This window comes from Sphingosinicella sp. (assembly GCF_013911755.1).
In the GTDB taxonomy this organism is placed as follows: Bacteria; Pseudomonadota; Alphaproteobacteria; order Sphingomonadales; family Sphingomonadaceae; genus Sphingosinicella.
In genome coordinates, this window is the sequence record NZ_JACESP010000019.1 from 1 (window position 1) to 57,171 (window position 57,171).

52 protein-coding genes (1 of these 52 only partly in view) are annotated in these 57,171 nt (G+C 66.4%); 16 read left to right on the forward strand and 36 right to left on the reverse strand.

What is annotated here, in order from left to right; all coding sequences use genetic code 11:
• The 5 genes from H2052_RS13050 to H2052_RS13070 form a co-directional block, all read right to left on the reverse strand.
• Window positions 1–971: amidohydrolase family protein (locus H2052_RS13050; protein ID WP_293782368.1), on the reverse strand; the 971-nt coding region annotated here is incomplete at its 3' end.
• A 26-nt stretch (window positions 972–997) separates the two neighbouring features.
• Entirely contained in the window at window positions 998–3,667 is a 2,670-nt protein-coding gene (secA, locus tag H2052_RS13055; RefSeq protein ID WP_293782370.1) for a preprotein translocase subunit SecA, read from the reverse strand.
• Window positions 3,668–3,748: 81 nt separating this feature from the next.
• Entirely contained in the window at window positions 3,749–4,108 is a 360-nt protein-coding gene (locus tag H2052_RS13060; protein WP_293782372.1) for an energy transducer TonB, read from the reverse strand.
• Between the two features lie 6 nt (window positions 4,109–4,114).
• Window positions 4,115–4,510, reverse strand: coding sequence for a Cu(I)-responsive transcriptional regulator (gene cueR, locus H2052_RS13065; RefSeq protein ID WP_293782374.1), 396 nt, complete (start codon window positions 4,508–4,510; stop codon window positions 4,115–4,117).
• The gene (locus H2052_RS13070; protein WP_293782523.1) at window positions 4,507–6,630 is read right to left on the reverse strand and encodes a copper-translocating P-type ATPase; all 2,124 of its coding nucleotides are present in this window, start codon (window positions 6,628–6,630) and stop codon (window positions 4,507–4,509) included. The genes cueR and H2052_RS13070 overlap by 4 nt, the downstream gene beginning before the upstream one ends.
• Window positions 6,631–6,766: 136 nt before the next feature.
• Here H2052_RS13070 and H2052_RS13075 point away from each other — a divergent pair, with 136 nt between their 5' ends.
• The 4 genes from H2052_RS13075 (at window position 6,767) to H2052_RS13090 (ending at window position 10,712) form a co-directional block, all read left to right on the forward strand.
• Window positions 6,767–8,452: a copper resistance system multicopper oxidase gene (locus H2052_RS13075; RefSeq protein WP_293782376.1), complete on the forward strand. Its 1,686-nt coding sequence runs from the start codon at window positions 6,767–6,769 to the stop codon at window positions 8,450–8,452.
• Window positions 8,449–9,438 carry a copper resistance protein B gene (locus H2052_RS13080; RefSeq protein ID WP_293782378.1) on the forward strand — a complete coding sequence of 330 codons (990 nt, stop codon included), beginning with the start codon at window positions 8,449–8,451 and terminating at the stop codon, window positions 9,436–9,438. The genes H2052_RS13075 and H2052_RS13080 overlap by 4 nt, the downstream gene beginning before the upstream one ends.
• A 149-nt stretch (window positions 9,439–9,587) precedes the next feature.
• Window positions 9,588–10,181, forward strand: a complete 594-nt coding sequence (locus H2052_RS13085) for a PEP-CTERM sorting domain-containing protein (protein WP_293782380.1) — start codon at window positions 9,588–9,590, stop codon at window positions 10,179–10,181.
• A 129-nt stretch (window positions 10,182–10,310) separates the two neighbouring features.
• Window positions 10,311–10,712 carry a thioesterase family protein gene (locus H2052_RS13090; protein WP_293782382.1) on the forward strand — a complete coding sequence of 134 codons (402 nt, stop codon included), beginning with the start codon at window positions 10,311–10,313 and terminating at the stop codon, window positions 10,710–10,712.
• Between the two features lie 4 nt (window positions 10,713–10,716).
• On the opposite strand, the gene H2052_RS13095 is transcribed toward H2052_RS13090, so the two are convergent.
• From H2052_RS13095 to H2052_RS13110, 4 genes are read right to left on the reverse strand one after another with little or no spacing between them, the layout of a single operon-like run.
• Complete coding sequence (locus tag H2052_RS13095) at window positions 10,717–11,442, reverse strand: peptidase (RefSeq protein WP_293782384.1); 726 nt, start codon at window positions 11,440–11,442, stop codon at window positions 10,717–10,719.
• A gap of 13 nt (window positions 11,443–11,455) precedes the next feature.
• On the reverse strand, window positions 11,456–12,274 hold the full coding sequence (locus H2052_RS13100; RefSeq protein WP_293782386.1) for a transglutaminase family protein: 819 nt from the start codon (window positions 12,272–12,274) through the stop codon (window positions 11,456–11,458).
• Window positions 12,274–13,230, reverse strand: coding sequence for an alpha-E domain-containing protein (locus H2052_RS13105; RefSeq protein WP_293782388.1), 957 nt, complete (start codon window positions 13,228–13,230; stop codon window positions 12,274–12,276). Before H2052_RS13105 ends, H2052_RS13100 begins: the two co-directional genes overlap by 1 nt.
• Window positions 13,231–14,622: a circularly permuted type 2 ATP-grasp protein gene (locus tag H2052_RS13110; RefSeq protein WP_293782390.1), complete on the reverse strand. Its 1,392-nt coding sequence runs from the start codon at window positions 14,620–14,622 to the stop codon at window positions 13,231–13,233.
• Window positions 14,623–14,807: 185 nt separating this feature from the next.
• Here H2052_RS13110 and argJ point away from each other — a divergent pair, with 185 nt between their 5' ends.
• Together argJ and H2052_RS13120 are read left to right on the forward strand one after the other, a co-directional pair.
• On the forward strand, window positions 14,808–16,046 hold the full coding sequence (gene argJ / locus H2052_RS13115; RefSeq protein ID WP_293782392.1) for a bifunctional glutamate N-acetyltransferase/amino-acid acetyltransferase ArgJ: 1,239 nt from the start codon (window positions 14,808–14,810) through the stop codon (window positions 16,044–16,046).
• A 50-nt stretch (window positions 16,047–16,096) separates the two neighbouring features.
• Entirely contained in the window at window positions 16,097–17,308 is a 1,212-nt protein-coding gene (locus tag H2052_RS13120) for a TCR/Tet family MFS transporter (protein WP_293782394.1), read from the forward strand.
• A gap of 17 nt (window positions 17,309–17,325) precedes the next feature.
• Here the strand turns inward: H2052_RS13120 and trxA are convergent, their stop codons facing one another.
• The 10 genes from trxA to H2052_RS13170 form a co-directional block, all read right to left on the reverse strand.
• Window positions 17,326–17,649 (reverse strand): thioredoxin, encoded by a 324-nt coding sequence (gene trxA / locus H2052_RS13125; RefSeq protein WP_121047226.1) that lies wholly within the window; start codon window positions 17,647–17,649, stop codon window positions 17,326–17,328.
• 111 nt (window positions 17,650–17,760) lie between these two features.
• A complete protein-coding gene (addA, locus tag H2052_RS13130; RefSeq protein WP_293782397.1) occupies window positions 17,761–21,072 on the reverse strand; it encodes a double-strand break repair helicase AddA in 3,312 nt (1,103 codons plus the stop codon).
• Window positions 21,069–23,966, reverse strand: coding sequence for a double-strand break repair protein AddB (gene addB / locus H2052_RS13135; RefSeq protein ID WP_293782399.1), 2,898 nt, complete (start codon window positions 23,964–23,966; stop codon window positions 21,069–21,071). Before addB ends, addA begins: the two co-directional genes overlap by 4 nt.
• Window positions 23,959–24,720 (reverse strand): nucleotidyltransferase family protein, encoded by a 762-nt coding sequence (locus H2052_RS13140; protein ID WP_293782401.1) that lies wholly within the window; start codon window positions 24,718–24,720, stop codon window positions 23,959–23,961. Before H2052_RS13140 ends, addB begins: the two co-directional genes overlap by 8 nt.
• On the reverse strand, window positions 24,717–25,733 hold the full coding sequence (locus tag H2052_RS13145; RefSeq protein WP_293782403.1) for a phosphotransferase: 1,017 nt from the start codon (window positions 25,731–25,733) through the stop codon (window positions 24,717–24,719). The genes H2052_RS13140 and H2052_RS13145 overlap by 4 nt, the downstream gene beginning before the upstream one ends.
• Window positions 25,721–26,158 (reverse strand): tRNA (adenosine(37)-N6)-threonylcarbamoyltransferase complex ATPase subunit type 1 TsaE, encoded by a 438-nt coding sequence (tsaE, locus tag H2052_RS13150; protein ID WP_293782525.1) that lies wholly within the window; start codon window positions 26,156–26,158, stop codon window positions 25,721–25,723. Before tsaE ends, H2052_RS13145 begins: the two co-directional genes overlap by 13 nt.
• A complete protein-coding gene (locus H2052_RS13155; RefSeq protein WP_293782405.1) occupies window positions 26,158–28,593 on the reverse strand; it encodes a PAS domain-containing sensor histidine kinase in 2,436 nt (811 codons plus the stop codon). The genes tsaE and H2052_RS13155 overlap by 1 nt, the downstream gene beginning before the upstream one ends.
• 51 nt (window positions 28,594–28,644) lie before the next feature.
• The gene (gene ahcY, locus H2052_RS13160; protein ID WP_293782407.1) at window positions 28,645–30,033 is read right to left on the reverse strand and encodes an adenosylhomocysteinase; all 1,389 of its coding nucleotides are present in this window, start codon (window positions 30,031–30,033) and stop codon (window positions 28,645–28,647) included.
• A 252-nt stretch (window positions 30,034–30,285) separates the two neighbouring features.
• Window positions 30,286–30,732 (reverse strand): hypothetical protein, encoded by a 447-nt coding sequence (locus H2052_RS13165; RefSeq protein WP_293782409.1) that lies wholly within the window; start codon window positions 30,730–30,732, stop codon window positions 30,286–30,288.
• Window positions 30,733–30,872: 140 nt separating this feature from the next.
• The gene (locus tag H2052_RS13170; RefSeq protein ID WP_293782411.1) at window positions 30,873–31,433 is read right to left on the reverse strand and encodes a YqgE/AlgH family protein; all 561 of its coding nucleotides are present in this window, start codon (window positions 31,431–31,433) and stop codon (window positions 30,873–30,875) included.
• Between the two features lie 107 nt (window positions 31,434–31,540).
• Here H2052_RS13170 and H2052_RS13175 point away from each other — a divergent pair, with 107 nt between their 5' ends.
• Together H2052_RS13175 and H2052_RS13180 are read left to right on the forward strand one after the other, a co-directional pair.
• Window positions 31,541–32,026 (forward strand): peroxiredoxin, encoded by a 486-nt coding sequence (locus H2052_RS13175; protein ID WP_293782413.1) that lies wholly within the window; start codon window positions 31,541–31,543, stop codon window positions 32,024–32,026.
• Between the two features lie 6 nt (window positions 32,027–32,032).
• Entirely contained in the window at window positions 32,033–33,472 is a 1,440-nt protein-coding gene (locus H2052_RS13180; RefSeq protein WP_293782415.1) for an AMP nucleosidase, read from the forward strand.
• Here the strand turns inward: H2052_RS13180 and H2052_RS13185 are convergent, their stop codons facing one another.
• From H2052_RS13185 to H2052_RS13200, 4 genes are read right to left on the reverse strand one after another with little or no spacing between them, the layout of a single operon-like run.
• A complete protein-coding gene (locus H2052_RS13185) occupies window positions 33,473–35,272 on the reverse strand; it encodes a M2 family metallopeptidase (RefSeq protein WP_293782417.1) in 1,800 nt (599 codons plus the stop codon).
• Between the two features lie 57 nt (window positions 35,273–35,329).
• Entirely contained in the window at window positions 35,330–36,094 is a 765-nt protein-coding gene (locus H2052_RS13190) for an alpha/beta fold hydrolase (RefSeq protein ID WP_293782419.1), read from the reverse strand.
• Window positions 36,072–36,515: a GFA family protein gene (locus H2052_RS13195; protein ID WP_293782421.1), complete on the reverse strand. Its 444-nt coding sequence runs from the start codon at window positions 36,513–36,515 to the stop codon at window positions 36,072–36,074. The genes H2052_RS13190 and H2052_RS13195 overlap by 23 nt, the downstream gene beginning before the upstream one ends.
• Complete coding sequence (locus H2052_RS13200; protein ID WP_293782423.1) at window positions 36,512–37,162, reverse strand: DsbA family protein; 651 nt, start codon at window positions 37,160–37,162, stop codon at window positions 36,512–36,514. The genes H2052_RS13195 and H2052_RS13200 overlap by 4 nt, the downstream gene beginning before the upstream one ends.
• Before the next feature lie 79 nt (window positions 37,163–37,241).
• On the opposite strand from H2052_RS13200, the gene H2052_RS13205 reads away from it, so the two are divergent.
• From H2052_RS13205 to H2052_RS13215, 3 genes are read left to right on the forward strand one after another with little or no spacing between them, the layout of a single operon-like run.
• Entirely contained in the window at window positions 37,242–37,685 is a 444-nt protein-coding gene (locus H2052_RS13205; protein ID WP_293782425.1) for a MarR family transcriptional regulator, read from the forward strand.
• On the forward strand, window positions 37,678–38,721 hold the full coding sequence (locus tag H2052_RS13210) for an HlyD family secretion protein (protein WP_293782427.1): 1,044 nt from the start codon (window positions 37,678–37,680) through the stop codon (window positions 38,719–38,721). The genes H2052_RS13205 and H2052_RS13210 overlap by 8 nt, the downstream gene beginning before the upstream one ends.
• Window positions 38,711–40,249, forward strand: coding sequence for a DHA2 family efflux MFS transporter permease subunit (locus H2052_RS13215; protein WP_293782429.1), 1,539 nt, complete (start codon window positions 38,711–38,713; stop codon window positions 40,247–40,249). The genes H2052_RS13210 and H2052_RS13215 overlap by 11 nt, the downstream gene beginning before the upstream one ends.
• A gap of 4 nt (window positions 40,250–40,253) precedes the next feature.
• Here the strand turns inward: H2052_RS13215 and H2052_RS13220 are convergent, their stop codons facing one another.
• The 11 genes from H2052_RS13220 to ffh all read right to left on the reverse strand — a co-directional run bounded on the left by H2052_RS13220 (window position 40,254) and on the right by ffh (window position 50,422).
• The gene (locus H2052_RS13220) at window positions 40,254–41,279 is read right to left on the reverse strand and encodes an aspartate-semialdehyde dehydrogenase (protein WP_293782527.1); all 1,026 of its coding nucleotides are present in this window, start codon (window positions 41,277–41,279) and stop codon (window positions 40,254–40,256) included.
• A gap of 67 nt (window positions 41,280–41,346) precedes the next feature.
• Window positions 41,347–42,054 (reverse strand): DUF502 domain-containing protein, encoded by a 708-nt coding sequence (locus tag H2052_RS13225; protein ID WP_293782431.1) that lies wholly within the window; start codon window positions 42,052–42,054, stop codon window positions 41,347–41,349.
• Window positions 42,055–42,061: 7 nt separating this feature from the next.
• Complete coding sequence (gene leuB, locus H2052_RS13230) at window positions 42,062–43,117, reverse strand: 3-isopropylmalate dehydrogenase (RefSeq protein WP_293782433.1); 1,056 nt, start codon at window positions 43,115–43,117, stop codon at window positions 42,062–42,064.
• A gap of 46 nt (window positions 43,118–43,163) precedes the next feature.
• Complete coding sequence (gene leuD / locus H2052_RS13235; protein ID WP_293782435.1) at window positions 43,164–43,763, reverse strand: 3-isopropylmalate dehydratase small subunit; 600 nt, start codon at window positions 43,761–43,763, stop codon at window positions 43,164–43,166.
• Window positions 43,763–45,184, reverse strand: a complete 1,422-nt coding sequence (gene leuC / locus H2052_RS13240; RefSeq protein ID WP_293782437.1) for a 3-isopropylmalate dehydratase large subunit — start codon at window positions 45,182–45,184, stop codon at window positions 43,763–43,765. Before leuC ends, leuD begins: the two co-directional genes overlap by 1 nt.
• Window positions 45,185–45,318: 134 nt before the next feature.
• Window positions 45,319–45,696 (reverse strand): 50S ribosomal protein L19, encoded by a 378-nt coding sequence (rplS, locus tag H2052_RS13245; RefSeq protein WP_293782439.1) that lies wholly within the window; start codon window positions 45,694–45,696, stop codon window positions 45,319–45,321.
• 1 nt (window position 45,697) lies between these two features.
• The gene (gene trmD, locus H2052_RS13250; RefSeq protein WP_293782441.1) at window positions 45,698–46,435 is read right to left on the reverse strand and encodes a tRNA (guanosine(37)-N1)-methyltransferase TrmD; all 738 of its coding nucleotides are present in this window, start codon (window positions 46,433–46,435) and stop codon (window positions 45,698–45,700) included.
• On the reverse strand, window positions 46,432–47,955 hold the full coding sequence (locus H2052_RS13255; RefSeq protein WP_293782443.1) for a serine hydrolase domain-containing protein: 1,524 nt from the start codon (window positions 47,953–47,955) through the stop codon (window positions 46,432–46,434). Before H2052_RS13255 ends, trmD begins: the two co-directional genes overlap by 4 nt.
• Before the next feature lie 32 nt (window positions 47,956–47,987).
• A complete protein-coding gene (gene rimM, locus H2052_RS13260) occupies window positions 47,988–48,476 on the reverse strand; it encodes a ribosome maturation factor RimM (RefSeq protein WP_293782445.1) in 489 nt (162 codons plus the stop codon).
• A 3-nt stretch (window positions 48,477–48,479) separates the two neighbouring features.
• On the reverse strand, window positions 48,480–48,962 hold the full coding sequence (rpsP, locus tag H2052_RS13265) for a 30S ribosomal protein S16 (protein ID WP_293782447.1): 483 nt from the start codon (window positions 48,960–48,962) through the stop codon (window positions 48,480–48,482).
• A gap of 29 nt (window positions 48,963–48,991) precedes the next feature.
• Window positions 48,992–50,422 carry a signal recognition particle protein gene (ffh, locus tag H2052_RS13270; RefSeq protein ID WP_293782449.1) on the reverse strand — a complete coding sequence of 477 codons (1,431 nt, stop codon included), beginning with the start codon at window positions 50,420–50,422 and terminating at the stop codon, window positions 48,992–48,994.
• A 333-nt stretch (window positions 50,423–50,755) separates the two neighbouring features.
• Here ffh and H2052_RS13275 point away from each other — a divergent pair, with 333 nt between their 5' ends.
• On the forward strand, window positions 50,756–51,301 hold the full coding sequence (locus H2052_RS13275) for an opacity protein (protein ID WP_293782451.1): 546 nt from the start codon (window positions 50,756–50,758) through the stop codon (window positions 51,299–51,301).
• A 34-nt stretch (window positions 51,302–51,335) separates the two neighbouring features.
• Here the strand turns inward: H2052_RS13275 and H2052_RS13280 are convergent, their stop codons facing one another.
• Window positions 51,336–52,046, reverse strand: a complete 711-nt coding sequence (locus H2052_RS13280; protein WP_293782453.1) for a methyltransferase domain-containing protein — start codon at window positions 52,044–52,046, stop codon at window positions 51,336–51,338.
• 90 nt (window positions 52,047–52,136) lie between these two features.
• Between H2052_RS13280 and dapF the strand changes: the two genes are divergently transcribed.
• From dapF to ispZ, 4 genes are read left to right on the forward strand one after another with little or no spacing between them, the layout of a single operon-like run.
• Window positions 52,137–52,943, forward strand: coding sequence for a diaminopimelate epimerase (dapF, locus tag H2052_RS13285; RefSeq protein WP_293782455.1), 807 nt, complete (start codon window positions 52,137–52,139; stop codon window positions 52,941–52,943).
• Entirely contained in the window at window positions 52,940–54,181 is a 1,242-nt protein-coding gene (gene mtaB / locus H2052_RS13290; RefSeq protein ID WP_293782457.1) for a tRNA (N(6)-L-threonylcarbamoyladenosine(37)-C(2))-methylthiotransferase MtaB, read from the forward strand. Before dapF ends, mtaB begins: the two co-directional genes overlap by 4 nt.
• A complete protein-coding gene (gene ftsY / locus H2052_RS13295; RefSeq protein ID WP_293782459.1) occupies window positions 54,178–55,140 on the forward strand; it encodes a signal recognition particle-docking protein FtsY in 963 nt (320 codons plus the stop codon). The genes mtaB and ftsY overlap by 4 nt, the downstream gene beginning before the upstream one ends.
• Window positions 55,140–55,727, forward strand: coding sequence for a septation protein IspZ (gene ispZ / locus H2052_RS13300; protein ID WP_293782461.1), 588 nt, complete (start codon window positions 55,140–55,142; stop codon window positions 55,725–55,727). Before ftsY ends, ispZ begins: the two co-directional genes overlap by 1 nt.
• 1 nt (window position 55,728) lies before the next feature.
• Here ispZ and H2052_RS13305 read toward each other — a convergent pair whose 3' ends face one another.
• Window positions 55,729–57,171, reverse strand: partial view of a hypothetical protein gene (locus tag H2052_RS13305; protein WP_293782463.1) — the 3' portion only. It continues 315 nt past the right edge of the window; the window shows 1,443 of its 1,758 coding nt (coding positions 316–1,758); the start codon falls outside the window, past its right edge — the gene reads right to left on this strand; the stop codon is at window positions 55,729–55,731.

Genomic DNA, 57,171 nt, shown 5'->3' on the forward strand with positions numbered 1-57,171 from the left:
GCCCTGTGGGCCGCACGGAAGCCGTCGCGCTGGATCTGGGCGATCTCGCGGTCTTTCCGCAGATTGTCCTCCAGCACACCGTTCTTGCGGCCCTCAGCCTGCGTGTACTCCGTATTATAGATGTCCATCGCCAGCGCCGTCCCGCGCTCCTTCGCGAGGCGGATGCCCTCGGCATCGATCAGGCTCGCATGTTCGATCGTGTCGATGCCGGCGCGAATCGCCGCCTTGATGCCGGACGTGCCGTGCGCGTGCGCGGCGACCTTCACGCCCCACATGTGCGCCTCGTCGGCGATGGCGCGAAGCTCGGCCTCCGAAAGCTGCTGCTGGCCGGGTTCGGTATTGCGCGAGAAGACGCCGCCCGTGGCGCACACCTTGATGACCTCTGCGCCATACTTCCGCTGCTCGCGCACGCGCAGGCGTAGTTCGTCGGGCGAATCGCCCACGGCCTCGCCCTTGCGGCCGAAGGACGGCGGATAGAAGGTCTCGTCGCAGTGGCCGCCGGTCGCGCCGAGCGCGTGTGCGGCCGGGACGATGCGCGGCCCGATGGCGAAGCCTTCCTCGATCGCCTGCTTGATCCCGACGTCCGAATAGCCCGCCGAGCCGACGTTGCGCACGGTCGTGAAGCCTGCCTCCAGCATGTCCCGCGCGTTCGCAGCGCCCACCACCGTCCAGAAGCTGTCGGTGAAGACGAGGCTGTTGTAGCCGCCGTAGACGGGCGAGCTATCGAGATGGACGTGCATGTCGATGAGCCCGGGCAGGATCGTCATGCCGGGCAGGTCGATGCGCTTCGCGTCCGCCGGGATGCTCGCACCGCCGGAAACCGAGACGATACGCCCGTCGGTGATGACGACCACCGGATTCGCGAGCGTCTTGCCCCCGACGACATCGACCATGCGGTCCGCCGTCACCACAACGGTTTCCGCCTGCGCCGCGCCCGAAAGCAGCGCGGCGGCAAGTGCCAGTTTCAGCATTTCACCCCCCCTTTGGATGCGAAGGCTCAGTCCTTCGCGCCGTGGCAGTGCTTATACTTCTTGCCGGAGCCACAGGGACAGGGCTGATTGCGGCCGACCGCAGCGCTCTCCGCCATCAGGGCGGGATCGGCGGCGAGCGAATCGTTTTCGCCCGTGAACGGGTCGATGTGCGTCGTCAGAAACTCGGGCGGCGTGCGCGGCAGCGGCGGGGGCGCCATTTCGAACTGCGCGTGGGAGAGCATCCGCGTCACCTCCTCGCGGATGTTGACGAGCATCCGCTCAAAGAGCGCGAAGGCTTCCTGCTTGTATTCGTTGATCGGCTGCTTCTGCGCATAGGCGCGCAGGTGGATGACGGCGCGGAGCGCATCGAGCGTCGCGAGATGCTCCTTCCAGTGATGGTCGATCGCCTGCAGGAGGAAGCTCTTCTCGATCTGCGTCCACGTTTCGGCCGGGATGTTCGCGGTTTTCGCTTCAAGCGCGTCCTTCGCGGCCTGCTCGATGCGCTCGATGAAGATCTCCTGATCGACGGCCTGCTCCCCGATCCAGTTCTCGACGGGCAGGTCGAGCGCGAACAGGCGCCCAAGATCGGCCTTCAGCCCTTCGACATTCCACTGTTCGGGGTAGGTTCCGGCCGGGCAGTGCAGCGAGACGAGATCGTTCGCGGTTTCGGTGCGCATATCGGCGACGACGTCGCCGAGCGTTTCCGAATCCATCACGTCTGCGCGCTGCTCGTAAACGACCTTGCGCTGGTCGTTCATCACGTCGTCGTACTGCAGAAGCTGCTTGCGGACATCGTAGTTCCGCGCCTCGACCTTCTTCTGCGCGGTCTCGATCGCCTTCGAGATCCACGGGTGGACGATCGCCTCGCCCTCCTCCAGCCCCGACTGCATCATGCGATTCAGCATCGACTGCTGCCCGAAGATACGCAGCAGATCGTCATCAAGGCTGAGATAAAAGCGCGAGAAACCCGGATCGCCCTGCCGGCCCGAGCGGCCGCGCAGCTGATTGTCGATGCGCCGGCTCTCGTGACGCTCGGTGCCGAGCACGAACAGTCCGCCGGCCTGTTTCACGGCCTCGCGTTCGGCGGCGATCTCCTCGCGGATGCGCTCGATCTCGCGCTCCTTCTCGGGGCCCTCCGGCATGGAGGAAAGCTCGTCCTCGACCCGGAACTCGACATTACCGCCGAGCTGGATATCGGTGCCGCGGCCCGCCATGTTGGTGGCGATGGTGACGGCGCCGAGACGGCCCGCCTGCGCGACGATGCGGGCTTCCTGCTCGTGGAAGCGCGCGTTCAGCACGCTGTGCTCGACGCCCTCCTTCGTGAGATACTCGGAGAGCATTTCCGACTTTTCGATGGAGACGGTGCCGACGAGCACGGGCTGGCCCTTCATGCTCGCCTCGCGGATCGCCTTGACGATCGCGCCGTACTTGTCCTGCGCGTTCTTGTAGAACTCGTCGTCGACGTCGATGCGCTTCACGGGCACGTTCGTCGGGATCTCGACCGTGTTCAGCTTGTAGATGTCGTAGAATTCGGCGGCTTCGGTCGCCGCCGTACCGGTCATGCCGCCGAGCTTGGGGTACATGCGGAAATAGTTCTGGAAGGTGATCGAGGCGAGCGTCTGGTTCTCCGGCTGGATCTCGACGCCTTCCTTGGCCTCGACCGCCTGATGCAGACCGTCCGACCAGCGGCGGCCGTCCATCATGCGCCCCGTGAACTCGTCGATGATGACGACCTTGCCGCCCTTCACGATATAATCGGTGTCGCGGCGGAAGATGATGTTGGCCTTGAGCGCCTGATTGAGGTGGTGGACGACCTGCGTGTTCTCGAAATCGTAGAGATTCTCCCCGACGAGCAGCCCCGCAGCCTCGAGCGCGCGCTCGGCGGCCTCGGTGCCGTCTTCGGTGAGCGTGATCGACTTCTGCTTCTCGTCAACCTCGTAGGCGTCCTTCGGCAGCACCTTCACCACGGCGTCGACCGCGACATAAAGGTCGGTCTTGTCCTCGGTGGGGCCGGAGATGATGAGCGGCGTGCGCGCCTCGTCCACGAGGATCGAGTCGACCTCGTCGACGATCGCGAAGTTGAAAGGCCGCTGCACCATCGACTCGCGCGAATATTTCATGTTGTCGCGTAGGTAATCGAAGCCGAATTCGTTGTTGGTGCCGTAGGTGATGTCGGCAGCGTAGGCGGCACGGCGGGTCGCCTCGTCGAGGTTCGGGACGATGACGCCCACGGAAAGCCCCAGGAAATTGTGGATCTTGCCCATCCAGCCGGAGTCGCGGCGGGCGAGATAGTCGTTCACCGTGACGACATGGACGCCCTTGCCTTCGATGGCGTTGAGGTACGTGGCGAGCGTCGCCACCAGCGTCTTGCCCTCGCCGGTGCGCATCTCGGCGATCTCGCCCCGATGCAGCACGATGCCGCCGATGAGCTGCACATCGAAATGCCGCATCCCGAGCACGCGCTTGGAGGCCTCGCGCACGGTGGCGAAGGCTTCGGGGAGCAGCGCGTCCAGCGCCTCGCCCGCGGCAATGCGCTGACGGAACTCATCCGTCTTCGCCTTGAGCTGGTCGTCGGAGAGCGCCTCGAACGTGGCCTCAAGATCGTTGATCTTGCGGACGATGGGAGAGAGCGACCGAACGTAGCGATCGTTAGAAGAGCCGAAGATACGCTTCGCGAGCGCGTTAAAACCCAGCATGAAGGACCTTGTGCGCAAAGGGCGGGGCCGCACAGACCGGCCCCAACATCGCCGCCGACATAGGAACGGCGCGCTTTATAGTCAATGAATGCGGGTTTCGGGAATCTGTGGCTCGACCGGTTTCGGTGCGCGCGGCACCTGCCAGCGGTATGTCTCCACCCGTTCGTAGGCGACACCCCTGCCGCCATAGCGTTTGGCTTCGAAGCGCTTCGTGCGGCGCAGTATCGCACATGTCCTGGCATCCAGTTTCGCGTAGCCACTGGACCGAAGCACCCGGCATTCTGCCACCCGCCCATCGGTATCAATCTTCAGGCTGACGTCCACGACACCATCTGCTGCTGCCGTCGCCTCCTGAGGCAGCAGGATGATACCGAGAAAGATCAGGCAAAGGCGCATCAAGGGCCGCTCTATTCCGAGCGCCAAAGATAAGCCGCCGATCATCGCCGTTTAATTAACCCGCGCCGCCAACGCGTCGATGATCGGGCATTCGGGGCGGGAATCGCCGTGGCAGCCCTTTGCAAGATGGATGAGCGTGCGGCGCATCGCCTCGATCGCCTTCATCTTCTCGGCGAGCGCCTCGGCCTGCTGGAGCGCGAGGCGTTTCACGTCGGCGCTGCTGCGCTCCCGGTCTGACCAGAGGGCCAGAAGCGTGCGGATTTCCTCGATGCCGAAGCCGAGGTCGCGCGCGTTGGCGATGAAGCGCAGGCGGTGGACATCGTCCTCGCCATAGTCCCGGTAGCCCGAGTCCCGGCGCGGTGGCAGCGGGATGAGGCCGATACCTTCATAGTGGCGGATCATGCGCTGGCTGACGCCGCTTTTCTTCGATGCCGCACCGATGTTCACAGTCTCACCCCTCTCAACCTGAGCGCATTGCCGATTACCGTGACCGAGCTCAGCGACATGGCCGCCCCGGCGATCATCGGGCTCAGCAGCAGCCCGAACACCGGATAAAGCACGCCCGCCGCGATCGGAACGCTCGCCGCGTTGAACACGAACGAGAAGAACAGGTTCTGCCGGATGTTGCGCATCACCGCGCGGCTGAGCCGCCGGGCGCGGACGATGCCGCGAAGATCGCCCTTCACGAGCGTCACGCTGGCGCTTTCCATCGCGACGTCGGTACCCGTGCCCATCGCGATGCCGACGTTCGCAGCGGCAAGCGCGGGGGCGTCGTTGATGCCGTCCCCAGCCATGGCCACGATGCGCCCCTCGGCGCGCAGGCGCTCGACGGCTTTCTGCTTGTCGGCGGGCAACACCTCGGCGATCACTTCGTCGATACCGCCGATCCGCTTCGCCACGGCTTCGGCGGTTTTCCGGTTGTCGCCGGTGAGCATGACGATGTGCAATCCTTCACGCTTGAGCGCGGCAATCGCCTCCGCCGCGCTGTCCTTCACTGGATCGGCGACGGCGAGAAAGCCTGCGAAGACGCCATCGACCGCGAGGTACATCACGCCCTCGCCCGCCGCGCGCCGGGCATCGGCCTTCGCGTCGAGCGCGGACGTATCGAGGCCCCCCATCATCGCGCGGTTGCCGAGCATCACGCGGCGGCCATCCACCATCCCCGAGACGCCCCTGCCCGTTTCGGACGCGAAATCCGAAACATCGCCGAGGGCAATGCCGCGCTCTTCCGCGGCATCGACGATGGCGGCGGCAAGCGGATGTTCGCTGCCGCGTTCGACCGAGGCGGCGAGACGCAGCATCGTGTCCGGGTCAGCGCCTTCGATGCCGACGAGGCGCGGCTTGCCCAGCGTCAGCGTGCCGGTCTTGTCGACGACGAGCGTGTCGACCCTTTCCATGCGCTCCAGCGCTTCGGCGTTGCGGACAAGCACGCCCGCCGCCGCGCCGCGCCCGGTGCCGACCATGATCGACATCGGCGTCGCGAGCCCGAGCGCGCAGGGGCAGGCGATGATGAGCACCGAAACGCCCGCGACGAGCGCGTGGGCGAGGCGCGGCTCCGGCCCCACGAACAGCCACACGGCGAAGGCAAGGATGGCGACCAGCACGACGGCGGGCACGAACCAGCCCGAAACCGTGTCGGCGAGGCTCTGGATCGGTGCGCGCGAGCGCTGCGCTTCCGCCACCATGCGGACGATCTGCGCAAGCATCGTGTCGCTGCCCACGCGCGCCGCGCGGACGACGAGCATCCCGGTGCCGTTCACTGTCGCGCCCGTCACCGCGTCGCCGGGCGCCTTTTCGGCGGGCAGCGACTCGCCCGTCAGCATCGATTCGTCGACCGACGAGCGCCCCTCTTCGACGATGCCGTCCACGGGTATCTTCTCGCCGGGGCGCACGCGCAAGAGGTCCCCGACGGCGATGTGACCGATGTCCACATCCGCCTCGCCCCCGTCCGGTGCTATCCGGCGCGCGTGCTTCGGCGCGAGGCCGAGCAGCGCCTTGATCGCTTTGCCGGTCGCGGCGCGGGCACGCAGCTCGAGCACCTGCCCGAGCAGCACGAGCGCAACGATCACCGCTGCCGCCTCGAAATACACGGGCACCTGCCCATGCACCATCAGGCTTTCGGGGAACAGGCCGGGCGCGAGCGTCGCGACGACGCTGTAGGCATAAGCCACCCCGACGCCGAGGCCGATGAGCGTGAACATGTTGAGATTGCGCGTGCGGAGCGACTGGAGCGCGCGCTCGAAGAACGGCAACCCCGCCCACAGCACGACCGGCGTCGCGAGCGCGAGCTGGACGAAGCTCATCGTGCGCATCGGCAGCAGGTGCCAGCCGAGCATATCCGTGCCCATCGCCAGCACGAACAGCGGCAGCGCGAGCGCGGCGGCGACCCACAGGCGCCGCGTGAAATCGATCAGCTCAGGGTTTGGCGCGTCGTCCAGTGACGGCGACTCGGGCTCCAGCGCCATGCCGCAGATCGGGCACGTACCCGGCCCGTCCTGCCGAATCTGCGCGTGCATCGGGCAGATCCACATGGCGCCGGGCGCCACGGTTGCGGGGTCGACCGGCATACTCTGTTGATGATCGTGGTGTTTGCAGCAATCGGACACTGAAAATCTCCTCTTGCCGGCACATTGAACCTTTACACGATGTGAGGGTCAAGAGCCCCTTGACCTTATCACGGTGTCAAGGTGCAAACCTGCCTCCATGAACGGACTCTCCCTTTCCCGGCGCGCGCTGATCGGCGGTATCGGCGCGACGGCTCTCTTCCCTGCTTGGGCACGCAGCGGCACGCCCGGGCTGGCATCAATGCTTTCCAGCCCCGAGATTCGGCTGAACGTCGGCCACACGCCCTTCACCGTCGGCGGCCGCACCGGCCACGCGGTGACCGTGAACGGCACGCTGCCCGCGCCGCTCATCCGTTTGAAAGAAGGCCAGACCGCGCGGCTGATCGTCGCCAACCATCTCGATGAAGACACCTCGATCCACTGGCACGGCCTGCTGCTGCCCTTCCAGATGGATGGCGTACCGGGCATCAGCTTCCCCGGCATCGCGCCGCATTCGAGCTTCACCTACGAATTTCCGGTGATCCAGTCGGGCACCTATTGGTACCACAGCCATTCGAACCTGCAGGAGGCGATGGGCCACTACGGCCCCATCGTCATCGACCCGGCGGACGCCGATCCGGTCGCCTACGACCGCGAGCACGTGATCGTGCTTTCGGACTGGAGCTTCATGCATCCGCACGCGATCATGAAAAAGCTGAAGCAGGACGCGGAGTTCTTCCGACGCGACAACCCCAACTTCGCCGAGCTTGCGGCAGGCAGGGGCCAGAGCCTGAAAGAGCGGCTGGAATGGGGCGCGATGCGCATGAGCCCCGCCGACATTTCGGACGTGACGGGCGCCACTTACACCTATCTCGTGAACGGCCACGGTCCTGCGGAGAACTGGACCGGGCTCTTCACGCCCGGTGAGCGCGTAAGGCTGCGCATCATCAACGCGTCGGCGATGACCATCTTCAACGTCCGCATCCCCGGCCTGCCCATGACCGTGGTGAACGCGGACGGCGAGAACGTGCGGCCGGTGGAGACCGACGAACTGCAGATCAGCGTCGCCGAGACCTACGACGTGATCGTGACGCCGGGGGACGCCGCCTACACGCTCGCCGCCGAGAGCGTGGACCGCTCCGGCATGGCGCGTGCGACGCTCGCGCCCCGTATGGGCATGAGCGCGCCGGTGCCGAAGCTGCGCGAACGCCCGACGCTTTCGATGAAGGACATGGGTCACGGCAGCGGCGGCGACCACGCCGCAATGGGGCATTCCATGAAGATGCGCGACCCGGAGAATGCGGCGCGCGCGGGCGTGAAGCTCAGCCCCGGCGTCGATATGATCGCGCCGATGCCCGTGGACCGCGTCGGCGATCGCGGCCTTGGCCTGGAGGACGAGACGCACCGCGTGCTCGTCTATACCGATCTTGTCGCGCTGGCGCCGAACCCGGACACGCGGCCGCCTTCGCGCAGCCTCGAAATCCACCTGACGAGCAACATGGAACGCTACATGTGGTCGTTCAACGGCGAGCAGTTCAGCCCGGTGACCGAGCCGTTCCGCTTCGAACGCAACGAGCGCGTGCGCGTGACGCTGGTGAACGACACGATGATGGCGCACCCCATCCACCTGCACGGCCATTTCTTCGAAGTCGTGAACGGCCACGAGGGCCACCACCCGAGGAAGCACACGGTGAACGTGCTGCCCGGCGGCAAGGTCTCCTTCGACCTCACCGCCGACGCGCCCGGCGACTGGGCCTTCCACTGCCACCTGCTGATGCACATGCACCTCGGCATGTTCAACGTGGTGACGGTGCGGCCCATGGATGGTGCGGGAGACGCGGCATGAAGCGGCTGATCGCTCTCCTCCTGATCGGCACCGCTGGCCCGGCTTTCGCGCAGGACCATTCGCAGCATCAGATGCCCGCCGACGATCCGCACGCGGGCCATGTCATGCCGCAGGCAGATGACCCTCATGCCGGCCATGCGATGCCGCAAGCCCAGGATCCCCATGCCGGGCACGTCATGCCGCAGCCGGCAGCGGACCCGCACGCGGGGCACGGCGCCGCCCCTTCCGGCCCCGCCATCCCGAAAGGCCCGCCGCCCGCCGCAGCGACCTCCGGCGCGGCCCATGCCGCCGACGCCGTGTTCGGCGCCGACACGATGGCCGCCGCGCGCGCCGCACTCTACAAGGAAACGGGCGGCATGACGGTGGCGAAGACCATCGTCGATCGGCTTGAAGCCGGGTTCGGGAAAGGCCACGAGACTTATTTGTGGGACGTGCAGGGCTGGATCGGCCGCGACATCGACAAGTTCTGGTGGAAGACCGAAGGTGAAGGCGCCTTCGGCGGCGCGATCGAATCCGCCGAGGTGCAGGCACTGTGGAGCCACGCGGTCGGCCCGTTCTTCGATCTGCAGGCGGGCGTGCGCTACGACATCCGCCCGGAGCCGGACCGCGCGCACGCGGTGATCGGCATCCAGGGCCTCGCGCCCTACAAGTTCGAGGTGGACGCCGCCGTCTTCCTCTCCACGAAGGGCGACGTCACCGCGCGCATCGAAGCCGAATACGACCAGCGGCTGACGCAGAAATTGACCCTGCAGCCGCGCATCGAGGTGGAGCTTTCGGCGCAGGACATCCCCGAATACGGGATCGGCGCGGGCCTCTCCGCGATCGAGGCAGGCGCTCGGCTCGGCTATGAATTCGTGCCGCAGTTCCGGCCCTATGTGGGCGCCGAATGGCACCGGAAGATTGACGACACGGCGGATTTTGCGCGCGCGGCGGGCGAAGACGTGGACGCCGTGCGCTGGCTCGTCGGCGTGCGCACCTGGTTCTGAGCGCGAGAGCGTCGGAATTTTTAACAGTTCTTACGGAGTCGTAACAAAGCCTGACTCCGTATCGCGCAGAACGCCGCAAATTTTTCCCGCATGGCATGTGCATTGCATGGTTAACTTTATCAAATTGTTGCTTTGCTTGGAGAAAAAATATGAACATTTTGAAAGTCGCCACGGCGACCGCCCTGCTGGGCATCACCGCTTTCGCCGCCCCCGCCAACGCCGGCCTCGTTTTCGACGTCGATCAGGGCGGCTCCAGCCTCACCGTGGACACGAGCAGCTGCCTCGGCTGGTGTGGCGTTTCCAGCGGCCTCTCGTTCGGGAGCGACTTCTCGTTCTCACTTGAGGAAGGCGAAGGCTACACGTTCAACTTCGGCCAGATCACGCCGAGCGGCTTCGGCGCGGGTCACGCCACCTTCACCGCGACGCTTGCGTTCTTCGAGCCGATCGCCGGTTCGGCCTCTTCGGGCGGTGAAGCCTACTACATCACTGCTGGCGGCATCATCACCGGCGGCTCGCTGGTTTGGGACGACATTTCCACGATCGTCACTGCAGACGGTTCCGAATTCACCGTGGACTTCCACGACCTCGCCGGCATCGATTTCTTTGCGCCAATCGGCGTGAAGGCAACGGTGAAGGCCGTGAAGGTCGTCGCGCCCGTCGAGGTACCGGAGCCGGCCGCGCTTGCGCTCTTCGGTCTCGGCCTCGTCGGCCTTGGCGCCGCGCGCCGCCGCAAGGCCGCGTAAGCGACAGCTTCGTCACGCAAAGGCGCCGCCGGAGACTTCTCCGGCGGCGCCTTTCGTTTGGGCCTGCGGCATACTGTCCAAAATCACGGCCCGCTCGTAAATTCGCGGCGCACCTACTATATTCCATGCATGTCCGGACCCGCCCCCTTCAGCTACGCGATCGAAATCAGCCCCGCCGATATTGACTTCATGGGGCACGTGAACAACGCGAGCTACCTGAAATGGGTGCAGGACGCCGTGCTAAGCCACTGGCAGCGCTTCGCGCCCGCCGAGGCGGTCGCCGCGCACCTCTGGGTCGCGCTGAAGCACGAGATCACTTATCGGCGCCCCACCTTCCTCGACGACGAGGTGATCGCCACGGTGCTCCTTGAAAAGGTGCATGGCGCGCGAGCGTTCTATGAAACGATCATCAAGCGCGGCGAGGAGGTGCTCGCCGAGGTGAAATCGAGCTGGTGCTGTGTGGACGCGGAAACACTGCGCCCGGCACGGCTCGCCGAAAACGTCATCGAGCGTTTTTTCGGCAAACCCTGACCGATCAGATCTCTATCCGCGAGAACCCCTCGCGGAGCGTGCGGCTCCACGCTTCAGACATGGCGGAGAAACCCGGGTCGCCCGGCTCGAAACGATGAGCTTCCGAGACCTTGAACTCGTCCTTGCGCAGCACGGTGAGATCGAGCGGCATCCCGACGGACAGGTTCGAACGCAGCGTCGAATCCATCGACAGCAACAGCGCCTTGCGCGCGTCGTCGATCGGCATGTCCTTCCTGACCACGCGGTCGAGGATGGGCTTGCCGTACTTGTGCTCGCCGATCTGCAGGAAGGGCGTGTCTTCCGTCGCCTCGATGAAATTGCCTTCCGGGTAGATCAGGAACATGCGCGGGCCGCCGCCCTTGCGCTGCCCGGCGAGGATCATCGAGGCGCTCGCCCCCTGCTTCATGCGTTCAAGCTTTTCGGAAACCTCGGACGTGACCTGCGAAAGCGTGTCGCCAACGATGTGCGCCACCTCCAGCATCGTTGAGGCCTTCATGATCGAAGGCGTTTCGGTCTGATCGGGATCGTCGATCGCGTCGCGCAGACGCGCGATCACCGTCTGGGTCACCGAAAGGCTGCCTGCGGTCGTCAGCGCAATCACGCGCTCGCCCGGCTCCTCGAACACGAACATCTTCTTGTAGCTGGCGATGTTGTCGAAACCGGCATTGGTGCGCGTGTCCGAGAGGAGCACGATGCCATCGTTGAGAAGGACGCCGACGCAGTATGTCATGGTGCTGCAACCTTTATTGCTGCACCGCGGTAACCGCAACGGTCACGTCGAGATCTTCGTTCGCGGTACCGAACGAGACGCCCCGGATCGGCGCTGCAGACACCGAATCGGTGCCCGAGCCGAGGCGGATATAGCGTTCGTCGGGGCAGCAGCGGTTGGCCGCGTCAAACCCCACCCAGCCCAGCCCCTCGATATGAAGCTCCGCCCAAGCGTGGCTCGCCTCGTGTGCAACGCCGTCAGCATTGGCGAAAAGGTAGCCCGACACATAGCGCGCGGGAATGCCGACCGACACCGCACAGGCAATGAGCGCGTGCGTGTGATCCTGGCAGACGCCCAGCGCAAGCGCGAGCGCTTCGGCCGCCGTCGTGTGCGCGTGTGTTTCGCCCGGCGCATACACGATGCCGTCGGCGACGGCGGCGGAGAGGGCGTGCGCGCGGTCGAGACGGGCGGGTTCGGGAATACCCGAGACAGCCTTTGCCGCAAGTTTCCTGAGCGCGGCATCCGGCCGCGTTGCGCGCGTCGTGCGAAGGTAGACGCGCGGCGAGATGCGTTCGGCGTGGTTTTTGAGGACGCCTGCGAGATCGACGGTTTCGACCGTACCCGTCACATGAATATCGACCGCCTCGACCGCGCCGTGGATCGACATGGTCCGGATCGTATCCCCCGCCCCATCCGTGAAGGGCTGCGAGAAGCGGCCTCCCTCCACCTCTACCTTCCAGTCGAGCGTGCGTTGACCGGCAAAGCGCGAAGGCGTGAGGCGATGGCTTTGCACAACCTGACGGATCGGCGCGGCGTAGCGGTAGCGCGTGACGTGCGAGACGGAGAGACGCATCACCGCCCTCCGAACAGGTATGTGTCCGCGATCTCGCTGCCAAGCGCGGCAGTGCGGCGGATGTGGCTGGTGAGGAATTCGTGGAGACCTGAAAGGACGATGTCGTCGATATCGGCGTCGGCAAGTTCGGCGAGGATCGTGCGCGCGGTCTGGTGCGGCGTCGTGCGCTGGCCGTAGGCGCGGGAGAGGCGCGCGAGGTGGTAGTTCACCTGCTCCGCGCAGTGGATGAGCGAACGTGGGCAGGATTTGTTGAGAAGGAGGAAGTGCGCGATCTTCCCCGGCGTGTAATCCCCGCCGTAAGCCCAGTGGAAGGCGCGGAACACCGACATGGCGCGCAAGAGCGTCGTCCACTGGTAATTATCGATGCCGCCGCCGACACGGTCCGTCACCGGCAGCAGCACATAGTATTTCACATCAAGCATCCGCGCCGTGTTGTCGGCACGCTCGATGTAATAGCCGAGGTTCATGAAGTCGTAGCCGTCCTGCTGCAGCTGCGTGTTCTCGATGGCGCCGCGCAGCAGCGCCGTCTGCCGCTTCGTCCAGTCGCAGAGCGTCATCAGGTCGGCCCGGCCCGGCCCGCGCCGTTCGAAGGCCTTCATATCCTGGAAGGCGCCGTTCAGCGCATCCCACACTTCGCTGGTAACGGCGGTGCGCACGACGCGCGCATTGTCGCGCGCGCGGGCGATGCAGTTTGCGACCGAGGAGGTGTTCTCGCGATCGAAAAACAGAAACGCTTCCACAGTGGCGGGCGTAGTCTCCCCGTAACGTGAGGCAAACGCGGCCGCGCCGCCTGCGGCAGCCAGGATCGACGCCCAGTCATTCTGGTGCCCGGCGCCCGCGGAAGGCATCAGCGCGATGCGGTAGCCGACCTCCAGAAGCCGCGCCATCGTCTCGGCCCGCTCCATGTAGCGGGTCATCCAGAACAGGTTCTCGGCAGTGCGGCTCAGCATGGTCATTCAGTCCGCCAGCACCCACGTGTCTTTCACGCCGCCGCCCTGCGAGGAGTTGACCACGAGGGACCCTTCGCGAAGCGCGACGCGCGTCAGCCCGCCCGCGCAAAGATGGATGCGTTCGCCGACAAGGCAGTAGGGTCGGAGGTCGACATGACGCGGCGCGAGGCCGGACTCGACATAGGTTGGCGTCGTCGACAGCGACAGCGTCGGCTGCGCAATGAATTCCGATGGGTTGGCCTTGATGCGCCGCGCATAGGCCTCGACCTCGGCACGCGTCGCAGCGGGCCCGACCAGCATTCCATATCCGCCCGAGCCGTGGACTTCCTTGACGACGAGATCGGAAAGATTCCCGAGCACGTAGGCGAGATCGTCGGGATTGCCGCACTGCCACGTCGGCACGTTCGCCAGCACCGGCTCCTCGCCGAGGTAGAAGCGGATCATCTCCGGCACGTATGTGTAGATCGCTTTGTCGTCCGCCACGCCCGCGCCCGGCGCCGAAGCGATCGCGACATTGCCTGAGCGGTAAACGTTCATCAGCCCCGGCACGCCCAGCATCGAATCGGGGCGGAAGCACAGAGGATCGAGGAAGTCGTCGTCGATGCGGCGGTAGATCACGTCGACGCGCTTCGGCCCCATCGTCGTGCGCATGTAGACATGGTCGCCGTCGACGAAGAGATCCTGCCCCTCGACGAGTTCGACGCCCATCTGATCGGCAAGAAACGAATGTTCGTAATAGGCGCTGTTGAGCGAGCCCGGGGTGAGCAGCACGACGGTCGGCTCGCCTTTGCAGCTTCCGGGCGCAACGCTCATCAAGGTGCGGCGCAGCTGGTTCGGATAGTCGTCGACGGGCTCGACACGGTTCCGCTGAAAGAGATCCGGGAACATGCGCATCATGATCTCGCGGTTCTCCAGCATGTAGGAGACGCCCGACGGCGTGCGGCAATTGTCCTCAAGCACGAAGAAATCGGTGGGGCCTGTTCGCACGATGTCGACGCCGACGATGTGGCTGTAGATGCCGCGCGGCGGCTGGATGCCCACGACCGCAGGCTCGTAAGCGGCATTCTGGAAGATGCGTTCCGCCGGGATGCGTCCGGCGCGGACGATCTCGGCGCGGTCGTAGACGTCGCGAAGGAAGGCGTTCAGCGCCTGCGCGCGCTGCTTCACGCCGCGCTCCAGCCGCCGCCATTCGTGCGCGGTGAACACGCGCGGAAAAATGTCGAAAGGAATGAGCCGTTCAGGATCGCCGCCTTCGCCATACACCGCGAAGGTGATGCCGATGCGGCGGAACAGGGCGTCAGCCTCGGCGCGCTTCAGATCGAGGAGTTCCGGCGGCATGTCCGACACCCAACCGGATAGGTCGAGATAGGGCGCGCGAACCGTTTCTCCATCGTACATTTCGTTGAACGTCGAAATGTGTTTCCCCTTTGAACCTGCGCTCCTTCGTCTCTGCTCGCCGCTTGGTCGTTATCGTTGGACCGGAGCCTAACGTGGTGGAATCCGGTTGGCGAGTCCCCTCTTGCGGCTCGACCAAAACGCCGCAGTGGCCTAAACCGGCAGCAGTTCCATTCACGAGGACAATGATGCACGACCGTTCGCCGCTGGCCCCCGAAAAATTCCCGAAATTGCCCGACATCGAAGGCGTGCGCCTCGCGACCGCCCGCGCGGGATACAAGAGCTGGGACCGGGCCGACATGCTGCTCGGCGAGTTCGCGGAGGGCACCGTTGTTGCCGGGCTGACGACGACATCGAAGTGCCCCTCGCCGGAGGTCGAATGGTGCCGAAGCGCGCTTCCCCAGGGCAAGGCGCGCGCACTCGTCGTGAACGCGGGCAACTCGAACGCCTTCACCGGCCGCCGCGGCAAGGCCGCGTGCGACATGATCCTCGAAACGGTCGCTGGCGAACTCGGTGTGGCGCAAGACGAAATCTTCCTCGCCTCGACCGGCGTGATCGGCGTGCCCCTTCCCGAGGACAAGGCAAAGGACGGCCTCCGGCAGGCGTTCAGCAAGCTCTCGGTGGGCTCCGACGCCAGCTGGCTGCACGCCGCCTCGACGATCATGACGACCGATACGTTTGCGAAGGGCGCCGGCGCCACCGCCATCATCGGCGACCGCACCGTCGCGGTCGTCGGCATCGCCAAGGGCTCGGGCATGATCGCGCCCGACATGGCGACGATGCTCGCCTTCGTCTTCACCGACGCTGCGGTCTCCCCCGCGTACCTGAAGACGATGCTGGCAGCGGCGACCGACCTCAGCTTCCACGCGATCACCGTGGACAGCGATACCTCAACGAGCGACACGCTCCTCGCCTTCGCGACCGGCGCCGCGAAGAACGCCGAGATCACCGGACCCGACTCGCCGGGCGCCGCCGCGTTCCAGGCCGCGCTCACGCAGGTCTGCCGCGACCTCGCGCAGCAGGTGGTGCGCGACGGCGAAGGCGCGCAGAAGCTGATCGCCGTGAACGTGGAAGGCGCAACAGACGACGCCTCGGCAAAGCGCATCGCGCTCTCGATCGCGAACTCGCCGCTCGTGAAGACGGCAGTGGCGGGCGAGGACGCCAACTGGGGCCGCGTGGTGATGGCGGTCGGTAAGGCCGGCGAACCCGCCGACCGCGACAAGCTCTCGGTGCGCTTCGGCAATACAGTGGTCGCAAAGGACGGGATGGTCGTCGACGGCTACGACGAGGCGCCGGTCGCCGCGCATCTGAAAGGTCAGGAGATCGAGATCGGTGTAAACATCGGCCTTGGGCAGGGCCGCGCCACGGTCTGGACCTGCGACCTGACGCACGGCTACATCTCGATCAACGCCGACTATCGGAGCTGACATCTTCGCTGCGTGACGGCGCGCCCGCGCGCGGCTATGAGCGCCGGGCCATGTCGTCTGCGTCCTCCCGTCCTGCGATCGCATTCATTCTCGCCGTCGCCGTTCTCGACGTGATGGCGATGGGGCTTGTGATCCCCGTGCTCCCCGCCCTCATTGAGGGTTTCGCGGGGTCCGAGGCGGCGGCCGGGTACTGGAACGGCATCATGGTCGCGATCTGGGCAGGGATGCAGTTTCTCTGCTCGCCGATCATCGGATCGATCTCCGACCGCTACGGGCGCCGGCCGACGATCCTGATTTCGACCGCCGGCCTGACGCTCGACTGGATTCTGATGGCACTGGCACCAGACCTCTGGTGGCTCGCCGTCGGCCGCATGATCGGCGGCATAACCTCTTCAAGCTTCACCGCCGTATTCGCCTACATGGCCGACATCACCGCGCCCGAAGAGCGCGCGCGGGGCTACGGCCTTGTCGGCGCGGCGTTCAGCGCGGGGTTCATCGCCGGACCGCTGATCGGCGGCGTGCTCGGCGAGATCAGCCCCCGCGCGCCCTTCTGGGCGGCGGCGGCGCTCTCTGGCATCACCTTCCTCTACGGCCTGTTCATCCTGCCCGAATCGTTGCCGCGCGAGCGGCGCATGGCGTTTTCATGGACGCGCGCGAACCCGTTCGGCGCGCTGAAGCTGCTGCGCTCGCATCCGGAGCTGTCCGGCCTCGCGGTTGTGAACTTCCTCCTCTATTTCGCGCACCACGTCTTCTCCGTGGTGTTCGTGCTCTATGCCGCGCACACGCACGGCTGGACGCCGATGTACCTCGGTTTCGCGCTGGCGCTTGCGGGCATTCTGGAAATGATCGTGCAAGCGATGCTGGTAGGACCCGCGGTAAAGCGCTGGGGCGACCGGCGCACGATGGTGGCGGGGCTGGTGATGGGGAGCCTCGGCCTTGCAGGCATGGGCCTTGCGCCCACCGGCTTGCTGTTCACGCTCGCGCTATTCCCGAACGCGCTCTGGGCGCTCGCGATGCCGACGCTGCAATCGCTGATGACGCGCCGCGTTTCGGAAAGCGAGCAGGGCCAGCTGCAGGGCGCGAACATGAGCGTCGGCAGCATCGCTGGCATCGCCTCGCCGCTGTTCTTCGGCTGGATGTATGAAATGACCGTGGGTGATGCGCCAGGCGTCAGCTTCCTGATCGCGGCGGGCATTCTGGCGACCGGTGCGCTGCTGGCGGCATTCGTCAGCCGCCGCGCGGCGTTGGCGGAGGCTGCTTAGCCTCCGCCCTCAACCGTTCAGGCGAGCTCGCCGACGAGCCAGTCCTTGATCATCGATTTCGGCTGCGCACCCACCTTGGTGGCGGCGGGCTTGCCATCCTTGAACAGGATCATCGTCGGGATGCCGCGAATGCCGAACTGCGAGGCAAGCTCGGGATGATCGTCGGTGTTGAGCTTGGCGATCGTCACCTGGTCGCCGAGTTCCTCCGAAAGCTCCTCGAGCGCCGGCGCGATCTGCCGGCACGGGCCGCACCACGGCGCCCAGAAATCAACGAGAACCGGCTTTCCGGCGTTTGCGACCTCGGCCTCGAAATTTTCCGGGGTGATGGCGGTGGAACCCATGACAAGTCTCCGAACAACAATGCGTAGCGCGCAATCTGGTGCGTAGCCGCGCACGCTTCAAGCTGAAATCTGTCAAGCCTTTCTCCCGCGTCTGAAAGCCGCGCTTTCAGATCAATCGACGCGGATCATGCGCAGCGCCGCCGTGTAGAACAGCGCGGTTTCGATGCGGCGCCCGGGGAAGATGCGGGCAAGCGCATCGCGATAGGCGCGCATCTGGCGCAGGTGCGGGGCCGGCACACCCGCAAGATCGGAAGGCGGATTGCGTCCGGTCTTGAAATCGAGTGCGCGCACGACATCTTCGCCCACGATCAGCCGGTCGATCGTGCCGGTGATGACAACATCCTCGACGACTGCCGAAAGCGGCGCCTCGGCATAGGCACCCTCCACAAACCACGGCGCCAGCGCGGGATCGGCAAGCGCACCTGCGATTTCGCGCGTGATCGCGTCCGCATCGAGATCGGGCGCATTGCGCTGGAGCCACGCGCGCATCGCCGCATCGCGGTTCGCGGGCGAAACACCGCCGATCCGCTCGAACAGCTGGTGCAGCACCTGCCCGCGCCGCGCGGCGGCGCGCAGTGCCGGGCCGGGCGGCGGTTCGACGGGATCGTCGTCCTGCGGCGCGGAAGGCGCGAGCGGGCGCGGCGGGCGTTCTTCCTCGGGCGGCTGCGTGAGCGCCCATGCGGGAATGGCAGGCGCGACAGGCTGAGCGGGTTTCACGGGTGCAGCGGCGGCCGCGGGCGTGCCGCTCGCATGGCGCAGCACCTTGCCCCAGACGGGATCATCGCGAGTCTCTGCGTCCAATGCCGCGAGCGCATCGGCAACATGGCCGTGCCAGCTCTTCGCCTTCGAGGGCCGCTTGCCGAGCGCGCCGCCGACATAAAGCCGGTCTTCCGCGCGCGTGAGCGCGACGTAGAGCAGGCGCATGTGCTCTTCGCCCTCGGCGCGGGTCGCTGCCTCGTGCGCGGCGCGCGCGGGTCCGACGAGCGCCTTCGCCGAACCGAAGAACAGCGGCGCGGGACCGAGGCCGGGGAGATCGAGCGAGAGCGGCGGCTTCGCGCCTTTGGGCACGGCGGAGGCCGCATCGGCGAGGATGACGATGGGCGCCTGCAACCCCTTCGAGCCGTGCACGGTCATGATGCGCACGGCATCGTGCGCGGCCTCCGCGTCGCGCTTCACCTCCACGTCGTCCGCCTCGATCCAGGATAGGAACCCCTGCAGCGAGGGCGTGTTCGCACCCTCGTAAGCGAGCGCTTGGTTGAGCAGCTCCTCGATCGGATCGCGCGCTTCCTCACCGAGCCGCGCGATAAGGCGCAGGCGGCCCTGGGGTTCGCCGGAAAGTACGTATTCTAGAAACTCGTAGGGCGCCATGTAGTCGGCGCGGGCGAGGACCTTGCCGAGCCAGTCTTCTGCTGCGCGGGCCTTGTCGTCGGTGCGATCGCGCAGCGTGCGCCAGAGCGTGCCGCGGCGTTTGAAGGCAAGGGCGTAGAGATCGTCCTGCGTCCAGCCGAGGAAGGGCGAGACGAGCAACGCGGCAAGCGACAAGTCGTCGCCCGGCTGCAGCGCGAAGCGGACGAGCGCGAGCAGATCCTGCACGGCGAGCGGCTGTGTGAGACGCAGCCGGTCTGCACCCGCAACGGGCACACGCGCCGTCATCAGCGCCGAGACGAGCGCGGGCACAAGGCTGCCGCGCGAACGCACGAGCAGCATGATGTCGCCCGCCGCGATCGGGCGCCCCTTCGAGGCCAGAAGCTCGCCACGCTCCAGCCAGCCGGAAACGTGCCGCGCGATGTTTGCCGCGAGCGTGCGCTCCGCATCTTCGGGAACGCTGTCCTCCGCGTCGTCTTCCTCTTCGAGCGCACCCGTCACCGGCGTCCACAGCACCACCTCCCCGGCCGCGCCCGCACGGTGCGCGGCGTGGCGCGGGATTTCCCCTTCGATCCCGAACGCGGCGGGGCCGACCGTCTCCACCACCGTGTCGACGACATCGAGCACGGCGGGCGCGGAGCGAAAGCTGAGCGCGAGGTCGATCGTCTCGAACGGCTTGTCCGCGCTCCGGGCACGGCGCTGTGCCGACGCGCGCGCCGTTTCGAACGCGCGGGGGTCGGTGCCCTGAAAACCGAAGATCGCCTGCTTGTAGTCGCCGACCGCGAACTGCGTGCGCGCGCCCGTCTCCGCCTCGTCGCGCGTGCCGTGCCCTGCGAAGAACTCGTCGGCGATCGCCTCGACGATCGCCCACTGCGCGGCGTTCGTATCCTGCCCCTCGTCCACGAGGATGTGATCTATGCGCTGGTCGAGCTTGTAGAGCACGAAGGGCGCGGCGAGCGTGGAGAGCAGCCGCGCAGCCTTGACGATGAGATCGGCGTAATCGAGCGCGCCCGCGGCCTCCTTGCGCGTCTCGTAAGCTGCGGCGAGCGCATGGCCGACGCGCAGGTGCAGCGCGGCCGTTTCGGCGAGGTCGAGCCCGGCGGCGAGATCGCGAACGACACCGACGACGATGCAGAAACGCTCATGGAGCTCGCCAAAACCCTTGGGCGATGCCCGGCGCTCGCCGTCCTTTCGAAAGCCGGCGCCGACAAGTGCATCAAGGAAATCGTGCCGTAGCTCAGGCGCCGCACCGAGTACGCGCGCCAGCGCATCGGCGGCGTCGAGGCCGGTCTTCGTACCCCATGCCGCCATCGCCGCCGCATATTCGCGCACGGTTTCCCAATCGAACGCATCGTCGGCAAGCGCGGCAGCGAGCACCTCGTCGCGGCTGCCGCTACCGGGAAGGCCAAGCCCGCGGCGAACAAGACCGCGCCAGTCGACGGCCTTGTTGTAGACGTCCTCGAACACGCCGCGTTCAGCGAGCAGCTTCGCGATCACCTCCTGCACGCGCGCCTCGCCGCCCTGCACGGACAGGATTGCGAGGTCGGCGAGCAGCGCAGCGTCGCCGCTGCCGATCCGCTGTGCGAGCGTTTCGGAATGGATGCGAAGCGCGCTCCGGTCGTCGAGCGTTTCGTAGCCGGGGGCGATCCCCGCCTCGAGCGGGAACGCCGCGAGCAGCGCGCTCGCGAAGCTGTGCAGCGTCTGCACCTTCAGGCCGCCGCGCGTCTCCAAGGCTTCCGCAAAGAGCGCACGGGCGCGGCGGCAGGTGCCTTCGTCGGTTGGGGCGCCGATCGCGGCGAGTTCGGCGACGAGTGTTTCATCGTCCGCGCGCACCCAGCGCGACAGGGTTTCAAAGATGCGCGTCTGCATCTCCGCCGCCGCCGCCTTCGTGAAGGTGAGCGCGAGCAGCCCGTCCGGCCGCGCACCCGCAAGCAGCAGCCGCAGCACGCGCGCGGTCAGCACCTGCGTCTTCCCCGTCCCCGCCGAGGCGGAAACCCACGCGCTGAGGTCTGGGTCGGCAGCGCGTTTCTGTTCGGGAAGGAGCGGCCGGATGCTCATTTGCGCCCCCACCATTCGGCGAGCCGCGCGAGGTGATCGTAATCCTGCAAGTGAACAGCGTATTCCGGCTTCACCTTCGCCTCGAACGGGCGGCTACCCGCGAGATATTCGCTGACGGCCTCGCGGAACGCGGCGCGGCAGGTTTCGATGAAGGCGGGAAGATCCGCCCAGGCGTCCTTGTAGTGGCGCGCGCTCGTTGTCTCCTTGCCCGCCTCCTTGCCGCCCGAGAGCTTCCAGTAGGCGACCTCGACGACGCCCGACGCCGGACCATCCAGCGCACCCTCTTCGGCGAGCCATGCAAGCAGGCCGAGTTGCGAGGCAAGGCCATCCGAAAGGCGCGCCTGCCTTGGAACGGCCCCGGTCTTGAAGTCCGCAATCAGCAGGCCGCCAGGCCCGGCCTGCACGATATCCGCCTTGCCCTTCAGCGTGACGCCGGAGATGTCGAGGCAGCCCTCTACCTCCGAGCGGACTGTGCCCCAGCCTGCTGACGCGCGCGCCGCCATCAGCTCCGCCACCCAATCGAGCATCCGCACGATACGGGGTCGCCAGAGCGCGGCGACGAGCGGTTGATCGGCGTGCGCCGCGATGGCCTTGTCGATCGCGGCTTCGCGTGCGGCGGGATCGTGGAGCGTGCCCGCTTCGACCAGCGTTTCGATGACGGCGTGGACAATGGTGCCGCGCTCTGCCGCCGAGAGATCAGCATCGAGCGGATCGAGCGGACGCAGGCGGAGCATCTTGTCGGCGTAGAAGCTGTAGGGGTCGATCAGCAGACGATCGACCTGCGTGACGCTGATCTGTTTGGGGCGGTCGGCAGCGGGCGGCGCGGGGCGCGGGCGCTCGGCAGGCGGCACACTCTCGCGTGCATCGAGCGCGGCGGCGAGCACGGGGAGTTCGGTTTCCTTCTGAGCATGCTCCCCCGCGAAGGCGAGCAGCCGCAGCCAAAAGCGCGAGGCGACCGTGGGCGCGGAGGCATCGCGGCGCGCGCGCGTGAGCAGCACGTTCGGCGCCGCTGCCGCGAGCACGAAATCATGCGCGGCAAGGCCGATCGCGCGCTCGGTTTCGGGAAGGCCGAGGCGGCGGCGAATCGCCGGCGGAATCCAGGGGTCGAACGGATCGCCGCCCGGCCAGACACCTTCATTGAGCCCGCCGAGAATCATCAGGTCGGCGCGCTGCAATCGCGCTTCGAGAAGGCCGTAGATGGTAAGGCGCGGATGCTTGCCGAAGGCGGGGCGCACGGCGACGTCGCCGAGCATCGCACCGAACAGCGCAGGAAGGTCGGCGGGCGGAATCAGCAGGCCTATATCACCGTGCTGCACCATCTCTGTGATCGTCTCGGCCGCAGCGCGTCCGGCAGCCCCTTCCCAGACGCGGCCTTCGGAGACGTCTTCCGCAAACGCACGCAGGCCGTCCGCCAGTTCGCCGAGCGCGCGCGGCTTTGCCATCAACGCTTCGAACGCATCGAGGCGCGGGCGGAGTGCCTTCCACCACGCGGCGAGCTGCGCACGTTCGCTATCGGAGAGCGCGCCCTGGGGCGGAGCCTTGAGGCGCGCGGCAACGCCCTTGAGACCCGCGGCCGGGCGCACGCCGCGAAGGCCGAGATCGAGACGGCGCACCTCATCTAGCCAGTTGAGGCGCGCCCTGCCCTCGCCCGGCCCCGCCAGCGGGTGCTTGAGCAGCGCGAGCAATGCACCCGGTGCGAACCGCTGCGCGCCCGCCTCAAGTGCGGCGAGCAGCAGCGTCCCCGCAGGCGCGCGGGCGAGCGGCGTGCCAGCCGAATCGTCGACCTCGATTTCCCAGCGCCGAAGCTGCGCGGCGACGCGGCGGGCAAGGCCGCGATCGGGGGTGACAAGCGCGGCCGTGGCCCCCGGCGTATCGAGCTGGCGCCGCATCGCGAGCGCAACCACGCCCGCCTCCTCGGCCGGGTTCGCCGCCTCTACGAAGCGGAGGCCGGGGAGCGGACCCGCAGGCGGCCAGTGTGCGGTACTGCCCGCGAGCGACAGCGCCGCGGCGATCGCCTCGGCGCGCGCTTCGGGGCCGTCGAGCGCGCTCGCTCCCTCCCACACGCCGACCTCTTCGCGCGCGACGCCCATCCGGTCGAGAAGGTGCCACAGGCCGCACTGCGGATGTGCGGGGAAGCCACTGATTTGGTCCCAGTCGGCAGTGTGAAGGTCGAGGCCCGGCAGAACCACCGCACCGCGCGGCAGGCCTGCGACCACCGCGAGCACCTCCGCCACCGCGGGGTCCGCGCTCGCCATGCCCGCCGCCACGATGGGCCGCGCGGGCGGCACCTTGCGCCAACGGCGGGCGATGGCGGCAAGCAACAGCTGGCGCCGCGCGACGCGGTCCATGAGCCCGCGCGCCGCAAGCTGTGGCGGCCATGCGTTCACCACCACCTCGACGAACTTCAGCGTCACCTCCCAGTGCGCGCCAAGCTCCGCCATCGTCTCATGGAGCCGCGCGGGGTCGATGCCTTCGAGCTGAAGCTGGTCGAGCGTGCGCGAGAGCGCGTCGGCAAGGCGCAGTGTTTCGACACTGCTCCGCGCGCGGCCGCTCAGCTGCTGCCAGCGGTGGACGAGCGGCATCAGCAGCATCCGGCGTTCAAACGCCGCGATCGCGGGCTGCACCTCGGCCTCCAGTGCCATCGCCTCGTCGAAAAGCCCGAGTGCCTCGTTCTCGCCGACATCACCGATCGGCAGCATCCGGGGCAGCAGCAGCGCACCGCCCGAGGCGCGCACGAACGCCTCCGTCACCGCGCGCACGGCACGGCGATTGGGGAGGAGGAGGAGCGCGCGGGGAAGATCGTCCTTGCCGATGCGGCCGAGCATCCCTGCCGCAAGCGCGTCGGCGAAGGCGCGGTGCGCCGGGATCGTGAAGACGGCTTTCCGCTCAGCCATTGCCGAGCAGCGCCTCCGTCTCCTTCACCGCGCCCGGCGTGCCGACATGGAACCACTGGCCGGTGTGCGCGATGCCGTAGAGACGACCGCTTTCGATCAGCCGGTCGTAGATGAGATTGATCGAGAAGGCGCCTTCCGGCACGTCGTCGAACAGCGACGCCTTCAGCAACTGCACGCCGGAAAACACGAACGGCGCCACGCGCGCGCCGCGCCTGCGCGCGAGCAGGCCTTCGCCCGTCATGTGGAAATCGCCCCGCCCTTCATAGCCGTGCGCGCGGGCAAGCGGCACGACGAGCAGCAGCGCATCCATGATGTCGGGATCCCAGCGCCGCGCCATCTGCCGCAGCGTATCGATCGGCCCGTCCACCCACATGTTGTCGCTGTTCACGACGAAGAACGGATCGGCACCGATCAGCGGCAGCGCCTTCGCGACACCGCCGCCGGTTTCGAGCAGCGCGTCGCGCTCGTCGGAAACCGCGATGTCGAGATCGGCGGCATTGCGCGCAAGGTGCGCCTCCACCTGCCCGGCGAGATAGTGAACATTGACGACGACGCGGCGTACGTCCGAGGCGCGCAGGTTATCGAGTGCGTGATCGAGCAGCGTCTTGCCGTGCACACGCACGAGCGGCTTCGGGCGCGTCGCGGTGAGCGGACGCATCCGTTTGCCGAGCCCGGCGGCGAGCACCATCGCGGCGGGTGGCAGTGGGCCTTCGGGATTGGGACGGAGCGCCATCGGCGCGCGGTGCGTCTTCATGCGTCACCCATGAAGTCGCGGCGCATGGAGGCGGGAAGGTTCGCATCGAACCAGCACGCGACGGGCGCGAGCGCGGGATGCGCGAGATTCCGGTCGAGCAGCGACCAGACGCGCGGGATGTGCTTCAGATAGCCGGGTTTGCCGTCGCGCCGCCACAGCCGCACGAACACACCGAGGATGCGCGCTGCGCGCTGCGCACCGAGCACCGCGTAGCTCGCCGCGAAAGCGTCGCGATCGAATTCCGGCCGCACGGCGAGATAGCGCGCGATGAGTTCCGGCTCCAGTGCGGGCGGAACGTCGCGGCGCGGGTCCTGGATCAGCGACACCAGATCGTAGGCTGCGGGGCCGCGCATCGCGTCCTGAAAATCGAGCACGCCGACACGGGCAAGGCCGTCGCGCTCCGGCAGCCACATCAGGTTCGGGGAATGGTAATCGAGCTGCACGAGCCGGTCATCGTGCGCGCGGGCGAGCGGCCATACCTCGGCCCACGCTGCGGCATAGGCAACGCGCAAGCCATCATCCGCCGCGCCGCCCTTCAGACCCGGCCAATGCCAGTCGAGCACCAGCGCGACCTCACGCGCCATGCGTTCCTCGGCATAGGGGCCGACCAGATGCTCCCCCACACGCTCCGCCATAGGCTCGGCATGGAGATGCGCGAGCACGTCCGTCGCCGCGCGGTAAAGCGCCGCCTCGTCGGCGCCGGCTTCGATGGCGCGCACGAACATCGAATCGCCAAGGTCTTCGAGAAGCGCGAGGCCCTGCGCGGGCGCCGAAGCGAACACCTGCGGCACGCTGATACCCCGCGCCGCGAGGTACGTGTCGATCGCAACAAACGCCGCGCAGTTCTCGTTGGGCGGCGGCGCATCCATCAGCACGGCACGGCGGTCGCCATCGCGCACGCGGAAATAGCGGCGAAACGACGCGTCCCCGGCGAGCGGCGCAATCTCGGCGCCACCCCATCCGTTCGCGTTCAGGAAAGCGCGTGCCCCTTCGGGCATGTTCAGGTCGGCCATCGCGCTTCCCAAGCGGGCGGCACGCGCGCTGTCAAGCGGCGGCTGCCTTCACCGCTATCGGTGAGCGTCAGGTGCAGCGCTTCCGGCCAGCGTGCGCCCGCGCGCTCGGGCCATTCAATGACCAGCGCGCCGTCCGCCAGAATTTCGTCGAGGCCGAGTTCTTCCACCTCGTCCGGGTCTTCGAGCCGGTAGAGATCGACGTGCCACACGGGGAGGCGTACCCCCGGCACTTCATAGCTCTGCACCAGCGTGAAGGTCGGGCTCGGCACTTCGCCGACATGGCCGAGGCCGGCAAGAATCCCGCGTGCGAGCGCCGTTTTCCCCGCGCCGAGATCGCCCGACAGCAGCACGACGTCGCCGGGCACGAGCCGCGCGGCAAGGCGGCGTCCGAACCTGTCCGTCGCTGCTTCGTCCGCAAGCGCGATCACGCACGGTCCCCATGACGGCGCGGAATGTGGAGGCTGACCGTCGTGCCCTCGCCGAGGTGCGAATCGAGAATGACCCGGCCGCCGTGCAGATCGATCACATCGCGCACCAGTGACAGGCCGAGACCGACGCCCTGGCTCGCCGTGGCGTTCGAGCCCTTGCGGAAGCGATCGAACACCAGCTCCTGCTCGTCGTCCGGGATGCCGATGCCATTGTCACTGACACGGATCACGATGCTGTCCGGCAGGCTTTCGACATAGATGGCGGCGCGCCCGCCGGAGGGCGTGAAGCGGATCGCGTTGTTTACGAGATTGAACAACGCCTGCTTCAGGCGCACCGGATCGCCGTCAATGACGCCGACGTCCGCCGGAACGTTCGTCTCGAACGCAAGGCCGCGATCCTCGGCGAAACTGCGCGTCATGGTCGCCACGCTTTCGACAAGCTCGCCGACCGCGACCGCGCGAATGTCGAGCGCGAGCGCGCCCGCTTCGGTGACGGCAAGGTCGAGAATGTCGTTGATAAGAAGCTGCAGCCGGTCCGACGAGATCAGGATCGAGCGGATATAGTCTTCCTGCTTCGGGGTCAGGTCGCCGACATAACCTTGCGCGAGCATTTCGGCGAAGCCGCTGATCGCGGTGAGCGGCGTGCGCAGCTCGTAGGACATGTTCTCGACGAACGCCGATTTCTGCCGGTCCGCTGCCTCCAGCGCCTCGTTCCGTTCACGCAGCGCGTTCTCGATGCGCGTCGAATCGGTGATGTCGAGGAAAGTGATGAGCGCGTTGCCGTCCGGCAGCGGCACCGCCGCGTATTGGAGAACGCGCGCGGCGGTGAAATCGACACGCCCGGACTTGGCCTGACGGCCCACCGTGGACGCCTGGATGAGATCGCGCAGCAGCCCAAGATAGGCATGCTCCTCGCGCGGCAGCGCGGTGGGATCGGCAAGCTCGTCGACATGCGGCTTCGTGGCGAGGTGCGCTTCGTCGATGTTCCAGAGATCAGCGAACACGCTGTTGTAGAGCTGCACGCGGCCGTCGGCTGCGAACACGGCAACGGCCTCGTGCAGGTTGTTGAGCGTCGCTTCCTGCACGCGCAGCAGCGTATCGCGCGAACTGGCGAGCCGAAGCTGTTCGGAGCGGTCCTCGAAGATCAAGAGGAGTCCGCCGTCGGGGCTCGGCTGCGCGATAACGCGGAGCACGGTCGTGTCGGGGAGAACCCACGTCTCCTCGGCATTGTCCATCTGACTGGTGAACCACGCGCGGCGCGCGCGGCGCCAGCTCGGGAAATCGCGCTGCTCGGGCAGGCGATGCTGTTCCTGCATCCGCTCGAACAGCCGGTCGAACTCGGGGCCTTCGTCGAGGAACGCAGCATCGAGGCGGAAGAGCGCCGCGAACGCGGTGTTCCAGAACACGAGCGCCCGGTCCGCGCCGAAGCGGGCGACGCCGGCAGAGAGGCGATCGAAGGTCGCCGTCTGCGCGGCAACGAAGCGTTCGAGTTCGCCGACCGCCTCGTCGCGTTCGCTGATGTCGATGGCGTAGCCCGCGACCTCACCGTTTTCGAGCGGCTTGTCGATGATCCGCATCATGCGGCGCTCGCCGCCGATGATCGCCGGTTCCTCGCGCACCTGCGGCATGCCGGTCGCAAGCGCCATGCGCGCCGCCGATTGCGGCGTCGCCGAGAGCGGATTGGAGACAAGCTCGATGCCGAGACGCACGGCGGCGGCGGGGCTTTCAGCCTCCACCGCGTCGGCATAGGCGCGGTTCACCTGAACGAGGCGCTGATCGGCACCGCGCCGCCAGATCGGAATCGGCGCCGCGTCGATGACCGCCGTTGAAGCGCCGAGCGTGGCGCGCAGCCCGTCGCGGTCCGCCTCCAACGCCTCCGTCCTGCGATACACGCCGCTCGAATCCGAAAACCACACGACCGTCCCACGATCGCCTGCGAGTTGCGGTGGGGCGGTCTTACCCTCCGCAGTCAGCACCCGGTCGCCGGCACCGGACACGGAAATGCGGAACGGCGCGCCGGAAATGGCGAGCGCCTGGATTGCAGCACCCAGCGCCGCATAATCATCCGCGGAAAGGCCGCTTTCGCCGCTGCCGAGCAAATCGTCGAACCGCGCCACCTTGCGATCGAGACCCAGCCACGAGCGGAGCGTGTCCGAACATGATGCCGCGCCGTCTTCGCCGACGACGAGATAGGCGCCGGGCGTGGTGGTGAGCAGGCCGCGTAACCGCAGGCCCCATTCCTTCGCCGTTTCCGCCTGCACACGCGCACGCGCCGAGCGGATCACCGCCCATACGGCGAACGCCAGCCACGCCGCGCCGATAATCGCGGTCGCCGTCACCGGCCAGCCGCGCTGCATCAGCGACACAGCAGCCGATGCCGGTGCCGCAAGCAGCATCAGAAGCGCAGCAAGAGAAGTGAGACGAAGGATCACGGCGGCGACCTTAGACGCAGTCGCCGCCGGTTTGAATCCCTGTTGAACGCGTCAGTAGCGGTATTGGTCGGTCTTGAAGGGGCCGGCGGCATCGATGCCGAGATAAGAGGCCTGTTCGCCCGAGAGCGTGGTCAGCTCGACACCGAGCTTTTCGAGGTGCAGCGCCGCCACCTTCTCGTCGAGATGCTTCGGCAGAACGTAGACGTCGTTCTTGTATTCACCGCCGCGCGTGAACAGCTCGATCTGCGCGAGCACCTGGTTCGAAAAGCTCGCCGACATCACGAAGCTCGGGTGGCCGGTGGCGTTGCCGAGGTTTAGCAGGCGCCCCTGCGAAAGCAGCAGGATACGCTTGCCGTCGGGGAATTCGATCATGTCGACCTGCGGCTTCACCTCGGTCCATTTGAGGTTCTTGAGCGCGCCGACCTGAATCTCGTTGTCGAAGTGGCCGATGTTGCCGACGATCGCCATATCCTTCATCGCGCGCATGTGATCGAGCGTGATGACATCCTTGTTGCCGGTCGCGGTGACGAAGATGTCGGCGATCGGCGCCGCCGTTTCCATGGTGACGACCTGAAACCCATCCATCGCCGCCTGCAGTGCGCAGATCGGGTCGATCTCCGTGATCATGACGCGCGCGCCCGCGCCGCGCAGCGAGGCGGCCGAGCCCTTGCCGACATCGCCGTAACCGGCAACGACCGCAACCTTGCCCGCCATCATCACGTCGGTACCGCGGCGGATGCCGTCGACGAGGCTTTCCTTGCAGCCGTACTTGTTGTCGAACTTCGACTTGGTGACGCTGTCGTTCACGTTGATCGCCGGGAACGGCAGCTTGCCCGCCTTCGCCAGCTCGTAAAGGCGATGGACGCCCGTGGTCGTTTCTTCCGAAACCCCGCGAATGCTCTTCAAAGTCTTCGTGAAGAAGCCCGGCGAGGCGGCGGCTCGCGCCTTCACGACGCGCTGAAATTCCTCTTCCTCCTCGTTGGTGGGCGCGGGCAGGTTCTCGCCCACCTCAAGCCGCGCACCCCAGAGGATGAACATTGTGGCGTCGCCGCCGTCGTCGAGGATCATGTTGGCGGGCTCGCCCGGCCACTGGAAGGTGAGGTCGATATAGTCCCAGTATTCGGCGAGCGTCTCGCCCTTCACCGCGAACACGGGGATGCCCTGCGCGGCGATGGCGGCGGCGGCGTGGTCCTGCGTCGAATAGATGTTGCACGAGGCCCAGCGCACCTCGGCGCCGAGCGCGGTCAGCGTCTCGATCAGCGCCGCGGTCTGGATCGTCATGTGCAGCGAGCCGGTGATGCGCGCGCCTTTCAGGGGCTTCGCGGCGCCATATTCGGCGCGCAGCGACATCAGGCCCGGCATTTCGGTTTCCGCGATGGCAAGTTCCTTGCGGCCCCAATCGGCGAGCGTGATGTCCCGGACGATATAATCCTGCGCCATGATCTTTATTCCTGTCTCTGTGCGCGCGGGCGGCCGCGCGGATATCAGAGGGGGGATTACGAGAGGGCTCGTCTCAAGGCAAGAGTGAATATAAAGAACTCTTTATGTCCACAAAGAAAGGCGGCCGCGCAAGCATGAGCCTGCGCAGCCGCGAGAAACCGCCCGCCGCCGCCGCAAAAGGGGAGGAAAACAGCGGCGACGGGCCGGAGGGACTGGGAAAACGATAAGCGACGCGACGAAACTGAAACGCGATCAGGAGCAGGTGCGACCGACGCCCTTTGGCGAAACGAACATCCGGTCTGCGATCGCCTCGACCTCGGCGCGGCCGAGACTCGCGACCTGCTCGGCGAGCGCGGCGGTTTCCTTGCAGAATTCCGGATTGGCGGCGCCGGCCGAATGGCCATTCGCCATCGCGGTGGTAAAGCGGTCGTAGTCGCGCGCCTTGCCGGCGCGGACGAAGTGCGTTTTCAGCACGTCATTGTGCGCAGAAATCGTGGTGCGGTGCGTCCTCACGAAGCGGTTGTAGTGACCGAGCACATCGTACTGGGTGGAGCGGCATTGAAGCGCCCCGACCATCAGCAGTGTCTGCAGGTCGCGCACCTTGGCAGCCTTCACCGCTGCGCCGTTCCAGCAGTTCTGCGCGGCCGCCGGCGTGGCAAGCGACAGGGACAGCAGCGCGGCGGCGCTGCTGATGAGCATTTTCGAGACTTTCCTCATGATATGACCCCCAGCTGACGCGCCGGGAGGGACCCTCGTCTCCCGGCGGCAGACGGAAGAGTGCGACTCGCGCGTAAATCAGGGCTTAAACGGAACGGTTGCCTAACAATTAAGCGCGAATGCTATGCGTGCCCCGCACTGGCGCTGAGCAAACCGACATCGATGCCGGCGCCCGCGAAAGCGGAGGTCCAGCGGCTGTCGATCGGAGCGTCGAACAGAAGTTCGCTGTTCCCCGGCACGGAAAACCAGCCGTGACGTGTCATCTCCTCGTCGAGTTGGCCCGGCCCCCAGCCCGCGTAGCCAAGCGCGATCAGCCAGCGCTTCGGCCCCTTGCCGGCAGCGATGTCGCGCAGAATGTCGAGCGTTGCGGTGAGCGCCCAGCGGCCGCCCACCGAGAGCGTCGACTGGCCTTCGTATTCGGGACTGTGCAGCACGAAGCCCCGGCCCGGCTCCACCGGGCCGCCCGCGAACACCGGCACGGCGGGCGCGATGCCCGGATCGACATCGAGCTGTTCAAGCAGGCTGCGCACATCGATGTCGTCGCGGACTTTGTTGATGATGAGCCCGAGCGCCGATTCGGCATCATGAACGCACATGGCGATCGCCACGCGCTCGAATCGCGGATCGGCCATGCCGGGCATCGACAGCAGCAGCTGTCCCGAAAGATAGGGCGCGACGTCCATGGCGGAACTATAGGCAATCCTGCAGCCTTATGCCAACGGACGCTTGGCGATCAGCGGGGGACCGGTTACCAAGCGCGTCCAGATTCCCCGTCCAAGGAGCACGACCCATGACGATTTCGGTAGGCGACAAGATCCCGAGCGCAACGCTAATGACGATGACGGAAAGCGGCCCCGCGCCCGTCCACACCGACGAGTTCTTCTCGGGGCGCACCGTCGCTCTCTTCTCGGTTCCCGGCGCGTTCACGCCGACCTGCTCGGCCAAGCACCTCCCCGGCTTCATCGATCATGCCGACGAACTGAAGGCGAAGGGCGTCGACGAGATCGCCTGCCTGGCCGTGAACGACGCGTTCGTGATGGGCGCATGGGGCAAGGGCGCTGGCGCCGACGGCAAGGTGACGATGCTCGCCGACGGCAACGGCAGCTTTTCAGAAGCGCTCGGCCTCACCATGGACGCCTCCAAGTTCGGCATGGGCAAGCGCGGTCAGCGCTTCTCCGTGCTCGTGAAGGACGGCGTCGTCAGCGAACTCAACATCGAGGAGCCGGGCGCCTTCCGTGTGTCGAGCGCCGAGCACCTGCTGAGCCAGCTCGCCTAAACCGACATGCAGGACGCCGCAGCCGTCGTCGCGGAACTCGATCGCCTCTATGAGGCGTCCCGCGAACGGCTGCGGACGGCCCTGCAAGCCTATATCGCGGACGGCACGCGCCCCGACGCGGCGGCGCGCAAGGCCGGCGCCTTCGCCTACCCCGAACTTCGGCTGCGCTACAGCGGCGAACGCGCCGCGCGGCCCGCCTCCCACGCGTGGGGACGGCTCACCGCGCCGGGCACATACGCCACCAGCATCACGCGCCCAGCACTGTTCCGCGACTATCTTGCCGAGCAGATCAACCTGCTCACGCGTGATTACGGCGTGACGTTCGAGGCCGCGCCGGGCCAACAGGAAATTCCCTTCCCCTACGTGCTCGACACGGGCGGGCTCGACCTCGGCGAGGTGCGCGCAGAGGAACTCGCGCGCTGGTTCCCGGCAACCGAGCTTGCCCATATCGGCGACGAAGTGGCGGACGGCCTGTGGAACCCCGCGCTCAGCCCGGCGCGGCCGCTCGCGCTGTTCGATGCGCTGCGCACCGATTTCAGCCTCGCACGGCTTCGCCACTACACGGGGACGCCGCCCGAGCACGTGCAGCGCTATGTGCTGTTCACCAACTACCACCGCTACGTCGACGAGTTCGTGCGCTGGGCGTGCGAGCAGCTGACGCTCGGCGGCCGCTACATGGCGCTTTCGGGCGCAGGCGGCGTGGTGATGACCGCGGGCGACGCCGACCCGGAGCGCATGGCGTCGGACGCAGCATGGCGCCGCCACCAAATGCCCGCCTGGCACCTGATGAGCGAGGACGGCACCGGCATCAGCCTCGTCAACATCGGCGTCGGCCCCTCGAACGCCAAGACGATTACCGACCATCTCGCCGTGCTGCGCCCCGAGGCGTGGCTGATGATCGGCCACTGCGGCGGGCTTCGCCCCACCCAGACGATCGGCGACTACGTGCTCGCACACGCCTATCTGCGCGACGACCACGTGCTCGACGACGTGCTGCCGCCCGAAATCCCCATCCCCGCCATCGCTGAAGTGCAGCAGGCGCTCCAGCAGGCCGCGCTCGATGTGACCGGCGAGAGCGCCGATGCGCTGAAACGGCGCCTGCGCACCGGCACCGTCGTCACCACCGACGACCGCAACTGGGAGCTGCGCTACTCGCTCTCGGCGCTACGCTTCTCGCAGTCGCGCGCCGTCGCGATCGACATGGAATCGGCGACGATCGCGGCGCAAGGCTACCGCTTCCGTGTCCCCTATGGCACGCTGCTCTGCGTTTCGGACAAGCCGCTGCACGGCGAGCTCAAGCTGCCGGGCCAGGCGAACCGCTTCTACGAGCGCGCCATCCGCGAACACATCCGTATCGGCATCGCCACCTGCGACCTGCTCCGGACCGCCGGCTCACGCCTCCACAGCCGCAAGCTCCGCGCCTTCGACGAACCGGCGTTCAGGTAATTACCACCCGCAGGTCTTGCCCTTGTTCTGCTTTTCAAGCCACGTCATCAGCGGCTGGAAATAGGCGATCATCGCCTTGCCATCCATCTGCCGCGAGCCCGTGAACGCCTGCAGCGCATCCGGCCACGGCTTCGAGGCGCCCATCTCCAGCATCGCGTTCAGTTTCTCACCGACCTTCTTGTCGCCGTAGATCGAGCAGCGGTGCAGCGGCCCCTTCCAGCCTGCCTCCCTGCACGCCGCCTGATGGAACTGGAACTGCAGCAGCCGCGCGAGGAAATAGCGCGTGTAGGGCGTGTTGCCGGGGATGTGGTATTTCGCACCCGGATCGAAATCAGCCTCGCTGCGCGGCACCGGCGGCACGATGCCCTGATACTGGAGGCGAAGGTCGTTCCACGCCGTGTTGTAGGTATTGGGCGTGATCTTCCCGGAGAACACGCCCCAGCGCCACTTGTCGATAAGAAGCCCGAAGGGCAGGAACGCCACCTTGTCCATCGCCTGCTTCAAAAGCAGCCCGATGTCCTTGTCCGCGCTCGGCACTGCCTTCGGATCAAGCAGCCCGATTTTGACGAGATAGTCAGGCGTCACCGACAGCGCGATGAAATCGCCGACGGCTTCGTGGAAGCCGTCGTTGGCGCTGTTCATGTAGAGGTATGGCTGCTGGTTGTAGGCGCGCTGGTAGTAGTTGTGCCCAAGCTCGTGATGGACGGTGACGAAATCGTCGCCGTTTACTTTGGTGCACATCTTGATGCGAATGTCGTCCTTGTTGTCGATGTCCCACGCGCTTGCATGGCACACGACTTCGCGGTCGCGGGGCGCTGTGATCATCGAGCGCTGCCAGAAGGTCTGGGGCAGCGGCGCGAAGCCGAGCGACGAGAAGAATCCCTCCCCGGTCTTCACGATCGTCTCGGGCGTGTAGTCTTTCGAAACGAGTAGCTCGGTGAGATCGTAGCCGACATCGCCCGCGCCTTTCGGTGCGACGACATCGTAGATGTTGCCCCACTCCTGCGCCCACATGTTGCCGAGAAGGTCGGCGCGGATCGGACCGGTCTTCGGCTGCACGGCATCGCCGTATTTCTCATTGAGCTTGGAACGCGTGTAGCAGTGGAGCTGGTCGTAGAGCGGTTTCACCTGCTTCCACGTGTCGTCGGTGAGCTTCGCGAACGCGTCCGGGTCCATGTCGTAGCCCGCTCGCCACTGCGCCCCGGTGTCGGCGTAGCCGAGTTCCTTCGAACCCGCGTTCGAGATACTGACGAACTGCGTGTAGTCGCTGCGCATCGCCGCGCCGACCTTGTGCCACGAGACCCACATCTCCTTCAGCAATTCCGGATCGCGCTCGGTGCCCATGAGCGCTTCGAGATCGTTGCCGCTCTTCACCTCGCCCTTGTACGTGCCCTTGCCCTTCCCGTAGGTCGATTGCAGCCCGGTGAGCAGCGTGGAGAGCTTGTCCGCCGCGCCCGGTGTGTTCGGCGCCGGGGCGACGAGGCCCTGCCGCAGCATATCGAGCTTGCGCTTCGTGTCGTAAGAGAGCCCCAGCAGCGACGCATATTTCGCCGCTTCGGAGGCATAGCGCACGCCGGCCTCGGTGAAGGCCGCACCGGTGCGCGCGGCAAGGATGTCGGTATCGTCCGTAATATAGGTCGCGTTGACCCATGCGGCGCGCGCGGCGAAGATGCCGAGCTCTTCCAGATCCTTCTCCGCCTTTGCCACGAACGCATCGGCATCGGCAGACGTGGGCGCTGGTGCCGCGCCGGTCGCGAGCAGCATCGCGGCGAGCGCGAGCGCGGAAGTCAGGCTTTTCATGGTCGGATATCTCCCCTGAACCGTTATGGCTTCAGGGTAGAACCGCGCGGCAGAGCGTCAAGCTGCGAAGAAGTCCGCCAGCGACGAACCGAGTTCCGGGCGCGTGACGCTCGACATGTGCGTGCCGGGAATTTCACGCCACGTCGCATTCGGTAGCGCTTCAGACAGCGCGTGCGCCTCGGCATTGTAGTGATCCTCCGCGCCGCAAAGAACGAGCGCGGGCAGCGTGATCGCCTTCACGTCGGCAAGCGCCGAGTCGACCTGCGCATTCAGCAGATGGATCGCGGCCTCCGGGTCCACCTTGTTGGTCCGCATGAACTGGACCGCGAAATAGGCCTCGCTGCCGCGCGCATGGTCATCGGCATTCCGGATCGTGTCGATGAACCAGTTGGTGCTGGGCGCGACGTTCACGACCGCGCCGAGCCCCATGCCCACCACCGCGATGCGGCGGGGCGTCGCCCCGCGGACCACCGCGCGCAGCGTCTGCCGGCCGCCGAGCGAATAGCCGCCGAGGTCATAGTCGGTGAGGCCGAGGTGATCGATGAGCGCGAGCACGTCGTCAGCCAGCACATCGGCTGGATAAGCGGCGGCATCGGTCGGGGCGGCGCTTTTCCCATGGCCACGGAAATCCGGCATGATGACGCGCAGCCCCGCGTCGGCGATGCGGGCCGCCGTGCCGAACTTCAGCCAGTTGACGTTGGCGTTCGAAAACAGGCCGTGGAGCAGAACGAGCGGGCGCCCGTCTTCGGAGCCTGCCTCCGTCCACGCCATGCGCACGCCATCGAACGATTCGAAATCTCTATCCCGCGTCTGGAGAGACACCCGCTTCCTTCCACCGTCTGTTCAGCGCCTCGTACTCATCGCAGCGCTGGCCGGGAAGAGCGGACGTGTCACTCCATGCATCGTGGCGGCTCTCGATGCCGAAATTGGAAGTGGGGAAAAACGGCGCGGGGTCGTCGAACGTGCCGACGGTGAGGTCCATGTGGTCGCTGTCGGGGAACGCGAAGCCGAGCGGCGTGCCGCAGGCCGAGCAGAACGGCCGCTTCGCGATCGGCGAGGAGGCGTACCAGTCCGGCTCCCGATTCCAGCGCACGCCCGCCTTGGGAAGGTTCTTGAACGCGATCGAGACGCCGCCCGTCGCGCGCTGGCAATAGCGGCAATGGCAGAGATAGGCTTCGTAGTTTTCGATCTCCGCTTCGTAGCGGATACGGCCGCACCGGCAGCCGCCCGTCGCCTTCGTCATCGCGCCTCCAGTCCCGCCTGCTTCATGCGCCAGACGGCAATGTCGATACGATCCTGACCGAAGAACGGTTCCCCGTCGAACACCAGCGTCGGCACGCCCCAGTGCCCGGCCTTTTCGAGGGCCTGCTGGTTCGCGGCGATCTCGGCGTCGAGCGTTCCGGCATCGGCCGCAGCCTCGGCCTCGATCTCGTCAAAATCGAGGCCTGCGCGCGCTGCTGCCCCCGCGAGATGATCGCCTTCGTGCCAGTTTTCCGTACCGCCCCAGATGAGTCGAGACGCTTCGTCCGCGAATGCGAGCCCGGCCCCGCGCCGCGCCGCAGCCTGGCCGAGTCGCGTCAGGCGGAAGATGTAGGGCTGATCGGCGGCGATCTCGCGCGTGAACATGTTCTGGACGATCGGGTCCGGCCGCGGCGGCGCCACCGGAATCCCCAGATACTGCGCCACGCGCACGAAATCGCGCATCGTGTAACCGAGCCAGTTGGGGTGGTTCGTCTCGAAGAAATCCGGCTGACGGATCGCGAGCGGATAAACCGGGCGCAGCGTGATGCTGAGGTCGTATTCCTGCGTCAGCGCGCGGTAACGGCGGGCCGCGAGGTACGAATAGGGCGAGCGGAACGACCAGAAGACGTCGGCGGAAAGTGTCGGCATGTGCGACAAATTACACCACACTTCGCCGTGCGCCATCCTGTCATTGCACATAGTAAGCATGGTTATTATATCCACGCTTATGAGCGAATCACTCGGCTTTCTTCTCGCGGATAGCGCACGCCTGCTACGGCGCGAATTCGATGCGCGGGCGCGCGCCATCGGCGTCACCCGTCCGCAATGGCGCGTCCTCATCGTGCTCAAGCGCGGCGAGGGCATCAATCAGGGCGAACTCGCGGACAGGCTGGAGGTCGAAGCGATCACCGTCGGGCGCATGGTCGATCGTCTCCAGGAGGCAGGCCTCGTCGAGCGGCAGGCCGATCCCGCCGACCGACGCGCCTGGCGCCTTTTCCTGACTCCGCGTTCGCGCGCGCTGATGGAAGAACTGGGGCCGGTCTCCGACCGCATGATCGCAGACATGCTGGAAGGCTTTACCCCAATCGAACGCGAGGCTTTCGCGAACTATCTCGAACGTGTGCGCGCCAACCTGCTGCGCCAGACAGAGCAGGACGTCGTCAATGGCTGACCTTGGATTTGAAGTGAACGACGATACGGCAATGTCGCGCCGTCGTTTCCCAACGTGGCTGCGCCCGCTGCTGATGCTTTCCGTACCGCTGCTGCTGATCGCGGGCGGCGCGTGGCTCTACATTGCCGGGCAGGCGCATGAATCGACCGACAACGCCTATGTGCAGCAGGACAAGGTTTCAATCGCGCCGGAGGTCAGCGGCCGCGTCGTCGAGGTGGCGGTGCGCGAGAACATGCGCGTGCAGGAAGGCCAGCTGCTGTTCCGCATTGATCCCGAGCCCTATCGCATCGCATTGAGGCAGGCCGAAGCCGCCCTCGCCAAGGCGCGCGTCGAGGTCGACGAACTCGGCGCCGAGGTGACGGTCGCGGACGTCGATATCGCGGCCGCGCGCGACGAGATCGCGTTCGCCAAGGCCGAGTTCGACAGGCAGGCCGAACTGCTGGACCGCGGCTTCACCACCCGCGCGCGCTATCAGGCAGCGCAACTCGCGCTCGCCAAGGCACGCGAGCAGATGAACACGGCGACATCTGAAGCGCGCAAGGCCCGCGTCGCGCTCGGCAGCGGCGCTGCGGCCTCCAGCCGCCCCGCCGCGGTCGAAGCCGCGCTCGCCGCACGCGAGGAGGCGATGCTCAACCTCTCGCGCACGGAAATCCGCGCACCCGCAAGCGGCATCATCAGCCAGACCGAGCGGTTGCAGGTCGGCGCGATGCTTCCGGCCGGGCTTCCGACGCTCAGCCTCGTTGCCGACGGCCATTCCTGGATCGAAGCAAACTTCAAGGAAACCCAGCTCCGCAAGATGCGCCCCGGCCAGAAGGCCACAGTCAAGATCGACGCCTATGGCGAAGATCTCTCCGGGCACATCGAAAGCATCGGCGCGGGTACGGGCAGCGAATTCGCGCTGCTTCCGGCGCAGAACGCCAACGGCAACTGGGTGAAGGTGACGCAGCGCGTGCCGGTGCGCATCGCGATCGATTCGAAAAGCGACCGCCCGCTGATTGCCGGCCTCAGCGCCGAAGCCAGCGTCGATGTCCGCTAGCGCCGCAGGCGCGCACGGCCAGCCGGTCGTCGAGGTCAGCAACAGACCGCTGCTCATCGTCGGCATCATGATGGCGATGGTCATGCAGGTGCTCGATTCGACGATCGCCAACGTCGCGCTCCCGCACATGCAAGCCTCGCTCGGCGCCACCTTCGACAGCGTGTCGTGGGTGCTGACGAGCTACATTCTCGCCACCGCCATCGCGATGCCGCTCACCGGCTGGCTCTCCGACCGATTCGGATCACGCAGGCTTTTCATCGTCTCGGTTGCAGGATTCATCATCACCTCGATGCTCTGCGGCATCGCCGTCAATCTTCCCGAGATGGTGCTGTTCCGCGTGTTGCAGGGCGCATCCGCGGCGTTCGTCGGACCGCTGTCTCAGACCGTGATGCTCGACATCACGCCGCGCGAACAGCACGCCAAGGCGATGGCATTATGGGGCATGGGCATCATGGTCGGCCCTATCATGGGGCCGATCCTCGGAGGCTGGCTCACCGACAACTACAACTGGCGCTGGATCTTCTACATCAACGTGCCGATCGGCATCGCGACACTCGCGATCCTGATCGCGCTGCTGCCCTCGCGCCCGGTGCGGCGGCGCGCGTTCGATCTGTTCGGCTTCTCGATGCTGGCGATCGGCCTCGCCGCCCTGCAATTGATGCTCGACCGCGGACAGCAGGAGGACTGGCTGCAATCCTGGGAAATCCGCACCACGCTCGGCGTTGCGATCGTCGGCATCTGGCTGTTCCTCGTCCACATGGCAACCGGACGGCGGCCGATGTTCGAGCGCGAGATGCTGACCAACCGGAATTTCCTCATCGGCCTCGTCTTCATGATCAATATCGGCGTCATCTTGATGGCGACGATGGCGCTGCTGCCGCCGATGCTGCAGGCGATCTACGGCTACCCGGTGTTCGATACCGGACTCATGCTGGCCCCGCGCGGGATCGGCGTCCTCATCAGCATGGCGATCGCCGGCCAGCTCGCGGGGCGGGTCGATGCGCGTGTGATGATCGGCGGCGGTATGGCCCTCGCCGCCGCCTCGCTCTGGTGGATGACGCACTGGTCGCTCGACATGGGCTGGCATCCCGTGGTCTGGAGCGGCGTGCTGCAAGGCCTCGGCCTCGGCTTCATCTTTTCCTCGATAAACCTCGCCGCATTCGCGACGCTGCCGCCGCGCTATCGCACCGACGCGGCAAGCCTGCTCTACCTGATGCGCAACCTCGGCTCCTCCGTCGGCATCTCGATCGTCACGGCGCAGCTCGCGCGCTCCGTGCAGACGAGCCACGAGCTTCTGGTCGGCAACATCACCGAGACGTCGCTTGCCCCGCTCAACCCGCACCTTGTGGAGGGTGCCGGGGGCGTTGGATCGAGCGTGTTCTCGATGATCGATGCGGAGATCACCCGGCAGGCGACGATGATCGGTTACATCAACGATTTCTATCTGCTGATGATCGTAACGATCCTGTCGATCCCGCTTGTGCTGTTGCTGAAGCAGCCAGCCCCCATAACGGGCACGGGTCGCTAATTCCTCACGCCTTCCTGAGGTGCCGGCGGCCGAGCAGCTCCGCGATCTGCACGGCATTCAGCGCCGCGCCCTTGCGGAGGTTGTCGCTGACGCACCAGAGGCTGAGGCCGTGGGCGACGGTCGAGTCCTTGCGGACGCGGCTCACAAAGGTCGCGTATTCTCCGACGCATTCGATCGGCGTGATGTAGCCGCCGTCCTCGCGCTTATCGATGAGCATGATGCCCGGCGCAGCGCGCAGAATCTCATGCGCTTCAGCCACCGAAATCGGATTCTCGAACTCGATGTTGATGGCTTCCGAATGGCCGACGAACACCGGCACGCGCACGCACGTCGCCGTCACGCCGATATCGGGATCGAGGATCTTGTGCGTCTCGGCGACCATCTTCCACTCTTCCTTCGTGGAACCATCCTCAAGGAAGACGTCGATGTGCGGGATGACGTTGAAGGCGATCTGCTTGGTGAACTTCCGCGTTTCCTTGGGATCGCCCACGAAGATGGCGCGCGTCTGCTCGAAAAGCTCATCCATGCCTTCCTTGCCCGCGCCCGACACCGACTGATAGGTCGAGACGACAACGCGCTTGATCGTCGCAGCGTCATGCAGCGGCTTCAGCGCGACGACCATCTGCGCGGTCGAGCAGTTCGGGTTCGCGATGATGTTGCGCTTCGTATAGCCGTCGATCGCGTCCGGGTTCACCTCCGGCACGATCAGCGGCACGTCCGGCTCCATGCGGTAGAGCGAGCTGTTGTCGATGACGACGCAGCCGGCGGCGGCGGCCTTCGGCGCATAAATCTTCGTGGGCCCCGAACCGGCGGCGAAGAGCGCGATGTCCCAGCCTGCAAAGTCGAAATGCTCGACGTTGCGGACCTTGAGCTCCCGGCCATCCTCCCCGAAGGGGATCATGTCGCCCGTGGAGCGCGAACTGGCGAGCGCGGCGATCTCGTCGATCGGAAACTCGCGCTCAGCGAGAATGTTCAGCATCTCGCGGCCGACGTTTCCGGTCGCGCCCACAACGGCAACCTTGTAGCCCATCATGCGTATCCTGCTTGAAAATGAAGCGGCCTTCTGCGCCCCTGCGCCAGGCCTTGCAAGACGTTTGCTATTTTCCGGGCAACAACGCGGACTTCTCGCGCAGCGCCTCGGGGGCGAGCATCCCGAGCGAAATATAGCATTTCAGCAGTTCATCGACAGTCACGCCGGTCACCTCGACCAGCGAGGTCGGGGGCACAAGCACCAGTCCGCCAGTCATCGGCAGCGGCGCCGAGGGCAAATAGACAAGCATGCGCTCTTCACCGCCCACGATCATCACATCGGGCGAGGCCAGCAGCGCCAGTACGTCCGCGCCGCGTTCCCCGAATCGGCAGGCCACGACGCGCATGGCGGCAAGATCGTTCTCGTTCTTGGTGCCGAGCATGCGGACGAGTTTCGAGACAGGGCGATAGACGTCGCGCAGTACGGGAATCCGGCCGATGATCGCATCGAGGCGGCGCTCGATGCTGCGCCGCGCGCGGTCCTGAAATGCGAAACCGACGGCCCAGATGCCGACCACGACAAAGATCAGCAGAAGCCAGAAGCCCACGGCGCCGTCACCGAAGATGAACGCACCGCCGCTGGTGAGCGCCGAGCCGAGCAACGTGTCCGCGCCGAACAACCCCGCCACCTGCCGCACCAGCCAGTCGAGGATCATCAGCGTCAGGATGAAGGGCAACAGGAACAGAAGGCCGGTGAGAAACTGCGCGAGAACCCTGTCGAACGCCGCGCGCCAGGTCGGAAGCGGCGGTTCGGGGGGCGGTTCGGCGGGTATCATGTCCTCCTTATAGCGCCGCGATGATCGCCGCGCCCATCCCCTGCGTCGAGAGCGTGCCGCCAATGTCGCGCGTGCGCGCGCCGCCGGTCAGCGCCGCGTCCACCGCCGCCTCGACCCGGTCCGCCGCAGCGCTATCGCCGAGGCTGAAGCGCAGCGCCATCGCGAAGCTGAGGATCGCGGCGCAGGGGTTCGCAAGGCCCTGCCCCGCGATGTCGGGCGCGGAGCCGTGGATCGGTTCGTAAAGGCCGGGCTTTCCCGCTTCGCCGATCGCCGCCGAGGGGAGCATACCGAGCGAACCGGTGAGCATCGCCGCCTCATCGGAGAGAATGTCGCCGAACAGATTGTCGGTGACAATCACGTCGAACTGCTTGGGATTCTTCACGAGCTGCATCGCCATGTTGTCGGCAAGCATGTGGCTGAGTTCCACATCAGCGTATTCCGCCTTGTGCAGCGCGATCACCTCCTCCTTCCAGAGCAGGCCCGATTCCATCACGTTCGACTTTTCCGCCGAGCAGACGCGGTTGGAGCGGCCGCGCGCAAGTTCGAATGCGGTCCGCGCCACGCGGCGGATCTCGGACGAGGTATAGACCTGCGTGTTGACGCCGCGCCGTTCGCCGCCGCCGATGTCCTCGATGCCGCGCGGCGTGCCGAAATACACGCCGCCGACGAGTTCGCGCACGAACAGGATATCGAGCCCCTCGACGAACTCGCGCTTCAGGCTGGACGAGTCGGCGAGCGCCGCGAAGCAGCGCGCCGGGCGGAGATTGGCGAAAACGCCCATTTGGGAGCGGAGGCGGAGAAGCCCCGCTTCGGGCCGCTTGTCAAAGCTCTGCCCCGCCCACTTCGGCCCACCGACCGCGCCCATCAGCACCGCATCGGAACCGAGCGCACGCGCCACCGTCTCGTCGGTGATCGGAACGCCAGTGGCGTCGATGGCCGCACCGCCGAACAGCGCCTCCTCCGTCGCAATGTCGAGCGCAAGCGCCGCGATCAGCCGCTTCACCTCCCCGATCACCTCCGGGCCGATACCGTCGCCGGGAAGCAGGAGCAGTGATTTCGTCATGGCGAAGCCTTTCGGATACGAAGCTGTGTTGGAAGAGAAACGAGCGTCAGGCAGCCTTCGCGGCGCCTGCGATCCACGGCTGATCGGCGGCGATCTTCGCCTCGAACGCGGCGATGTCCTTGTCCATCGCCTGCGTCAGGCCGATCTCGTCGAGGCCGTTCAGCAGGCAGTGCTTGCGGAACGGGTCGATTTCGAAGGCGAAGCGGTCCTGATAAGGGGTCGTCACGACCTGGTTTTCGAGGTCGACCGTGATCTCGTCGGTCTCGGCGATCTCCATCAGACGGTCGATCTGCTCCTGCGGCAGCGCCACAAGCAGCATCCCGTTCTTGAACGCGTTGCCCGAGAAGATGTCCGCGAACGACGGTGCGATCACGACGCGGAAGCCCATGTCGGTGAGCGCCCAGGGCGCGTGCTCGCGGCTGGAACCGCAGCCGAAATTGTCGCCCGCGATGAGCACGGGCGCGCCCTTGTGGCGCGGCTGATCGAAGATGTTGTCCGGGTTCTCGCGGATCGTCGCGAAGGCGCCCTTGCCGAGGCCCGCGCGCTGGATGGTCTTCAGGAAGCGCGCCGGAATGATGACGTCGGTGTCGACGTTCTTGGCGCCGAACGGCACGGCGATGCCGGTCAGGGTCTTGAAGGCATCCATCAGGCGGCTCCCATCAGCTGGCGCACATCGGTGAGGCGGCCGGTGACGGCGGCGGCAGCCGCCATCGCGGGCGACATCAGGTGCGTGCGCGCGCCCGGCCCCTGCCGACCGACGAAGTTGCGGTTGGAGGTCGATGCGCAGCGCTCGCCCGCGGGCACCTTGTCTGGGTTCATGCCGAGGCACATGGAGCAGCCCGGCTCGCGCCAGTCGAAGCCCGCCTCAATGAAGATGCGATCGAGCCCCTCGGCCTCCGCCTGCCGCTTGACGAGGCCCGAGCCCGGCACGACCAGCGCCTGCTTGATATGGCCCGCGACGTGGCGCCCCTTCGCCACGGCAGCGGCGGCGCGCAGGTCTTCGATGCGGCTGTTGGTGCAGCTGCCGATAAAAATGTTCTGCACCTCTACGTCCTCAAGGCGCGTACCCGGTACGAGGCCCATGTAGTCGAGGCTCTTCCGTGCGGCGTCCTGCTTGGTGGGATCGGCGAAGCTCGCGGGCTCCGGCACAATGCCGGTGATCGGCACGACATCCTCCGGGCTCGTTCCCCACGTCACCAGCGGCGCGATCTTCGTGCCGTCGATGACGACGCTCTTGTCGAAGCGCGCGCCGGGATCGGAGACGAGCGTACGCCAGTAGGCAACCGCCTTCTCCCAGTCCGCGCCCTTCGGGCTCCTCGGCCGGTCCTGGAAATAGGCGAAGGTCTTCTCGTCGGGCGCGATGAGGCCAGCGCGGGCGCCGCCCTCGATCGCCATGTTGCACACGGTCATGCGCCCTTCGACCGACATCGCCTCGATCACGGGTCCGCGATATTCGATGACGTGGCCGGTGCCGCCGCCCGTGCCGGTCTCGCCGATCACCGCCAGCGTCACGTCCTTGGGCGTCACGCCGTGGCCGAGGCTGCCGTCGACGCGGACCTCCATGGTCTTCGCGCGGCGCAGCAGAAGCGTCTGCGTTGCGAACACATGCTCGATTTCCGACGTGCCAATGCCAAAGGCGAGCGCACCGAACGCGCCGTGCGTCGCCGTGTGGCTGTCGCCGCAGACGACGGTTGTGCCCGGCAGCGTGAAGCCCTGTTCCGGCCCGATCACGTGCACGATGCCCTGCCGCGCGTCGTTCATCTCGATCAGCTCGACGCCGAAGTCTGCACAGTTCCGCGTAAGCGCGGCAAGCTGCGCGACGCTCTCGGGATCGGTGATCGGCTCGAAGCGATGGTTCGTCGGCACGTTGTGATCCGGCACCGCGAGCGTCAGGTCCGGGCGACGCAGACGGCGGCCCGCCGTACGCAGCCCTTCGAAGGCCTGCGGCGTCGTCACTTCGTGGATGAGGTGCCGGTCGATGAAGATGAGCGCGGTGCCGTCGTCGCGCTCGGCAACAACGTGAGCGTCCCAGATCTTCTCGTAAAGCGTGCGCGGAGTCTGTGTCATGCGCGCGGAATTAGGCGATGATGCGCGGGAGCGCAACGGGCGGCGCCTCACATTCTTAGAATGCTATGCATAGCGGAAACGGAAAGGGCCGCGCCGGTCGCCCGGCACGGCCCTTTCGAACGGCTGGGAACGCTTTACTGGGCGCTCTCGCGCGTGTCGCGGCGCTCGGCGATACGCGCCGATTTGCCGCTGCGGCCACGCAGGTAATAGAGCTTCGCGCGGCGGACGGCACCGCGGCGCACGACCTCGATCGAATCGACGTTCGGCGAATAGAGCGGGAAGACGCGCTCGACGCCCTCGCCGAAGCTCACCTTGCGAACGGTGAAATTGGAGCTGACGCCCTTGTTCGAGCGCGCAATGCACACGCCCTCGAAGTTCTGGATGCGGGTACGCTCGCCTTCGACGACGCGCACGCCGATGCGGAGCGTGTCACCAGGGCGGAATTCCGGAATGGTCTTGCCGGCGGCAAGCTTTTCAATCTGCTCGGCTTCGAGCTGCTGGATGAGGTTCATCTCATTCGTCCTTCTCACGCCGCGCGCCAGAGGGCTCGCCGACCCGAACGCCACCATGGCGCTCCCATAGGTCCGGCCGCCTTAGCCGTGTATCGGTCTCTGCCCGGCTTTGACGCCAGGCCCCGATCCGCGCATGATCCCCCGATCGCAGCACTTCGGGGATCGTGCGCCCTTCCCAATCATTGGGTCGGGTATATTGCGGATATTCGAGGAGGCCGCTTTCGAAGCTTTCCTCGGTTCCGCTCGAAGCGGCGCCCATTACGCCGGGAACGAGCCGAATGCAAGCGTCAAGCAGCGTCAAAGCCGCCATTTCTCCGCCGGAGAGCACATAGTCGCCGATCGAGACCTGTTCGATGGGCCGCGCCTCGAACAGCCGCTCGTCGATGCCCTCGAAGCGGCCGCAAAGAATGGAAACGCCCGGCCCCGCCGCCAGCGACCGCACGCGTGCCTGGGTGAGCGGCGTACCGCGCGGCGTCATCGCGAGGAGGGGAACATCCGGGTGGCGTGCCAGAACGTCATCCACTGCACGCGCCAGCACGTCCGCGCGCATCACCATGCCGGCGCCGCCGCCCGCGGGCGTATCATCGACAGACCGGTGCTTATCCGTCGCGAAGTCCCGGATCTGCACCGTTTCCAGCGACCACAGCCCCTCGCCGAGTGCACGGCCCGCAAGGCTGTGCCCGAGCGGCCCGGGAAACATCTCCGGGTAGAGCGTGAGAACGGTGGCGGCGAAGGTCACGGCTGCGGCGAATCGAAACGCAGCGCCTGCAGCGTCGGCGGCAACGTCGGCGCGAGCAAGAGCTGCCCGCCGAGCGCGCCCTTCTCGCACGTCCAGCGGAAGCTCGCCGAAAGCGCCCCAGTGGCGCGCAGCGATTCGACAGCGGTGCACGCGCCTGTCCGCGCCTTCAGCCGCGCGAACTCGCGTGCCCAGTTTTCGGCGGACCGATCGAGCGGGAAATTCATGGCAAGCCGCCCATCGAGCGGGGCGAGTGAGCCGGCGGCATAGGCAGCGCGCGCCGCCTCGTGCATCGCGGCCACCGCGTCGCTCACCGGCGTTTCCGCCGGGCGGATGGCGCCCGCCCGCGCCATGGCCCAAAGCGACTGCCAGACGGGAACCGCAGGCGCCTGATACGTGCGGCTCGCAAAGCCGAACGCCGCCGTGCCCGTCTCCGGCGCGAGCACGACAAAACTGCCGTAGCCCGGATAGCCCCCGCCATGCGCGAGGGTGAGACCGAGATCGCAGTCCGGCGAGGCGCGCAGGCCCATGCCGTAGGCGACCGCGTGCACGCATTTGTCGTCCGCGGGGGCGCCGGGGCGCGGCATGATTCGGACGAAATTGAGGCCCTGCGCCATCTCGCGTACCGTGGCGCGGCGCACTGGCCCCGTCTCCGCCCCGCTACGCGGCGGCCACGCCGAAAGCAGGAACGACACCCACTTCGCATAGTCGTTCACGGTGGTGTGAAGGCCGCCCATGGCGCCGAACGTGCCGTCGCGCATCGACGGTTCCTCAACCCACTGATCGTTTTCCCAGCGGTAGCCGACGGCGAGCCGGTCCTTGGGCACATCGGCGATCTCGTAGCCGGTGTTCATCATGCCGAGCGGGGTGAGGATCATCTGCCGGATATAGGCCTGATAGGACATCCCGGAGACGTTCTTGATGATGCGCCCAAGGAGGGCGTAGCCGAAGTTCGAATATTCGTGCTGCATCTGCCCGGTGCGGCTCCACGGCACGCCCGCCGCGATCATGCGCGTGAACTCCGCTTCGCTCAGCACCTGCTGGCGGTCGCCCCACGGATCGTCGGTGACGAACCCGGCAACGTGCTGGAGGAGGTCGCGCACCCGGATGCGCGGCGCATCCGTGGTCGGGTAGGTCCAGCCCTTCATCTCGGGCACGTGCGTTTCAGCAAGATCATCGAGCGAAAGCTTGCCCGCATCGCGCAGCGACAGGATCGCAAGCGCCGTGAATGCCTTGCTCATCGAGGCGATGCGGAAGCGCGTATCCGCCGTTACCGGCCGCTTGCCGCCGATTGTCTGCACGCCCCACGTGCCCTGGTGCACGATCCTGCCGTCCTTCACGACGGCATAAGCGAGCCCCGGCACCGGCGTGCGCTCGCGGTAGGCCGCGAAGGCCGCATCGATCTCGGCCGTGACGCTTGCAGGCAAGGTCCCCTGCTGCACGACCGGCTCATGCACCTGCGCGATCACGGGCGGCGCTGCGACAAACATGAGGACGGCGGCAGCGATGGCGTGACGGTGCATGAACTTTCCCCCTCGACCGAACGCCGACAGGACTAATCGACGAAGACTGCGCTGACCACCATTCGCTGATCGTCCCAGTGCGGAACCGCTTCGGGGCGCAGCGGCACCATGAAGCGCTTGCCGTCCGGGCGTTCGATTTCGATCACGTCGCCCGCGCCGAAATTTTCCACCGCCGCAACCTTGCCGAGCGGCTTGCCCGCATCGGATTCGACGGCGAGGCCGATCAGATCGAAATGATAATATTCGCCTTCACCAAGCGGCGGCAGGGTATCCCGGCCCACAGTAAGCTGCGTGCCGCGCAGCGCCTCTGCGGCGTTGCGGTCGGGCACTTCGGCGAAGCGGGCGATGACGCCTTTCGGCGTGGCCTTCGCCGCCTTCAGGGTCAGCGTGCGGCCGTTCGCCTCGAAGCTCTTGAAGGCGCGGAAGCTCTCGAAACTCTCCGAAAAGAGCTTGAGCCGCACCTCGCCGGTCACGCCATGCGCACCGGTGACGGCGGCAAGCGTGACGCGGCGTTCGGACATGTCTTACGCAGCCGTCTCGTCGGCAGCCGGAGCCTCTTCGGCAGCGGCTTCGGGAGCGGCTTCAGCAGCAGCTTCCTCGGCCGGAGCCTCGGCAGCCACTTCAGCGGGTGCTTCTTCCTCGGCCGGCGCGTTGGCGGCGGCTTCGGCTTCGGCAGCCTTCGCGGCGCGCTCCTCGGCGCGTTCCTTGGCCTTCTCGCCCGGCTCGGCCTTCTTCGGGTTGTTCTTCGCGGTGCGCTTCATGAGGCCGGCGGCATCGAGGAAGCGGGCAACACGGTCAGACGGCTGCGCGCCGACCTTCAGCCAATGCGCGGTACGCTCGGCATCGAGCTTCACGCGCTCGCCCGAATCCTTCGGCAGCAGGGGGTTGTAGGTGCCGAGGCGCTCCAGATACTTGCCGTCGCGCGGATTGCGCGAATCGGCGACGACGATGCGGTAGACGGGGCGCTTCTTGGCGCCGCCGCGGGCGAGACGGATGGAAATAGCCATTTTCTTCGTTTCCTTGCTTGAACTGAATTCTAACGCTTGAACTTGTCGAAGCCGGGCGGAAGCTGCGGCATGCCGCCTCCCCCCAATCCTCCGAGACCACCAAGGTCGGGGAGACCCCCGCCCATTTTCCCCATGAGACCGGCGAGCCCCTTCATGCCGCCCATCTTCCGGATCTTCTTCATCGCCGTGGACATTTCCTGGTGCATCTTCAGGAGCTTGTTCACCTCCTGCACCGTCGTCCCCGCGCCGTTCGCGATGCGAATCTTGCGCTTCGCGTTCAATAGTTCGGGCTTGCCGCGCTCCTTCGGCGTCATGGAGAGGATCACCGCCTCCATGCGGCCGAGCAGCTTGTCGTCGGCGCCCGCCTTCTCGGCCTGCGCGGCGAGCTTGCCCATGCCGGGAAGCATCCCGATCAGACCCGCCATGCCGCCCATCTTCTTCATCTGCTGAAGCTGCGAGCGCAGGTCGTTCATGTCGAACTGACCCTTGGCGAGCTTCGCCGCCATGCGCTCGGCGTCTTCCTGCTCGATCGTCGCCGCCGCCTTCTCGACGAGGCTGACGACGTCGCCCATGCCGAGGATGCGGCCGGCAACGCGCTGCGGATCGAACGCATCGAGCGCATCGAGCTTTTCGCCGACGCCGACGAACTTGATCGGCTTGCCGGTGACATGCCGCATCGAAAGCGCCGCACCGCCGCGCGCATCGCCGTCCATACGGGTAAGCACGACGCCGGTGAGATCGACCTGCTTCGAGAAGTTCTCGGCGACGTTCACCGCGTCCTGACCCGTCAGCGCATCGACGACGAGCAGGATTTCCTGCGGCACCGCCACGGCGGCAACGCTCTGCATCTCGGCCATCAGTGCAGCATCGACGTGAAGGCGCCCCGCCGTGTCGAGCATCAGCACGTCGAAGCCCTGCAGCTTCGCAGCCTGCATGGCGCGGCGGGCGATATCGACCGGCTGCTGCCCGGCGATGACCGGCAGCGTCGCGACCTCGGTCTGCTCGCCAAGCACGCGGAGCTGCTCCTGCGCAGCCGGACGGTTGACGTCGAGCGAGGCCATCAGGACCTTCTTGCGGTCCCTTTCCTTCAGGCGCTTCGCGATCTTCGCGGTCGTCGTCGTCTTGCCCGAGCCCTGGAGGCCGACCATCATCACGACAGCGGGCGGCGTGACATCGAGCTCAAGCCCTTCGGCATCGCCGCCGAGCATGGCAGCAAGCTCGTCGTGGACGATCTTGACGACCTGCTGGCCGGGCGTGACCGAGCGCGTGACTTCAGCGCCGACGGCGCGCTCGGTCACCTTGTCGATGAAGCTCTTGGCGACGGGCAGCGCGACATCGGCCTCCAGAAGCGCGACGCGGACCTCGCGCATCGCTGCGCGCACGTCCGCCTCGGTCAGCGCACCGCGACCGCGAAGACGATCGAAGACACCGCCAAGACGCTCTGAAAGGCTTTCGAACATCCAACTTCCCTATGCCGGACACCCCAACGCAAAACGCGCCGGCGGGCGAACCTTCGCTGACCGGCGTGCATCCGTGGACGCGTCTCGTACTCGCGCTTTTCAAGAAAAAGCGGGGTTTCCCTAGGCGCGGGATGTCCTGATGTCAATGCCCGGACGTGTGTTGCTTAGCCGCAACACGTGCCGGACCATCCGCCCGACGTGTGCAACCCGAAGTCGTGCCCAGGGGTTTATGCCACTGTCGCGGCACAGGCTTAGGGGCACTTTGGTCCAGCGGCGCGTGTTCAAGCCCGGCGTGCGGCCCCACCGCACGTCCCAAGCGTAAGAGGTATTTCCATGAAACTCACCCTGATCGCGGCGCTTTGCGCCGCCACCCTTCCGTTCGCCGCTGCCAATGCGCAGGAAGCGCCGGACGGCAGCCGTGCGTTCGGCATCGAGCCCTATGTGGGTATCGGCGGCGGTTGGCACGATTTCGACACCGGCAACAAAGGCCTGCTGCAGACGCAGGGCAGCGCCAAGGGCGCGCTGGTGACCGGCTTCGCGGGCGTCAACGTGCCGCTCGGCATGTTTGTCGTCGGCGCGGAAGGCAATGTCGCCAAGGGCTTCAGCGACATCGACTGGGAATACGGTGTTACCGGACACCTCGGCCTTCGCATCGGCGAAAGCGGTATGATCTTCGGCCGCGCCGGTTATCAGTGGGTCAACACCGAGATCGGCGATGATCGCAACGAGCTTTACGGCTTCGGTATCGAGGTCGGCCCGAAGGAGATTGGGCTCGGCGGCATCACTGGCGAAAGCGGCGTGCGTCTACGCCTTGCTGTCGATACGTTCGACGTGTTCCAGAGCATCCGCCCGACCGCGGCAGTCGTGTTCCACTTCTAGTGAGCGTAACGGCGCCGTGGACGCCTTCGGGCGTTTACGGCGCCGACCGGCAGGGCTGGATATCGATCGGGCGCGGGCGTGGTTTGGTCGCCGCGTAAATCGCGAGATACGACTTGCCGTCCAGCTCGTGTAGCGCCTGCCGTTCGAAGCCGATCGCCAGCACCTCGCAGTCGAGCAGCCAGGGCGGCGTTCCGTGGCTGCGCGTCGGCCGGTCTGCATCGACGATGCCGACGAGGGCGCCCGGCTTCAGGCTGGTGCGCAGGTTCCAGAGCAGCTCGTAGGGATTCTCGATCTCGTGGTACATGTGCACGAGAAGCGCGCGATCCAGGCTTTGCGGCGGCAGTTTCGGGTCGCCCGGCGTGCCGAGCACCACCGATACGTTGCTGAACCCCTCGGCGTGCACGCGGCCGCGCAGATCGTTCACGGTGTTACTGAAAATATCCTCGGCATAGACGCGGCCGGCATTACCCACGCGGCGCGAGAGGTTCACCGTATAGTAGCCGCGCCCCGCGCCGATATCGGCAACGACCAAGCCGGGCGCGATGCCCATCAGGTCCATCACACGGCGTGCCTCACCCGCCTGCTCGCGGCTTTCCTCATCGGAAAACTGGGCGCTGACGATCTCGGCGACCGGCCGCTCGACGGACGGAAAGCTGTGCTCGCCGGGCGGCGGCGGTGGCGCGGGCGGGGCCTTGCAGGCCGCAAGCACGACGAGGCAAGACAGCAGGAGGACGCGGCGATTCATTCTGCTCTGTCTACCGCGAACGGCGCCGCGCAGGCAATCCGAGGGGTGCGCGCATGGACTTGGGGCCCGCGAATCCCTAAATGCGGCGCCATGACTCGCCCGTTTCTCAAGATGCACGGCCTCGGCAACGACTTCGTCGTATTCGATGCGCGCCGCGATCCGCTGTCGCTGACGGTAGCGCAGGTGCGCGCCATCGCGGACCGCCATACCGGCGTCGGCTGCGATCAGCTGATCGTGATCGAGCGATCCGACCGCGCCGATGCGCGTATGCGGATCTGGAACGCTGACGGCGGCGAGGTGGAGGCATGCGGCAACGCATCCCGCTGCGTCGCGCAGGTGATCGGGGCCAATGCCGTGATCGAGACCGCGGGCGGACAGATCGAGGGCACGGCGACGTCGGACGGCGCCAGCATCGACATGGGCGCCCCGCGCTTCGGATGGGACGAGATCCCGCTCGCCTACGCGATGGACACGCTGCACATGCCGGTCGGCTGGGAAACGCTGGAGAACCCGGTCGCGGTCAACGTCGGCAATCCGCATGTCGTGTTCTTCGTGCCGGACGCGGACGCGGTTGACCTGGAGCGACTGGGGCCGATCATCGAGCATGACCCGCTGTTTCCCGCGCGCATCAATGTGAACGTCGCAAGCATCGTTTCGCGCGAACACATCCGCCTGCGCGTGTGGGAGCGCGGCGTCGGCCTGACACGCGCCTGCGGCACCGGGGCCTGCGCCACCGCGATCGCGGCGATGCGGCGCGGACTCGTGGGCCGCGACGTGACGGTGACGCTACCCGGCGGCGACCTTTCGATCGCGTGGCGGGATGATAACCACATCGTCATGACCGGCCCGGCGACCACCGCCTTCACGGGCGAGATCGACCTTGAGGCCTACGCTTGAGCGACCATCAGGTCATCAATCTCGGTTGCCGCCTCAACATTTATGAAGGCGAGATCATCCGGCAGCATCTCGCCGCCGCCGGGGATGCGGATACCGTCGTCATCAACAGCTGCGCCGTCACCGGCGAGGCGGTGCGGCAGGCACGGCAGGCGATCCGGCGGCTGAAGCGCGAGCGCCCGGAGGCGCGCGTTATCGTGACGGGCTGCGCGGCGCAGGTGGAAGCGGCGGCCTTCGCGGCAATGCCCGAGGTTTCCCGCGTCGTCGGCAATGCCGAGAAGCTGGACGCGGCTGCGCTGCTCGGCGGCGAGCGTGTCCGCGTCGGCGACATCATGGCGGTGCGCGAAACGGCACCGCACCTGCTGGACGGCTTTGCCGCAAACACACGGGCCTTCGTGGAGGTGCAGAACGGCTGCGACCACCGCTGCACATTCTGCATCATCCCCCACGCACGCGGCAATTCGCGCAGCGTCCCCGCCGGCCTCGTTGTCGATCGTATCCGGCGGCTGGTGGACGGCGGCGCGCAGGAGGTGGTGCTGACCGGCGTGGACCTCACCTCCTACGGCCCGGACCTGCCCGGGAGTCCGACGCTCGGCAGCCTCGTGCAGCGTATCCTCACCCACGTGCCCGCGCTCGCACGCCTGCGCCTGTCCTCGATCGATTCGATCGAAGCCGACCCGGCGCTCGTCGAGGCGATCACCGGCGAGGCGCGCGTGATGCCGCACCTGCACCTGTCGCTGCAATCGGGCGACGACATGATCCTGAAGCGCATGAAGCGCCGACACAGCCGTGCCGACGCCGTGCGCTTCGTGGAAACCGTGAAAGCGAAGCGCCCCGAAATCGCCATCGGCGCCGACATCATCGCCGGTTTCCCGACCGAGACCGACGACATGTTCGAAAACTCGCTGCGCCTGATCGAAGACTGCGACATCGTGTTCGGCCACATCTTCCCCTACTCCGCGCGCACCGGCACACCCGCCGCGCGGATGCCGCAAGTTCCCGTACCCGTCCGCAAGGCACGCGCCGCACAGCTGCGCGAGGCCGCCGCGCGAAGGCTCGCCGCCCACCTCGCAGCGCAACAGGGCCGCGCCATCGACATGCTCGTGGAGAAGGACGGGCACACCGGCCACGCCGCCGATTTCACGCCCGCCGTGCTCGACCTGCCCGCGCTGCCGGGTAGCATCGTGCGCGCACGCGTCACTGGCGCGGAGGCCGCGAGGCTGCTAGCGACCCCGGCGTGAACGAAGAACAGGCAGAACAGGCAGAGCCCAAGGGCTGGCTCGCGCGGCTCCGCGCCGGGCTGCAGCGTACATCCGGGAAGCTCGGCGAGAATCTCGCGGGGCTCGTTTCGAAGCGCCCGCTCGACGACGCGATGCTCGAGGAGATCGAGGAGGCGCTGATCGCGTCTGACCTCGGCCCCGCCACCGCCGCGCGCATCACCGCCAAGCTCGCCGCCGACAAGTTCGACCGGCAAGTGACCGACGACGAAGTGAAAACGGTCGTCGCCGCCGAAGTGGCAGCCGTGCTCGCGAAGGTGGCGCACCCCATCGAAGTGACGGCCTTCCCGCGCCCGCACGTGATCCTCGTCGTCGGCGTCAACGGATCGGGCAAGACCACGACCATCGCCAAGCTCGCGCATCTGTTTCAGGAGCAGGACTATTCGGTGATGCTGGCGGCGGGCGACACGTTCCGCGCCGCCGCGATCGAGCAGCTCTCGATCTGGGGCGGGCGGCTGGGTATCCCGGTGGTTTCCGGCAAGGTCGGCGGCGACGCCGCTGCACTCTCGTTCGAGGCGCTGACGAAGGCGCGCGCGGCTGGCGCGGACGTGCTCATCATCGACACCGCCGGGCGCCTGCAGAACAAGGCGGGGCTGATGGACGAGCTCGCCAAGATCAAGCGCGTGCTGAAGCGCCAGATGGAATCCGCGCCGCACGACGTCGTGCTCGTGCTTGACGCGACCACGGGGCAGAACGCGCTCAGCCAGATCGACGTGTTCAAGGAAGTCGCGGGCGTCACCGGACTCGTGATGACGAAACTCGATGGCACCGCGCGGGGCGGCGTGCTCGTCGCGGCGGCGGACCGGGCGAAACTCCCTGTTCATGCGATCGGCGTAGGAGAGCGCATCGACGATCTCCGTCCGTTCGATCCGCACGCCTTCGCGCGCGCGCTGGCGGGGATCGATCAGGGGGAAGGACGGTAATGGCTGACGAAAAGGAAAAGGCTTCATCGCTGCGGGTGGCGCTCGATTTCGGGCCGCTGCTCGTGTTCTTCGCGGTGAACAGCCTTGCCCCTGGCGACGACGTCAATCAGGCGGTGTGGGCGACAAGCGCGTTCATGATCGCGACCGCCATCGCCATGATCGTTTCCAAGATGAAGACGGGTCGCATCAGCCCGATGCAATGGTTCACCGGCATAATTGTGGCGGTGTTCGGCGGCATGACGATCTATCTGCGCGACCAAAGCTTCTTCCAGATCAAGACGACGATCATCTACGCGATGTTCGCCGCGATCCTCTTCTTCGGCCTGCTGACAGGGCGCCCCCTCCTCAAGCTCGTGATGGAGAGCGGCTTTCCGGCAATGGACGACCACGGCTGGAAGAAGCTGACACGCAACTGGGCGCTCTTCTTCCTCGCGATGGCGATCCTCAATGAAGGCCTGCGCGCCTACCTCACCTTCGACCAGTGGGTCGCCTTCAAGGTGTGGGGCGTGCTCGTGATCTCGATGATTTTCGCAGCGTCACAGGCACCGATCCTGATGAAGCATGGCAAGGACGAGGGACGGGAGTAGATCAGTCGGCGAACGGGATTCCGGCATGTTTCATCGAAACGATGCCCGCATATTTCCATTTCGCCGTCCGATCCCGGGCCTGTTCGGCACGTTTTATCGCAGCATCCAACCCGCGCAACGGAGGCATCCAGCCACGGCGCACCGCATTTTCACCAAGCCGCAGCGCCCAGTATCCGCGCAACACATAATGCGCGGGCGCGCCGTCAAAACTGTCTGCCGGATGGGAACTGGTGGTTGCCACCCATCGCACAAAACCCGCGCGATCCCGATAAGGCATTGTACCCTTTACGAGCAAAGGGAAGCCTGAGCCGGTTCCGGCTCCGTAAAAGCCCTGGGCGCCGCCGATCTCACCGAACCGCAGCACGAAGTTTTCAGCGATGCGTTTCATGAGCTCGGATTCGCCCGCTGACGCCCAGAGGTAGGCGGCCTCAGGTCCGTAAGCCTGGATCATGAAATTCGAGTAGGCATTGTCCTGATCCAGATCGATTCCACGAAAGATCGAGGATGACTTTGCGTTCGGATTGCGCCCAGCATCCATACTTGCGAGCTGCGATTTCCAACCCGCCCACATCTCCGCGCTCATTTTTTGCGCCCGCGACTTTGGCCAGAAGATGTTGCCCCGCTCCGAGGACAGGTTCGCCGCGATGTCCCGCAATTTCCACATTGCCGAAAACTGGTTGAGCGTCGTACGCTGATACCCGAAACGCGGCAGATATTTTCCGGGCGTGCGCCTATAGTTACTGGCCAGAGCATACGCCATGATCGCCTGCTGCAAGAGCGCCGCGCGCGGATCGCCCGTGGCAAGCCAGTAAGCGTATCCATGATTGAACAGGTGCGCTTCATCGCGACCGTGCGTGTAGCCTTTGCCAGCTTCGGCCTTGATCTCGGCAAGATAAGGATAGTCTGCCGGCGCGATCCATTTACCCTCATCTCCATAAGTATCGGCGCCTTTGGCGGTGCCTTCGTTCGTATACGGGCGATCCCCGGGAAAGGGCAGCTGCGGGTCGCGCATCTGATGACCACGATCTGACCAGATCACGAGGTTCGGTAAAGACAGTCCGTACAGGGTCTCGACGCGCGCCCGTTGCGCGGCACTGCTAAACGCGCCGCCATCACGATCAAGCGCAGCAGCAATCATCCGCGCATCTGTTTCAGAGAGAAAACCCCGCGAGGATGCGGCCTCGCCGCCCTGCCCCGAAACGATACCGATCGCATTGACCGAGGACGAACGTCCGTAGATGCGATCAGGACGATAGAGATCGGTCTTGCCATTCCCCCGCCATCTGGGCTCACGAACAAATCCTTCAAACGCGCGCGCGCCGTAAGGCAGAACGCGTCGAGTAGACACGCCATTACGTAGCCGTTCCATCGACGGCGTTACGGGTTCGCCTGTGTCAGCGCATTTCATGGAACCGGGCAGCGCGGAGATGGCAATGGTTTCGCC

Bases quoted from the DNA above. Each gene is read 5' to 3' on its own strand.
- H2052_RS13100 (WP_293782386.1), bottom strand. From the start codon at position 12,274: ATGCGTCTCTCCGTCTCGCACGTCACGCGCTACCGCTACGCCGCGCCG.
- H2052_RS13170 (WP_293782411.1), bottom strand. From the start codon at position 31,433: ATGGACGTCGCGCCCTATCTTTCGGGACAGCTGCTGCTGTCGATGCCC.
- H2052_RS13090 (WP_293782382.1), top strand. From the start codon at position 10,311: ATGTCCGGACCCGCCCCCTTCAGCTACGCGATCGAAATCAGCCCCGCC.
- H2052_RS13200 (WP_293782423.1), bottom strand. From the start codon at position 37,162: ATGCCGACACTTTCCGCCGACGTCTTCTGGTCGTTCCGCTCGCCCTAT.
- H2052_RS13220 (WP_293782527.1), bottom strand. From the start codon at position 41,279: ATGGGCTACAAGGTTGCCGTTGTGGGCGCGACCGGAAACGTCGGCCGC.
- H2052_RS13205 (WP_293782425.1), top strand. From the start codon at position 37,242: ATGAGCGAATCACTCGGCTTTCTTCTCGCGGATAGCGCACGCCTGCTA.
- H2052_RS13080 (WP_293782378.1), top strand. From the start codon at position 8,449: ATGAAGCGGCTGATCGCTCTCCTCCTGATCGGCACCGCTGGCCCGGCT.
- ahcY (WP_293782407.1), bottom strand. From the start codon at position 30,033: ATGGCGCAGGATTATATCGTCCGGGACATCACGCTCGCCGATTGGGGC.
- H2052_RS13145 (WP_293782403.1), bottom strand. From the start codon at position 25,733: ATGGCCGACCTGAACATGCCCGAAGGGGCACGCGCTTTCCTGAACGCG.
- H2052_RS13195 (WP_293782421.1), bottom strand. From the start codon at position 36,515: ATGACGAAGGCGACGGGCGGCTGCCGGTGCGGCCGTATCCGCTACGAA.
- H2052_RS13225 (WP_293782431.1), bottom strand. From the start codon at position 42,054: ATGATACCCGCCGAACCGCCCCCCGAACCGCCGCTTCCGACCTGGCGC.
- H2052_RS13070 (WP_293782523.1), bottom strand. From the start codon at position 6,630: ATGCCGGTCGACCCCGCAACCGTGGCGCCCGGCGCCATGTGGATCTGC.
- H2052_RS13060 (WP_293782372.1), bottom strand. From the start codon at position 4,108: ATGATCGGCGGCTTATCTTTGGCGCTCGGAATAGAGCGGCCCTTGATG.
- H2052_RS13140 (WP_293782401.1), bottom strand. From the start codon at position 24,720: ATGAAGACGCACCGCGCGCCGATGGCGCTCCGTCCCAATCCCGAAGGC.
- dapF (WP_293782455.1), top strand. From the start codon at position 52,137: ATGACTCGCCCGTTTCTCAAGATGCACGGCCTCGGCAACGACTTCGTC.
- H2052_RS13075 (WP_293782376.1), top strand. From the start codon at position 6,767: ATGAACGGACTCTCCCTTTCCCGGCGCGCGCTGATCGGCGGTATCGGC.
- addA (WP_293782397.1), bottom strand. From the start codon at position 21,072: ATGAGCATCCGGCCGCTCCTTCCCGAACAGAAACGCGCTGCCGACCCA.
- leuD (WP_293782435.1), bottom strand. From the start codon at position 43,763: ATGGATGCCTTCAAGACCCTGACCGGCATCGCCGTGCCGTTCGGCGCC.
- trxA (WP_121047226.1), bottom strand. From the start codon at position 17,649: ATGGGTTCCACCGCCATCACCCCGGAAAATTTCGAGGCCGAGGTCGCA.
- H2052_RS13210 (WP_293782427.1), top strand. From the start codon at position 37,678: ATGGCTGACCTTGGATTTGAAGTGAACGACGATACGGCAATGTCGCGC.
- H2052_RS13120 (WP_293782394.1), top strand. From the start codon at position 16,097: ATGTCGTCTGCGTCCTCCCGTCCTGCGATCGCATTCATTCTCGCCGTC.
- rimM (WP_293782445.1), bottom strand. From the start codon at position 48,476: ATGTCCGAACGCCGCGTCACGCTTGCCGCCGTCACCGGTGCGCATGGC.
- ispZ (WP_293782461.1), top strand. From the start codon at position 55,140: ATGGCTGACGAAAAGGAAAAGGCTTCATCGCTGCGGGTGGCGCTCGAT.
- H2052_RS13095 (WP_293782384.1), bottom strand. From the start codon at position 11,442: ATGACATACTGCGTCGGCGTCCTTCTCAACGATGGCATCGTGCTCCTC.
- addB (WP_293782399.1), bottom strand. From the start codon at position 23,966: ATGGCTGAGCGGAAAGCCGTCTTCACGATCCCGGCGCACCGCGCCTTC.
- H2052_RS13165 (WP_293782409.1), bottom strand. From the start codon at position 30,732: ATGCTCATCAGCAGCGCCGCCGCGCTGCTGTCCCTGTCGCTTGCCACG.
- H2052_RS13085 (WP_293782380.1), top strand. From the start codon at position 9,588: ATGAACATTTTGAAAGTCGCCACGGCGACCGCCCTGCTGGGCATCACC.
- leuB (WP_293782433.1), bottom strand. From the start codon at position 43,117: ATGACGAAATCACTGCTCCTGCTTCCCGGCGACGGTATCGGCCCGGAG.
- H2052_RS13105 (WP_293782388.1), bottom strand. From the start codon at position 13,230: ATGACCATGCTGAGCCGCACTGCCGAGAACCTGTTCTGGATGACCCGC.
- argJ (WP_293782392.1), top strand. From the start codon at position 14,808: ATGCACGACCGTTCGCCGCTGGCCCCCGAAAAATTCCCGAAATTGCCC.
- H2052_RS13185 (WP_293782417.1), bottom strand. From the start codon at position 35,272: ATGAAAAGCCTGACTTCCGCGCTCGCGCTCGCCGCGATGCTGCTCGCG.
- H2052_RS13275 (WP_293782451.1), top strand. From the start codon at position 50,756: ATGAAACTCACCCTGATCGCGGCGCTTTGCGCCGCCACCCTTCCGTTC.
- ffh (WP_293782449.1), bottom strand. From the start codon at position 50,422: ATGTTCGAAAGCCTTTCAGAGCGTCTTGGCGGTGTCTTCGATCGTCTT.
- leuC (WP_293782437.1), bottom strand. From the start codon at position 45,184: ATGACACAGACTCCGCGCACGCTTTACGAGAAGATCTGGGACGCTCAC.
- secA (WP_293782370.1), bottom strand. From the start codon at position 3,667: ATGCTGGGTTTTAACGCGCTCGCGAAGCGTATCTTCGGCTCTTCTAAC.
- rpsP (WP_293782447.1), bottom strand. From the start codon at position 48,962: ATGGCTATTTCCATCCGTCTCGCCCGCGGCGGCGCCAAGAAGCGCCCC.
- rplS (WP_293782439.1), bottom strand. From the start codon at position 45,696: ATGAACCTCATCCAGCAGCTCGAAGCCGAGCAGATTGAAAAGCTTGCC.
- H2052_RS13180 (WP_293782415.1), top strand. From the start codon at position 32,033: ATGCAGGACGCCGCAGCCGTCGTCGCGGAACTCGATCGCCTCTATGAG.
- H2052_RS13175 (WP_293782413.1), top strand. From the start codon at position 31,541: ATGACGATTTCGGTAGGCGACAAGATCCCGAGCGCAACGCTAATGACG.
- H2052_RS13280 (WP_293782453.1), bottom strand. From the start codon at position 52,046: ATGAATCGCCGCGTCCTCCTGCTGTCTTGCCTCGTCGTGCTTGCGGCC.
- H2052_RS13110 (WP_293782390.1), bottom strand. From the start codon at position 14,622: ATGTACGATGGAGAAACGGTTCGCGCGCCCTATCTCGACCTATCCGGT.
- H2052_RS13215 (WP_293782429.1), top strand. From the start codon at position 38,711: ATGTCCGCTAGCGCCGCAGGCGCGCACGGCCAGCCGGTCGTCGAGGTC.
- H2052_RS13255 (WP_293782443.1), bottom strand. From the start codon at position 47,955: ATGCACCGTCACGCCATCGCTGCCGCCGTCCTCATGTTTGTCGCAGCG.